This is a genomic window from Stenotrophomonas sp. YJH_SMC_123 (assembly GCF_059368215.1).
The window spans coordinates 56484-110199 of sequence record NZ_JCAFRM010000001.1; the positions used below are offsets into that span (position 1 = coordinate 56484).

57 protein-coding genes and 1 pseudogene (2 of these 58 only partly in view) are annotated in these 53716 nt (G+C 67.3%); 22 read left to right on the forward strand and 36 right to left on the reverse strand.

The window, feature by feature from the left end; all coding sequences use genetic code 11:
• Both AC5P5W_RS00265 and AC5P5W_RS00270 read right to left on the reverse strand, forming a co-directional pair.
• Positions 1-307, reverse strand: the 5' end (the start) of a protein-coding gene (locus tag AC5P5W_RS00265; protein ID WP_014646196.1) for an XVIPCD domain-containing protein. Its footprint begins 791 nt before the window's first position; the window shows 307 of its 1098 coding nt (coding positions 1-307); the start codon lies at positions 305-307; its stop codon lies off the left edge, out of view.
• A gap of 32 nt (positions 308-339) precedes the next feature.
• Complete coding sequence (locus tag AC5P5W_RS00270) at positions 340-918, reverse strand: hypothetical protein (protein WP_032958533.1); 579 nt, start codon at positions 916-918, stop codon at positions 340-342.
• Between the two features lie 241 nt (positions 919-1159).
• Between AC5P5W_RS00270 and AC5P5W_RS00275 the strand changes: the two genes are divergently transcribed.
• From AC5P5W_RS00275 to AC5P5W_RS00290, 4 genes are all read left to right on the forward strand, one after another.
• Positions 1160-1555, forward strand: coding sequence for a DUF2946 family protein (locus AC5P5W_RS00275; RefSeq protein ID WP_014646198.1), 396 nt, complete (start codon positions 1160-1162; stop codon positions 1553-1555).
• A 129-nt stretch (positions 1556-1684) separates the two neighbouring features.
• Positions 1685-3823 (forward strand): TonB-dependent siderophore receptor, encoded by a 2139-nt coding sequence (locus AC5P5W_RS00280; protein WP_197574234.1) that lies wholly within the window; start codon positions 1685-1687, stop codon positions 3821-3823.
• Between the two features lie 11 nt (positions 3824-3834).
• Positions 3835-5340: a PepSY domain-containing protein gene (locus tag AC5P5W_RS00285; RefSeq protein WP_495220746.1), complete on the forward strand. Its 1506-nt coding sequence runs from the start codon at positions 3835-3837 to the stop codon at positions 5338-5340.
• Between the two features lie 172 nt (positions 5341-5512).
• Complete coding sequence (locus AC5P5W_RS00290; RefSeq protein WP_495220747.1) at positions 5513-6793, forward strand: RICIN domain-containing protein; 1281 nt, start codon at positions 5513-5515, stop codon at positions 6791-6793.
• Between the two features lie 71 nt (positions 6794-6864).
• Here the strand turns inward: AC5P5W_RS00290 and AC5P5W_RS00295 are convergent, their stop codons facing one another.
• A complete protein-coding gene (locus tag AC5P5W_RS00295) occupies positions 6865-7998 on the reverse strand; it encodes an MFS transporter (RefSeq protein ID WP_197574237.1) in 1134 nt (377 codons plus the stop codon).
• Positions 7999-8009: 11 nt separating this feature from the next.
• Complete coding sequence (locus AC5P5W_RS00300; RefSeq protein ID WP_019659483.1) at positions 8010-8786, reverse strand: DeoR/GlpR family DNA-binding transcription regulator; 777 nt, start codon at positions 8784-8786, stop codon at positions 8010-8012.
• Positions 8787-8948: 162 nt separating this feature from the next.
• Between AC5P5W_RS00300 and smqnr the strand changes: the two genes are divergently transcribed.
• Positions 8949-9596, forward strand: a complete 648-nt coding sequence (gene smqnr, locus AC5P5W_RS00305; protein ID WP_197574238.1) for a SmQnr family pentapeptide repeat protein — start codon at positions 8949-8951, stop codon at positions 9594-9596.
• Positions 9597-9599: 3 nt separating this feature from the next.
• Here smqnr and AC5P5W_RS00310 read toward each other — a convergent pair whose 3' ends face one another.
• A complete protein-coding gene (locus tag AC5P5W_RS00310; RefSeq protein WP_197574239.1) occupies positions 9600-10274 on the reverse strand; it encodes a methyltransferase domain-containing protein in 675 nt (224 codons plus the stop codon).
• Between the two features lie 98 nt (positions 10275-10372).
• Positions 10373-11752, reverse strand: a complete 1380-nt coding sequence (locus AC5P5W_RS00315; RefSeq protein WP_069117551.1) for an aminotransferase-like domain-containing protein — start codon at positions 11750-11752, stop codon at positions 10373-10375.
• Between the two features lie 133 nt (positions 11753-11885).
• Here AC5P5W_RS00315 and AC5P5W_RS00320 point away from each other — a divergent pair, with 133 nt between their 5' ends.
• Positions 11886-12749: a DMT family transporter gene (locus AC5P5W_RS00320; protein ID WP_032958514.1), complete on the forward strand. Its 864-nt coding sequence runs from the start codon at positions 11886-11888 to the stop codon at positions 12747-12749.
• A gap of 49 nt (positions 12750-12798) precedes the next feature.
• Here the strand turns inward: AC5P5W_RS00320 and AC5P5W_RS00325 are convergent, their stop codons facing one another.
• The gene (locus AC5P5W_RS00325; RefSeq protein WP_197574240.1) at positions 12799-13722 is read right to left on the reverse strand and encodes a LysR substrate-binding domain-containing protein; all 924 of its coding nucleotides are present in this window, start codon (positions 13720-13722) and stop codon (positions 12799-12801) included.
• 106 nt (positions 13723-13828) lie between these two features.
• Between AC5P5W_RS00325 and AC5P5W_RS00330 the strand changes: the two genes are divergently transcribed.
• Positions 13829-15346: an MFS transporter gene (locus AC5P5W_RS00330; RefSeq protein WP_014646208.1), complete on the forward strand. Its 1518-nt coding sequence runs from the start codon at positions 13829-13831 to the stop codon at positions 15344-15346.
• A gap of 278 nt (positions 15347-15624) precedes the next feature.
• Here AC5P5W_RS00330 and AC5P5W_RS00335 read toward each other — a convergent pair whose 3' ends face one another.
• On the reverse strand, positions 15625-16029 hold the full coding sequence (locus AC5P5W_RS00335; protein ID WP_014646209.1) for a GFA family protein: 405 nt from the start codon (positions 16027-16029) through the stop codon (positions 15625-15627).
• 171 nt (positions 16030-16200) lie between these two features.
• On the opposite strand from AC5P5W_RS00335, the gene AC5P5W_RS00340 reads away from it, so the two are divergent.
• Positions 16201-17175: an Lnb N-terminal periplasmic domain-containing protein gene (locus tag AC5P5W_RS00340; RefSeq protein WP_014646210.1), complete on the forward strand. Its 975-nt coding sequence runs from the start codon at positions 16201-16203 to the stop codon at positions 17173-17175.
• The gene (locus AC5P5W_RS00345) at positions 17175-19196 is read left to right on the forward strand and encodes an alpha/beta hydrolase (protein WP_197574241.1); all 2022 of its coding nucleotides are present in this window, start codon (positions 17175-17177) and stop codon (positions 19194-19196) included. Before AC5P5W_RS00340 ends, AC5P5W_RS00345 begins: the two co-directional genes overlap by 1 nt.
• An 87-nt stretch (positions 19197-19283) precedes the next feature.
• Here the strand turns inward: AC5P5W_RS00345 and AC5P5W_RS00350 are convergent, their stop codons facing one another.
• Positions 19284-20705: an MFS transporter gene (locus AC5P5W_RS00350; RefSeq protein WP_197574242.1), complete on the reverse strand. Its 1422-nt coding sequence runs from the start codon at positions 20703-20705 to the stop codon at positions 19284-19286.
• Between the two features lie 29 nt (positions 20706-20734).
• Between AC5P5W_RS00350 and soxR the strand changes: the two genes are divergently transcribed.
• Entirely contained in the window at positions 20735-21169 is a 435-nt protein-coding gene (soxR, locus tag AC5P5W_RS00355; RefSeq protein WP_021202603.1) for a redox-sensitive transcriptional activator SoxR, read from the forward strand.
• 72 nt (positions 21170-21241) lie between these two features.
• On the opposite strand, the pseudogene AC5P5W_RS00360 reads toward soxR, so the two are convergent.
• A pseudogene (locus tag AC5P5W_RS00360) lies at positions 21242-21871 on the reverse strand (short chain dehydrogenase); the annotation flags it as partial.
• 71 nt (positions 21872-21942) lie between these two features.
• Between AC5P5W_RS00360 and AC5P5W_RS00365 the strand changes: the two are divergent.
• On the forward strand, positions 21943-22818 hold the full coding sequence (locus AC5P5W_RS00365) for a LysR substrate-binding domain-containing protein (protein ID WP_197574243.1): 876 nt from the start codon (positions 21943-21945) through the stop codon (positions 22816-22818).
• A gap of 59 nt (positions 22819-22877) precedes the next feature.
• Here the strand turns inward: AC5P5W_RS00365 and proC are convergent, their stop codons facing one another.
• Both proC and AC5P5W_RS00375 read right to left on the reverse strand, forming a co-directional pair.
• Positions 22878-23699 (reverse strand): pyrroline-5-carboxylate reductase, encoded by an 822-nt coding sequence (gene proC, locus AC5P5W_RS00370; protein ID WP_197574244.1) that lies wholly within the window; start codon positions 23697-23699, stop codon positions 22878-22880.
• An 18-nt stretch (positions 23700-23717) separates the two neighbouring features.
• On the reverse strand, positions 23718-24395 hold the full coding sequence (locus AC5P5W_RS00375; RefSeq protein ID WP_032958502.1) for a YggS family pyridoxal phosphate-dependent enzyme: 678 nt from the start codon (positions 24393-24395) through the stop codon (positions 23718-23720).
• 87 nt (positions 24396-24482) lie between these two features.
• On the opposite strand from AC5P5W_RS00375, the gene AC5P5W_RS00380 reads away from it, so the two are divergent.
• The 3 genes from AC5P5W_RS00380 to AC5P5W_RS00390 all read left to right on the forward strand — a co-directional run bounded on the left by AC5P5W_RS00380 (position 24483) and on the right by AC5P5W_RS00390 (position 27867).
• Complete coding sequence (locus AC5P5W_RS00380) at positions 24483-25520, forward strand: type IV pilus twitching motility protein PilT (protein ID WP_004147099.1); 1038 nt, start codon at positions 24483-24485, stop codon at positions 25518-25520.
• A 78-nt stretch (positions 25521-25598) separates the two neighbouring features.
• Positions 25599-26762: a PilT/PilU family type 4a pilus ATPase gene (locus tag AC5P5W_RS00385; protein ID WP_042358565.1), complete on the forward strand. Its 1164-nt coding sequence runs from the start codon at positions 25599-25601 to the stop codon at positions 26760-26762.
• Positions 26763-26883: 121 nt separating this feature from the next.
• Complete coding sequence (locus AC5P5W_RS00390) at positions 26884-27867, forward strand: aldo/keto reductase (protein ID WP_197574245.1); 984 nt, start codon at positions 26884-26886, stop codon at positions 27865-27867.
• A 62-nt stretch (positions 27868-27929) separates the two neighbouring features.
• On the opposite strand, the gene AC5P5W_RS00395 is transcribed toward AC5P5W_RS00390, so the two are convergent.
• Positions 27930-28826 (reverse strand): LysR family transcriptional regulator, encoded by an 897-nt coding sequence (locus AC5P5W_RS00395; RefSeq protein ID WP_197574246.1) that lies wholly within the window; start codon positions 28824-28826, stop codon positions 27930-27932.
• 298 nt (positions 28827-29124) lie between these two features.
• Between AC5P5W_RS00395 and AC5P5W_RS00400 the strand changes: the two genes are divergently transcribed.
• Positions 29125-29337 (forward strand): DUF4287 domain-containing protein, encoded by a 213-nt coding sequence (locus AC5P5W_RS00400; RefSeq protein WP_014646220.1) that lies wholly within the window; start codon positions 29125-29127, stop codon positions 29335-29337.
• 110 nt (positions 29338-29447) lie between these two features.
• Entirely contained in the window at positions 29448-30155 is a 708-nt protein-coding gene (locus AC5P5W_RS00405) for a YitT family protein (RefSeq protein WP_197574803.1), read from the forward strand.
• A gap of 60 nt (positions 30156-30215) precedes the next feature.
• On the opposite strand, the gene AC5P5W_RS00410 is transcribed toward AC5P5W_RS00405, so the two are convergent.
• The gene (locus AC5P5W_RS00410; protein WP_197574801.1) at positions 30216-30761 is read right to left on the reverse strand and encodes a DNA-3-methyladenine glycosylase I; all 546 of its coding nucleotides are present in this window, start codon (positions 30759-30761) and stop codon (positions 30216-30218) included.
• Entirely contained in the window at positions 30758-32545 is a 1788-nt protein-coding gene (locus tag AC5P5W_RS00415; RefSeq protein WP_197574799.1) for a DUF4153 domain-containing protein, read from the reverse strand. Before AC5P5W_RS00415 ends, AC5P5W_RS00410 begins: the two co-directional genes overlap by 4 nt.
• Before the next feature lie 91 nt (positions 32546-32636).
• On the opposite strand from AC5P5W_RS00415, the gene AC5P5W_RS00420 reads away from it, so the two are divergent.
• The 3 genes from AC5P5W_RS00420 to AC5P5W_RS00430 are packed head-to-tail and all read left to right on the forward strand — an operon-like array spanning position 32637 to position 34656.
• On the forward strand, positions 32637-33203 hold the full coding sequence (locus tag AC5P5W_RS00420) for a YqgE/AlgH family protein (protein WP_014646224.1): 567 nt from the start codon (positions 32637-32639) through the stop codon (positions 33201-33203).
• Complete coding sequence (gene ruvX, locus AC5P5W_RS00425) at positions 33196-33690, forward strand: Holliday junction resolvase RuvX (protein WP_046429259.1); 495 nt, start codon at positions 33196-33198, stop codon at positions 33688-33690. The genes AC5P5W_RS00420 and ruvX overlap by 8 nt, the downstream gene beginning before the upstream one ends.
• A gap of 15 nt (positions 33691-33705) precedes the next feature.
• Entirely contained in the window at positions 33706-34656 is a 951-nt protein-coding gene (locus tag AC5P5W_RS00430; protein ID WP_197574797.1) for an aspartate carbamoyltransferase catalytic subunit, read from the forward strand.
• Between the two features lie 92 nt (positions 34657-34748).
• Here the strand turns inward: AC5P5W_RS00430 and AC5P5W_RS00435 are convergent, their stop codons facing one another.
• The 17 genes from AC5P5W_RS00435 to AC5P5W_RS00515 form a co-directional block, all read right to left on the reverse strand.
• Entirely contained in the window at positions 34749-35240 is a 492-nt protein-coding gene (locus AC5P5W_RS00435; protein WP_014646227.1) for an REP-associated tyrosine transposase, read from the reverse strand.
• Positions 35241-35446: 206 nt separating this feature from the next.
• Positions 35447-36247, reverse strand: a complete 801-nt coding sequence (locus AC5P5W_RS00440) for a carboxylesterase family protein (RefSeq protein WP_080052966.1) — start codon at positions 36245-36247, stop codon at positions 35447-35449.
• A gap of 71 nt (positions 36248-36318) precedes the next feature.
• A complete protein-coding gene (locus AC5P5W_RS00445; protein WP_032958486.1) occupies positions 36319-36585 on the reverse strand; it encodes a hypothetical protein in 267 nt (88 codons plus the stop codon).
• A gap of 33 nt (positions 36586-36618) precedes the next feature.
• A complete protein-coding gene (gene mgtE, locus AC5P5W_RS00450) occupies positions 36619-37980 on the reverse strand; it encodes a magnesium transporter (RefSeq protein WP_008266103.1) in 1362 nt (453 codons plus the stop codon).
• 228 nt (positions 37981-38208) lie between these two features.
• Positions 38209-39978, reverse strand: coding sequence for a phosphoenolpyruvate--protein phosphotransferase (gene ptsP, locus AC5P5W_RS00455; protein WP_197574795.1), 1770 nt, complete (start codon positions 39976-39978; stop codon positions 38209-38211).
• A gap of 2 nt (positions 39979-39980) precedes the next feature.
• A complete protein-coding gene (locus tag AC5P5W_RS00460; RefSeq protein WP_005408385.1) occupies positions 39981-40250 on the reverse strand; it encodes an HPr family phosphocarrier protein in 270 nt (89 codons plus the stop codon).
• Entirely contained in the window at positions 40243-40635 is a 393-nt protein-coding gene (locus tag AC5P5W_RS00465; protein WP_032958481.1) for a PTS sugar transporter subunit IIA, read from the reverse strand. Before AC5P5W_RS00465 ends, AC5P5W_RS00460 begins: the two co-directional genes overlap by 8 nt.
• Positions 40636-41133: 498 nt before the next feature.
• Complete coding sequence (rapZ, locus tag AC5P5W_RS00470) at positions 41134-42018, reverse strand: RNase adapter RapZ (protein ID WP_014646231.1); 885 nt, start codon at positions 42016-42018, stop codon at positions 41134-41136.
• A gap of 27 nt (positions 42019-42045) precedes the next feature.
• Positions 42046-42996, reverse strand: coding sequence for an HPr(Ser) kinase/phosphatase (hprK, locus tag AC5P5W_RS00475; protein WP_005408388.1), 951 nt, complete (start codon positions 42994-42996; stop codon positions 42046-42048).
• Entirely contained in the window at positions 42993-43445 is a 453-nt protein-coding gene (locus tag AC5P5W_RS00480) for a PTS sugar transporter subunit IIA (protein ID WP_032130191.1), read from the reverse strand. The genes hprK and AC5P5W_RS00480 overlap by 4 nt, the downstream gene beginning before the upstream one ends.
• Positions 43446-43466: 21 nt before the next feature.
• Entirely contained in the window at positions 43467-43784 is a 318-nt protein-coding gene (gene hpf / locus AC5P5W_RS00485) for a ribosome hibernation-promoting factor, HPF/YfiA family (RefSeq protein WP_005415556.1), read from the reverse strand.
• Between the two features lie 58 nt (positions 43785-43842).
• Positions 43843-45264 (reverse strand): RNA polymerase factor sigma-54, encoded by a 1422-nt coding sequence (locus AC5P5W_RS00490; RefSeq protein ID WP_014646233.1) that lies wholly within the window; start codon positions 45262-45264, stop codon positions 43843-43845.
• 40 nt (positions 45265-45304) lie between these two features.
• On the reverse strand, positions 45305-46024 hold the full coding sequence (gene lptB / locus AC5P5W_RS00495; RefSeq protein ID WP_005415558.1) for an LPS export ABC transporter ATP-binding protein: 720 nt from the start codon (positions 46022-46024) through the stop codon (positions 45305-45307).
• Positions 46024-46590, reverse strand: coding sequence for a lipopolysaccharide transport periplasmic protein LptA (gene lptA / locus AC5P5W_RS00500; protein ID WP_032959333.1), 567 nt, complete (start codon positions 46588-46590; stop codon positions 46024-46026). The genes lptB and lptA overlap by 1 nt, the downstream gene beginning before the upstream one ends.
• A gap of 101 nt (positions 46591-46691) precedes the next feature.
• On the reverse strand, positions 46692-47267 hold the full coding sequence (gene lptC, locus AC5P5W_RS00505; RefSeq protein ID WP_014646235.1) for an LPS export ABC transporter periplasmic protein LptC: 576 nt from the start codon (positions 47265-47267) through the stop codon (positions 46692-46694).
• Entirely contained in the window at positions 47264-47812 is a 549-nt protein-coding gene (locus AC5P5W_RS00510; RefSeq protein WP_014036245.1) for a KdsC family phosphatase, read from the reverse strand. The genes lptC and AC5P5W_RS00510 overlap by 4 nt, the downstream gene beginning before the upstream one ends.
• A gap of 67 nt (positions 47813-47879) precedes the next feature.
• A complete protein-coding gene (locus AC5P5W_RS00515) occupies positions 47880-48881 on the reverse strand; it encodes a KpsF/GutQ family sugar-phosphate isomerase (RefSeq protein ID WP_014646236.1) in 1002 nt (333 codons plus the stop codon).
• 54 nt (positions 48882-48935) lie between these two features.
• Between AC5P5W_RS00515 and AC5P5W_RS00520 the strand changes: the two genes are divergently transcribed.
• From AC5P5W_RS00520 to AC5P5W_RS00530, 3 genes are read left to right on the forward strand one after another with little or no spacing between them, the layout of a single operon-like run.
• The gene (locus AC5P5W_RS00520) at positions 48936-49166 is read left to right on the forward strand and encodes a BolA family protein (protein ID WP_005408396.1); all 231 of its coding nucleotides are present in this window, start codon (positions 48936-48938) and stop codon (positions 49164-49166) included.
• 21 nt (positions 49167-49187) lie between these two features.
• Positions 49188-50459 carry a UDP-N-acetylglucosamine 1-carboxyvinyltransferase gene (gene murA / locus AC5P5W_RS00525; RefSeq protein ID WP_014646237.1) on the forward strand — a complete coding sequence of 424 codons (1272 nt, stop codon included), beginning with the start codon at positions 49188-49190 and terminating at the stop codon, positions 50457-50459.
• The gene (locus AC5P5W_RS00530; RefSeq protein ID WP_032957609.1) at positions 50456-50773 is read left to right on the forward strand and encodes a hypothetical protein; all 318 of its coding nucleotides are present in this window, start codon (positions 50456-50458) and stop codon (positions 50771-50773) included. Before murA ends, AC5P5W_RS00530 begins: the two co-directional genes overlap by 4 nt.
• An 88-nt stretch (positions 50774-50861) precedes the next feature.
• Here AC5P5W_RS00530 and AC5P5W_RS00535 read toward each other — a convergent pair whose 3' ends face one another.
• The 4 genes from AC5P5W_RS00535 to AC5P5W_RS00550 form a co-directional block, all read right to left on the reverse strand.
• The gene (locus AC5P5W_RS00535; RefSeq protein ID WP_014036249.1) at positions 50862-51545 is read right to left on the reverse strand and encodes a DUF3108 domain-containing protein; all 684 of its coding nucleotides are present in this window, start codon (positions 51543-51545) and stop codon (positions 50862-50864) included.
• Positions 51546-51547: 2 nt separating this feature from the next.
• The gene (locus AC5P5W_RS00540) at positions 51548-52381 is read right to left on the reverse strand and encodes a DUF3108 domain-containing protein (protein ID WP_197574794.1); all 834 of its coding nucleotides are present in this window, start codon (positions 52379-52381) and stop codon (positions 51548-51550) included.
• 68 nt (positions 52382-52449) lie between these two features.
• Positions 52450-53109 carry a phosphoribosylglycinamide formyltransferase gene (purN, locus tag AC5P5W_RS00545; protein ID WP_049441056.1) on the reverse strand — a complete coding sequence of 220 codons (660 nt, stop codon included), beginning with the start codon at positions 53107-53109 and terminating at the stop codon, positions 52450-52452.
• A protein-coding gene (locus AC5P5W_RS00550; protein ID WP_069117523.1) for a DUF2238 domain-containing protein crosses the window boundary here: on the reverse strand, positions 53106-53716 show its 3' portion. It continues 52 nt past the right edge of the window; only the last 611 of its 663 coding nucleotides appear in the window; its start codon lies off the right edge, out of view — the gene reads right to left on this strand; it ends in the stop codon at positions 53106-53108. Before AC5P5W_RS00550 ends, purN begins: the two co-directional genes overlap by 4 nt.

A 53716-nucleotide genomic window follows, 5' to 3' on the forward strand; every position in this document is an offset into this window, starting at 1 on the left:
ACGCCTTGAGCTTGTTGTACTGGGCTTCGGTGATTTCGATGGTACGGACATGGGCGGGGTCCTTATAGACTTTCACGTCGTCTCTGACGATGCGCCCGGGACCATTCATGCTGCCATGCTCGACGGGTGCGAAGCCGAAACTCTGCGCCGCTTTACCTGGAGCGTGCAGAACGTAGAACATGTGGCCAGGCCCGGAAGTATCAGGAGTGCCATCGGGCGTCAGCTGCTGCTTTCCCGAATCGGGATCGAGCAGTGGGGTGCCGGGTGCGGCAATGACAATGTCCAGGCTGTAGCGGGGCTTGTTCATGGAAACTCCTTCGTTCCTTCGAATGAATGGTGTCACTTCCCTGCAGGACGCGAGGCGTGCACGACTAGCCTTGCCGAATAGTCTTGCAGTCCTGATATGGCATGGACCGTTTGAATCTGCAGCCGGTATCTGCTGTCGAGCTCCAGCGGCAGCGCTGTCACGTTCAGGAGGTAGCTGCCGTCGCTGCCTGATGCGAGCGAGGCATAGCGCCAGCTCTCAGAGTGGTGCCACGAGGGGAGCGGCTCAACACCGTTGCGCGCGCGTGCCTGATAGCTGTCCTGTGTTGCAATCTCCTGCCAGGTAGTACCTTCCCGACGCTGCAGGGATACTTCGAATGGGATGTTGATACTTGCTATATCGGGCGTGCCCGTTGTAGCTGGACTTCGCCGCTGCAGTTCCAGTTCCACCGCATAAGTGCGGTAGCTGGCAAAATTGCGCGCCGTGGTTTCGAACTCGAACTGCACCTGTTGGCCCGGCGTGTCCACGGCGATGGGCTGTGAGAGTTCCAGCGGCTCTGGCGGTGGGGGCGGGCCCTTGTCGGCACAGGCGGCAAGCAACGCGGTCAGGCCGAGCAGGCTGATGCGCAGCCGGTGTGTGATGCGGGTGGTCATGCGGATCCCTCTGGCTCCTTGCCGTGGCCATCTGAACCCTAACGTTGGCGAGGCGGGGCCTGCAAGCGTAGGGACCACGGTGCGGTGCATTCACATGTCGCCGCTGGAGGCGAACCCCTGCGTCACCGTGTCGCAGGGGCCAAACCCTGAACGAGGTCCAAGGTTGGCTATGGCCCCGTAGAATGGCGGCGTGCGCCATTCTGTTCTCCACCGCCGGTTCCAGGCCCTGGCATGGCTTGCCATGCTGCTGGTGCTGCTCGCCCCGCTGGTGAGCCGCTGGCTGGCGCATGGTCACGTGGCTGCCGCTGCGCCGGTGGCGGCCATGGACCACGCGATGCACGCAGAGCACGCGCTGCACGCGATGGAAGGGCACCACGACCATCACGCAATGGCCATGCCGCACGGCGGGGCCACGAAGAAGCCGCCCGCCGATCCACATGCCGATCATGAGATGGGTGTGGACTGCGATTACTGCCTGATCGCTGCACGGCTGATCACCCTGCTGGTGGCGGCCGTGCTGCTGTTGGCGCCGATGGCACCGGTGTGCCGCGCACTGCGCGGCGCGGTGCGGGCGTTGCCGCAACGGATCAGCGGCACATTGGGCGCGCGTGGGCCGCCAGCACTGATGGCCGCCTGAGCCGCACGCGCGCTGTATTGAACGTTCTTCCATGAGGTTGCCGGCCACGGCCGGTGCCCGCACGCGCGTGTCTGTCCCTTTCTGATTGCTGCCCTGCCATTGCGGGGTGGCCTTGCATGCCGTGAAAAAATGAAAACGAACCCCAACTCCGCGCGCCTGCGCCGGGCGACGCTGCCTGTCCTGTGCGCGTTGCTCCTGCACACCGCCCCCGTACTTGCCGCTGACGCGGCCCCACCGACCACGCTGGATACCGTGCGGGTGGTCGATACCCGCAGCGGTGAACTGTCGTCCACCGCCAGCGCGGGCTCTGCGTTGGGCCTGAGCGTGCTGCAGACACCGGCCAGCCTGACGGTGATTTCGCGCGAGCAGCTGCAGCAGCGCGGCGACAGCAACCTCAACGATGCGATCAGCCGGGCGGGTGCGATCAGTGCCATGCCGCATCCGGGCAATGGCCTGAGTGCGCTGTCCAGCCGCGGCTTCACCGACGGTGCCTCGGTGATGCGGCTGTACGATGGGCTGCGCCAGTACGGCGGCGTGGGCATCACGTTCCCGTTCGATACCTGGTCGATCGAGCGCATCGAAGTGCTGCGCGGCCCGGCCTCGGTGATCCATGGCGACGGGGCGATCGGCGGCGTGATCAACATCGTGCCGAAGAAGCCCACGCGCGGCGCCATCGAGAACCAGATCAGCATGACCGTGGGCAGCGAGGACACCGCGCGGCTGGGCTTCGGCAGTGGTGGCGCGCTGACGCCTGAGCTGGCCTATCGGGTTGATGTGAGCGGCAACTACAGCGGTGGCTGGGTTGATCGTGGACGCAACAGCGACGCGACATTCTCCGGTGCGTTGCTGTGGCAGCCACGTGCGGACCTGCAGCTGATGCTCACCCATGCGCAGGGCTACCAGAAGCCCATGCGCTACTTCGGCACGCCGCTGGTCGAGGGCCGCCAGCTGGAGGCGCTGCGCCACCGCAACTACAACGTGGACGACAGCGAGATCCGCTTCCGCGACCGCTGGACCCAGCTCGACGCGCTGTGGACACCGAACGCGAACGTGGAATGGCGAACCCGCGTCTACCAGATCGACAGCCAGCGTGATTGGCGCAATGCCGAGGCCTATGTCTACAACCGCGCTACCGGCTTGATCGATCGCTCGGGCAATACCGAGATCACCCACAACCAGGACCAGGCCGGACTGACCTCGACGTTGCGTGTGCAGGGAACGGCGGGTGGCCTGCAGAACAACTTCGTGGTGGGCCTGGACGCCAACCGCGCGCACTTCAAGCACACCAACAACACCTATGCCGGCAGCTCGGGCCCGGTCGATCCGTTCGATCCTGTCCCGGGCCAGTTCGCCAGCGACGCGCCGAACCTGCCGCGCTACCGCAACCTTGCCGAGCAGTACGCGCTGTTCGTGGAAGACCGGCTGGCGCTGAGCGAGCGCTGGTCGGTGCTGGGTGGCCTGCGCCACGACCGCGCGCGCATTGATCGCACCGATCTGATCAGCGGCCAGAACGCGTTCTCGAAGACCTACAGCAGCACAGGCTGGCGTGCGGGTACGGTACTCGCGCTGCAGCCGACGCTGAGCCTGTATGCGCAGTATTCGCAGGCGGCGGACCCGGTCAGTGGCCTGCTGATGATCAGCCCGGCCAACGGCGCCTTTGACCTGGCCAAGGGCCGGCAGATCGAGGTTGGCCTGAAGCAGGCCTTCGACGGTGGCGAGTGGACGCTGGCGGCGTATCGCATCCGCAAGACCGGGCTGCTCAGCCGCGATCCGCTGGTGCCGGATCGCCGGGTGCAGGTGGGCGCGCAGACCTCGCGCGGTATTGAAGCGTCGTTGAACTGGAACTTCGCGCCGCGCTGGTCGCTCGATGCCAACGCGACGGTGCTGAAGGCCGAATTCGAGGACTTCCTGGAAACCACGGGTTCGCCGGCGGTGTTGGTGTCGCGCGACGGCAACGTGCCGCCGAACGTGGCCGAGCGCTTGGCCAGTATGTGGTTGAGCTGGCAGTTCGCACCGGATTGGAGTGCGGCGGGGGGCGTGCGTTATGTCGGCAAGCGCTACGCCGACAACGCCAATACGCTGGAACTGCCCGGCTACAGCACCACCGACCTTGCACTGACCTGGCAGGCGGCACCGCGCACTCAGCTGTCCGCGCGGTTGTTCAACGTGTTCGACAAGGCGTACTACGCCACCGCGTACTACACCAGCACGCAGTGGCTGCTGGGTGCGGACCGGCGCGTCGAATTCACCGTCGATCATCGCTTCTGAGGGCGCGGGCAATGACGTTGCGTTCCACCGCCAAGCGCTGGACCTACCTGGTGCATCGCTGGCTGGGCATCGGCGGATGCCTGCTGATGCTGCTGTGGTTCGTCAGCGGCATGGTGATGCTGTTCATTGGTTACCCGAAGCTGACGCCCGGCGAGCGGCTGGCGGCGTTGCCGGTGCTGGGTGAGGCCCGCGACCTGCAGGGGCTGTCGGTACTGCCTGCCGCCGTGCAGGCCGAGCCGGAGGCTGTGGCGTTGACCACGCTGCGTGGAGCGCCTGCCTATGTGGTGCGAAGTGGCAGCAACGTGGGCGCCTGGTCTGCCGTGACCGGCCAGGCCCTGCTGCCGGTGTCGGCACAGCGCGCCGAAGCATCCGCTGCGCAGTTCGCGGGCGGCCAGGCCTTCGTGGGTGCGATGCGCGTGAATGAGGATCGTTGGACGCATTCGCGTGCACTGGACGCGGATCGGCCGCTGTATCGGGTGGAGGTGGGCGGCGCGCAGCCGGGCGACCTGTATGTGTCCTCGCGTACCGGTGAAGTGGTGCTGGACGCTCCGCATGTGCAGCAGCGCTGGAACTATGTGGGCGCCTGGCTGCACTGGCTGTACTTCCTGCGCATGCAGTCGGTCGACCCGGTGTGGACGTGGGTGGTGATCGTGCTGTCCGCACTGTGTACGGTGGCGGCGATCAGCGGCATCGTGGTGGGCGTATGGCGCTGGCGTTTCCGTGGGCACTATCGTTCCGGTGCGAAGACGCCGTACGTGGAGTCGTGGATGCGCTGGCACCATCTGCTTGGCCTGATGGCGTCCGCCTTCGTGTTCACCTGGATCTTCAGCGGGCTGATGTCGATGAACCCATTGGGTGTCTTCAGCAGTACGGGTGAAGCGATCGATGTTGAGCACTACCGTGGCGGCGCGGTGGCGGTGGATGGTGCGCTGGGTGATCCTGCGAAGCTTCTGGCGATGGCCGAAGCTGCGCGCTTCCAGCCGGTGGAGATCCAGTGGCGACGGATCGGTGGTGAGCTGTTCGCGGTGTTGCTGGACGGGCAGGGTGATACGCGCATCGTGTCCGGCGGCAATGGGCACCTGCATGTCGCACGGTGGCTGCCGACCGCGTGGTTGCAGCAGAGGGCACGTGCGCTGTCCGCTACACCCATGCAGGGTTTCGTGGTGCAGCATGCAGCGGATGCGTACTTCTACCCGCGTGCGCCCGAGGCCATGAATGGTGCAGCGGTACGTCGCTTCCCGGTGGCAGTGGTGGATTTCGGTGATGCCGAGGCGACACGCGTCTATCTCGATCTGGCGACCGGCGATCTGTTGCTGACGATGGGCCATCGCGAACGCGTCGGCCGCTGGCTGTTCTACTTCCTGCACAGCTGGGACCTGCCGGCGATGCTGCGCCAGGAAGGTGCCCGGCTGGCGGTGTTGCTGCTGCTGAGCGCTGCCGGCACCGCGCTGTGTGCCACGGCGACGGTGATCGGCTATCGGCGCTTGCGGATGAAGCTGCGGCGCAGGCGGCGCTAGCATCCTGCCGTGAGCGCGCCGTCTGTGAGACTATCCGGAGTTCCTGGCCATGAAGGCCGAGGCCCGCAGTCGATGTCGGTGTCGATGGCCAGGGAGTGCAGGGACACCGTACTTGCAGCGTTTCAATGGTCGTCCCTGGATAGGATTTCCACACAGCGTAAATGGAGCAAGGATGAATTACGTTTCGATGGGTGTTCTCGCAATTGGAATTGCAGCGGCGTCTGCAGGTGCAAAGGCCGACTCTCTGCCGCGCCTGTACAACTTTCCGACCACCACCACAGCTGCCGTCTCCAATGCGCTTCCGGCGCCGGGGCAGGTCATCCAGCTTTCCGCACAGGTCGAGTCCCAGGCGTTGGGGCTTTACCACATTCCAGGAAACGACCAGATCGGTGGTTTTGTTGAATTCAAGGTCAACGGTCAGCCGGTCGGCAAGGTCCAGGTCAGTACCTCCAATACCCCCTTTCTGGGTACGGTTTCCGACCTGAACAAGGGTTGTTGGGCTGCTATCCGTGATGTCTGGCGCTGCACGCACCAGTACGCCTATGGTGGCCAAGCCAAGGTTGCGGTGAACTACACCGTGCCCGCCGGCTTCACCACCGCGTCGATCACCGCCACCTTCAGCGGCGATGGCCAGTTCTCGCAGGGGTCGGTATCGGCGCCGGTCAACCTTCGCAACATTCCCACGTTTGGTGAGATCCGCGGAGCAGGCAACAAGTGCCTCGACGCCGAAGGCGCCAACACCGGTCCGGGTACCGCCATCCAGGTGTGGGACTGCACGCCGGGCACGCCGCAGCAGTTGTGGACGGTGAAGCCCAACACGTCGACCATCACCGGTGTGCCCAGCAACCGCGTACTCGATATCGTCGGTTACGGCACCAGCAATGGAAGCCGGATCCAGCTGTATGACGCGCACGGTGGTTGGAACCAGTCGTGGAAGTTCACCAATACCTCCATCGTCGGCGTGGGCAACAAGGTGCTCGACGCCATCGGTGCGTCCAGTGCCAACGGCACCAAGATCCAGCTGTATAGCAACGCACAGACCAGCAACCAGAAGTGGGAGTTCAACCCGGCCAACGGTTCGATCGTGGGCGTTGGCGGCAAGTGCCTGGATGTGGAAGGTGCCAACAGCGCAGATGGCACGCGCGTACAGCTGTGGGATTGCACGGGCGTGCCACAGCAGCGCTTCGAGCTGGGTGCGGATGGTTCGATCCGTGGGCTGGGCGGCAAGTGCCTGGAGGCCGCCGATGGCGCAAGCCATGACGGCAATCCGATCCGCATGTGGTCGTGCAATGGTGGCGCCCACCAGTCCTGGCGCCTGGTCGGCGAAATCCGTAATCCGCAGACCAACATGTGCCTGGATGACCCGGGCCTGGGCAACATCAACGGCTCCAAGGTGCATATGTGGATGTGCCAAGGTAGCGACAATCAGCGTTGGGAGTTCTCCTCGTACTGAGGCCTGCTGCCGCTGATGCAGCGTTGTTCAACCGCGCGCCTTCGGGCGCGCGGTTTTTCCGGCGCTAGGCGTTATACCCGCAGCCAGCGCGTGGACACCGCCACCAGCAACAAGGCTGTGGCCACGCCGATGAATGCAGCGATCAGGCCGAAGTGATTGGCAGCGAAACCGATCAGCGCCGGCCCAGCAAGGATGCCGGCAAAGCCCAGCGTCGAAACGGCAGTGATGGCCAGCGCGCCGGGCATGCGGGTCTGGTGGCCAGCCAGCGAGAACAGCGCCGGTGCGATGTTGGCGCAGCCGAGGCCGACCAGCACATAGCCGATCAGCGACGCCTGCCACGGCGTGACCAGGGTCAGCACCAGCACGCCCGCGGCGGCAAGCAACGCGCCGAACACGATCGCGCGCTGGCGGCCCACGCGTGCCACCAGTGCATCACCGAACAGGCGTGCGACGGTCATGGTCAGGGTGAAGGTCACATAGCCGATGCCGGCGAGGCCGGCATCGACGCGGCGCACGTCGCTGAGAAACACCGCGCTCCAGTCGAGCATCGCATCTTCGCCGAGGAACGCGACGAACGCCAGCACGCCGATGAACAGCACGATGCCGTGTGGCAGGGCCAGCATCGGTGTGTCGTGCGGCATGCGTTCGCTGTGCCAGTACGACGCCGACAGCAGCATCACCAGCAGCATGGCGCCAACGCCGATCAGCACGGACGCCGAGGGAGGCAGGTGAGCAGACAGCAGCACGGTCATGGTGGCCGCGCCGAGGAAGCCGCCGATGCTGAAGAACGCATGGAAGCCGGACATCATCACGCGCCGTGCTTCGCGCTCGACGATGACGGCCTGTACGTTCATCGTGCAGTCCATCGCGCCCACGGCGGCGCCGAACACGAACAGGACCAGCCCGAGTGTCCAGGCCGAACCGGCCAGCGCCAGGCCGGGCACGGTCAGGCAGATCAGCAGGCTGCTGGCCACCATCACCCGCCGGCAACCGAGGCGCGCGGCCAGCACGCCGGACAACGGCATCGCCAGCAGCGAACCGGCACCGAGGCAGAGCAGCACCAGCCCCAGCGTGGCGTCGTTGATCCCGGTGCGTGCCTTTGCGAACGGCACCAGGGTGGCCCACAGCGCGGTGGCGAAGCCGGGAATGAAGAACGCAGCGCGGGTCGCGTGCTGTTCGGCACGCGCGCGGTTGGCAACGGACATGAGCGGTACGGTCAGGGGGGAGTGGGGTGTACCGCGATGCCTGCGGCGCGGAAGCGTGCCGCCAATGCGGGCGGTGCGGTGGTGGTCAGCACCAGGTCGTCGATCTCGTCGAGGCTGGCAATCTGCCAGTTGCCGCGTGCACCCAGCTTTTCAGTCGTGGCGGCGACGATGACACGGCTGCTGCAGGCCACCATCGCGCGCTTCAGCGTGGCTTCTTCCGCATCCATTGCCCACACGCCGGTGTCGCCGTCCACCGCGCAGGGGCCGGGCAGGTACACATCGGCGCGCAGGCGCTGCACCTGGGCCAGTGCTTCGGCGCCGACCGCGCCGCCACCGCTGGCCAGGCGCCCGCCGATCAGCTGCACCGAGGTGCCTTCAAGCAGGCTGGCGGCCGTGGCGATCTGTGGCGCGTTGGTGATCACCGTCAAGCCGAGGGCGGCCGGCAACTGCTGGGCGATCACCAGGTTGGTTGAACCGGCGTCAAGCAGTACGACCTGGCCGGGTTGCAGCAACGCGCAGACGCGGGCGGCCAGCTCGGCCTTGTCGCCGCGGTCGCGGGTCAGCCGCTCGCGCAGCGGGCGTTCCTTGGGCGGTGGCAGCACGGCGCCACCGTAGACGCGCTGGCACAGGCCCTGCGCGGCCAGCTCGCGCAGGTCGCGGCGGATCGAATCTTCGGACACGGCATAGCGGCGCGCCAGCTCGGCGGCAACCACGCGGCCCTGCTGGCGCAGTTCCTCCAGAATCTGCCGGGTGCGCTGGGCGGGGAGGGGGCTGGGATCGGAGCTCATGCTGCAAGTCTGCACGTTCGTGCATTAACGTGCAACAACGTGCATGCTGCGTTTGGGCGGGGCACAGGGCGGCTGGACTGCCGGTGAATCCGCCCGCGCCCACGTCTATGGATCGCCCTCGCGGCCCGGCATGATGGCGGGGCACCTGGCATGGAATCCCTGATGTCCCCCGCCGTTCACCGCAAGCTGCGCATCGGCGCGGACCAGTACACCGGCCAGAAAGTGGTCGACCAGCAGTTCCATGAGTGCGATTTTTCCGGTGCCGACCTGACCGCCACCGAGTTCATCAACTGCAGCTTCTACGATGCCGACAGCCGCAGCGGCTGCCGCTTCAATGGCGCCACATTGAAGGAGGCCAGCTTCCGCAGCTGCGACATCAGCATGTGCCACTTCAACTTCATCAAGGCGCTGGGCCTGGAGATCAGCGAGTGCCGCGCGCAGGGTGCGGATTTCAGCAACGCCAGCTTCATGAACCAGATCACCACGCGCAGCTGGTTCTGCAGCGCCTTCATCAAGAAGTCGAACCTGCGCTATGCCAATTTCTCGCGGGTCACGCTGGAGAAATGCGAACTGTGGGAGAACCGCTGGGACGGTGCAAACGTCAGCGGCGCCAGCTTTGCCGGCTCGGACCTGTCCGGTGGCCAGTTCGAGGGAATCGACTGGAACAGCGCCAACTTCACCGACTGCGACCTGACCAATTCCGATCTGGGCGAGCTGGACCTGCGCAGCACCAACCTGCGTGGCGCCACGCTGGATGTCCAGCAGGTGGCGCTGTTGATGCAGCGGATCGGCATCACCGTGGTGCCGTAGGCATCAGCCGGCGTACGCCACCCAGCCCTTGAAGCTGAAGCCCGCATAGAACAGCTCCACATCGTCGAAGCCGGCCTCCTGCAGCAGCGTCACTTCCTGTTCGGGGGCCAGCAGCGGCAGCCGCTCGGCAATGGCGTCGATCGCGCGCTGTGCATCGGCGTGGGCAACGCCGGAGGCTTCGGCGAACGCGGCGTAGCGCTGCAACCAGCGCAGCTTGCCGGCCGGATCCTGCGGCACGCTGTGGTGGGCCACCACCAGCGGCGCGCCGGGCTGCAGGCGCCTGTGCAGCTCCCGCAGCGTGCGCAGGCGCTGCACGGCGTCGAGGAAGTGCAGGGTCAGCAGGCAGCTGGCACCATCGAAGCGCACGTCGGGGGCATCGTCGATGTAGCCTTCCAGCAACTGCACGCGCGACATCAGCGGGCCCAGTGTCTGTTCGGCCAGGGCCAGCATCGGTGCAGCCGGGTCCACGCCCAGCAGCTGCCAGCCCGGCTGCGCCTCGGCAAATGCCTTCAGCTCCAGCCCGCCACCGGCGCCCAGCACCAGCACGCGGCCCTGCGCAGGAACGTGTTCGGCCAGCAGCAGGCGACTCATCTGCTGCAACGCGAGGAAGCCCGGCACCTGGCGCAGCGGGCCCTCGGCATAGCGGGCAACGGCCTGCGGATCGGAGAACGAAGACATGCGTGCATTCCTGCAACAGGGACATACCACTGTACCGTGGCATGCAAGTGCCTTTGCCGCGGGTCGCTCCTGCCTGCGCTGACCGGCTTGCATCCAGCTCAGCGCAACGCCCGCGCCAGCACCTGCCAGATCCTCGGGTCCTGGCACTGCGAGACGTTGAAGCGCAGATAGTCGGCCGCGCGCTGCGACTGGCTGAACGCGTTGCCCGGCGCCAGCACGATGCCCTCGCGCAGGCATTGCCGCGCCAGTGCGGCGGCGTCGCGGCCGTCGGGCAGCTGGCACCACAGGAACAGTCCGGCTTCCGGCTGCAGCCATGGCGTGATGCCCAGCGCCTGCAGTTTCCGCAATGTGTGCCGGCGTGCATCGGCCAGGCGCGAACGTATCGACTGCATGTGGCGGCGGTAACCGCTATCGGTCAGCGCGATGTGCATCAACTGCGCGGCCAGATGGCCGCCGCCAAAGCTGGTCGCCAGCTTCAGGTCGGTCAGTGCTTCTATCCAGTCGTGGCGCGCAGCGATGTAGCCGCAGCGCGACGCTGCCGACAGCGTCTTGGAGAAACTGCCGACGTGGATCACCCGTGACAGTCCATCGAGCGCGGCCAGCCGCGGTGCCGGCTGCAGTTCGAAGTCGGCGAAGATGTCGTCCTCGACGATGATCAACTCGCTGCGTTCGGCCAGGCCCAGCAGGCGGTGCGCGGTGTTGGCCGAAAGCACCGCGCCGGTCGGGTTGTGCAGGCCGGAATTGGTGATGTACAGCCGCGGCGAATGCGCCTGCAGGGCTTGCGCGAACGCCTCCAGGTCCGGGCCGCTGTGCGTGTACGGCACGCCGATGGCCTGCACCTGGTGCGCCTTGAGCAGCGCGTGGTAATTGAAGTAGCTCGGGTCATCGACCAGCACGCAGTCGCCGGGCTTGAGCAGGAAACGGCAGAGCAGATCGACCGCGTGCGTACCGGATTCGGTCAGCAGGATCTGCTCCATCGGTGCATCGATGCCAAGCGTGGCGCTGCGCCTTTGCAGCAGCTGGCGCAACGCGGGCAGCCCTAGCGGACCGGCGTAGTCCACCAGTTGCATGGCATCGGCACGCGCCAGCCGGCGCAGGCCGCGGCGCACGCCATCGTGATACAGCCAGTCACTGGGCATCCAGCCGCACCCTGGCTTGAGATCGCCCGCGGGCGTTTCCAGCGATTGCCGTGACACCCACAGCGGATCCACCGCGCGATCCAGCCGCGGCTCCATTTCAGCCAGCGCCAGCGGTGCGGCCGGGCCACTGACGTAGAAGCCCGAGCCTGCGCGCGCACTGATCAGGCCTTCGGCCGCCAGGCGCTCGTAGGCCTCGACCACGGTGGAGACTGAAACCCCCATGGTCGCCGCCTGCGCACGTACCGAAGGCAGGCGGGAGCCGGGGCCGTCCACCCGTGCACTGATGCGGGTGCGGACGGTCTGGATGACCGATTCGATGCGGGTGAGCGGGCGCGGCATGGTGGAACCGTAGTGGAAGTGTGGGCAGTACAGTTACTTGCGGCTGTACTGGATTGTAGCTGGGGTCGTTCCGCGCCGGATGCTTCCATACAGGTGCAGCCGGGCATCGTCCGGCACCTTCAGGAGTACAGGCGTGGAACGGTCGGCGAGTGGTTGGATCAATGGCTTCATCGGTGTGGTGATCTTCGCCGGCTCATTGCCGGCCACCCGCCTGGCGGTGCTGCAGCTGGATGCCGGGTTCGTCACCGCCGCACGCGCCACCATCGCCGCGGTGCTCGGTCTGGGGCTGCTGCTTCTGCTGCGCCAGCCATGGCCGCGGCGCGGCGACCTGCCGGGGCTGGTGGTGGTCAGCCTCGGCGTTGTGGTCGGCTTCCCGCTGCTGACCGCGCTCGCGCTGCGTCACGCGTCGTCGGCGCACACCATCGTGTTCCTTGGCCTGCTGCCGTTGAGTACAGCGGTGTTCGGCGTGCTGCGCGGTGGCGATCGGCCGCGCCCGGCGTTCTGGCTGTTCTCGTTGCTGGGCAGTGCCTGCGTGGTCGGCTATGCCGCGCGCAACGGAATCGAAGCCTCGTTGCAGGCCGACCTGCTGATGCTGGCGGCGATCGTGGTGTGCGGGCTGGGCTACGCGGAAGGTGGTCGGCTCGCCCGTCATCTGGGCGGCTGGCAGGTGATCAGCTGGGCACTGCTGCTGGCGTTGCCGGTGATGCTGCCGCTGACGGTGCTGATGCGCCCGGCCTCGTTCACCGCGGTCGGTGCCTCGGCGTGGTGGGCACTGGGCTACGTGGCAGTGTTCAGCATGCTGATCGGCTTCCTGTTCTGGTACCGCGGGCTGGCCCAGGGCGGCATCGCTGCCGTCGGCCAGCTGCAGCTGCTGCAGCCGTTCTTCGGCCTGGCCCTGGCCGCGCTGCTGCTGCACGAGTCGGTCAGCCTCAGCATGGTGCTGGTGACTCTGGTCGCGGTGATCTGCGTCGCCGGCGCGCGCCGCTTCAGCCGCTAGGAAAAAGGGGACGGAGGGGATTAAGTCGTTTCAGGCACAGCAGGACCAATTACGACTTAATCCCCTCCGTCCCCTTTTCCGGGGGGCTGCGGAAAAGGTGCGCAACGGCATAGTCGATGAACACCCGCAGGCGTGCACTGGGATGGCGCCCGCCGGGCCACAGCAGCGAGAACTGCCCCTGGTGCGTGGGCAGTGTGGGCAGCACCTGTTGCAGGCGGCCATCGGCCAGCGCGTCAGCTGCGAGGAAGTCAGGCATCCAGGCCAGGCCCATGCATCCGATCGCAGCGGCCAGCACGGCTTCCATGTTGTTGCAGGTCATCGCCGTGGAAAGGCGCGCCCCGGCGTCGCCTTCGATGCCGGGCAGCTGCCACGCATGCAGCTTTCCGGTGGTGGGGTAACGGAAGCGCAGCGCGGTATGTATGCGCAGGTCGCCCACATCGCCGGGCGTTCCATGCATCTGCAGATAGCCCGGCGCCGCACAGAGGATGAAACGAAAACCCCCCAGCCGCCGTGCGGTCAGGCTGGAATCAGCCAGTTCGCCACTGCGTATCACCGCATCCAGGCCTTCGCTGACCACATCGACGATGCGGTCGTTGAAGTCCAGTTCCAGCTGCACCTGCGGATAGCGTTGCTGGAAGCCGGGCAGCACCGGCAGCAGGAAGCGGTAGCCGATGGTGGGCAGGCCGATGCGCAGCAGCCCGCTGGGGGCGTGCTGTCGCTGCGCCAGGTCCGCCTGTGCTTCGGAAAGCTCATCCAGCGCACGCCGGCAGCGTTGCAGCAGCAGTTCGCCTTCGTCGGTGAGATGCACGCGGCGGGTGGTGCGCTGGAACAGGCGCGTGCCGAGTTCCTGTTCAAGCCGGGCGATGCGCTTGCCGACGGCCGAGGCTGACAGGCCGAGTACGCGGGCGGCACCGACAATGCTGCCTGACTCCGCGGTGCGGACGAAGGCGAGCAGGGCGGAGATGGAGTCCATGCTTGGATGATTGCGGAACATCTGGCCGCAATCAACATCCACCGAGCCTGTTTTTCTGGAATAGCGGCCTGTCCATCATCAATGCCCCTGATGGATGGAGGCCCGCATGGCCCCGGATTCGATGCTCCCTGTACCTGTCCGCGCGCAGCAGCGCTGGGCGCTGCTTGCGGTCTGCCTGGCCGCGCTGGCGTTGCCGTTGTCCTTCTCTGCCGGTGCAGTCGCGGTGCCGGCGCTGGCCCGTTCCGCGGCGGCATCGCCCACCGCGCTGGCCTGGGTGACCAACGCCTTCATGCTCACCTTCGGCAGTCTGTTGCTCGCTGCGGGCGGCTTGGCCGATCGATATGGCCGTCGGCGGCTGTTCCTGCTGGGCACGGCGGGCTTCACCACCGCCACCGCCGCCGTCTGCCTTGCTCGCACGCTGCTATGGCTGGATCTGGCGCGCGGGTTGCAGGGCGTTGCCGCGGCGGCGGCGCTGGCATCCGGCACGGCGCTGCTGGCACAGGCCTGGCAGGGGCCGGCGCGTGCCCGTGTCTTCGCCCTGCTGGGCACCACGTTCGGCATGGGGCTGGCGTTGGGGCCCTTGCTCGCGGGCCTGCTGCTGCAGACATTGGGATGGCGCAGCGTGTTCGCCGCGGGCGGTGTGCTCACGTTGGTGGCCTTCGGCCTGGGGGCACGCGCGTTGCCTGAAAGTCATGGCGAGCGCCGACCACTGGATATCGGCGGCATGCTGAGTTTCAGCCTGACGCTGGCGACGTTGACCCTGGCGCTACTGTGGCTGGGCGAGTTCGGCCTGCATGCCGCGCGCGTGCGGCTGGCGCTGCTGGTGACGCTGCTGTTGGGCGGGGTGTTCGTCTTCATCGAACGGCGGCACCCCTCACCGTTGCTGGACCTCTCACTGTTCTCACAACCGGCGTTCCTCGGTGTCCAGCTGCTGCCGGTGGCGACCTGCTTCGGCTACGTGGTGCTGCTGGTCGCGTTACCTCTGCAACTGCTGGGCGTGCATGGCCAGAGCGCGACGCTGGTGGGACTGCAGATGCTGGCGCTGTCCGCGCCGATGCTGGTCCTGCCGATGCTGGCCGCGCGTTGGGCGGAGCGCGTGGGAAGTGCGCGGTTGTGCACGCTGGGTCTGCTGGTGTGTGCCGCCGGCCTGTACCTGTTGTCGCGGCAGGCGTCGCACCCGTCGCCCTTGCAGTGGGTGCCGCTGCTGATGCTGGTCGGCGCAGGCACGGCTTTGCCGTGGGGGCTGATGGATGGACTGTCGGTGAGCGTGGTACCGGTGCAACGTGCCGGCATGGCCGCAGGCATATTCGGAACCGTGCGGGTGGCCGGCGAAGGCATCGCGTTGGCCGCAGTCACTGCCTTGCTTGCGCTGCTGATCGGCCATCAGCTGCAGGGCGCGTCGCCGGCACCGCTGGTGCGTGCCGGTGCCTATCTGGCCACGGGGGCGCGGGAACAGGCGCAGGCACTGCTACCGACGATGAGCCGCATGCAGCTGCAGCACGCCAGTAGTGAGGCGCTGGCGACACTGCTGCGTGTACTGGCGCTGCTGACCGCCGCCTGTGCCGCCGTGTTGCGCCTGTTGCTGCGGAAACGCACAGGTGCCTTGGTCGGGGACATGGTGTAGCAGGCTCATCGCCGCCTCCGCCGTCATCCCGCTGTCGTGTCCCGCTCACGCCGCCTATGCCCACCCGGGCCTAGTGTTGATCGTCCCCGTCCCCCACGGAGACCCGCCATGTGGCTGCTCGACCATCTCTGGCCCAGCCGTCGACCCCTTCCTCCCCCGGTCGAGGACGCGCCACAGTCACCGTCACGCCGGCCCTGGCTGAAACGCCCGGCGCGGGCCGGGCGCAGCGGCATGGCGCCCTGGCAGAAGGTGGCCACGCCACCGCGGCGCACGCGCCACTAGCCGGTGCGGTCTGATGGGTGGTTGACCCCGTCGCTGACCGGGATCACCCCAAGCGCGAACGGGTCGATGCCCTCCAGGCAGGCCACGTTGTAGCCGTACTGGTCGGGGTTGGAGCGGCGCCGGTGATGGGTGTAGATGCCGCACACCCCGCAGAAGTAGTGCTCGGCCACATGGGTGTTGAACTGGTACTTCTGCAGGTGATGCTGCCCGCGCACCACCTGCAGGCCCTGGCGGGGGACGCTGGCGGCGATGGCACCCCGGCGCCGGCACATCGAGCAGTCGCAGCGGCGCGGGTCGACGATGCCGTCCGGGAGGTCCAGCAACAGCTCGACCGTGCCGCAGTGGCAGGTGGCGCGGTGCTGGGGTTGGACCGGAACGCCGGCCACGGAAGTGATGCCCATCGTTGCTCCTGTGAGGTGAACCTGGCCGCATGGACCGCCGCAGACGGTGCGCCGCGGTCCCTGAACGGGCCGTAGATGCCACGGTGAACCCGCTTGTGGCTAACTATGCGGCTTCGGGACCGCGACAGGATGCCAGTGAGAGCCGCAGGACGTTGGATGACAGGAAGTGCCATGGCGCTGGCAGCGTTGTGGGTGACCGGGCTGCTGGCCTATCAGATGCCGGGGCCGGGCTGGCTGGCCAATGGCATTGCGGTGCTGTGGCTGCTGGTTGCGCTGTGGGCGTCGTGGCAGGTCGCGCGTGGCCGTGGCCATCGTCGCCTGGGCATGGCGTTCGGCGCGTCGCTGGCGCTAGCCGGCCTGTGGTGGCTGCTGCTCACCCCGCGCCAGGACCGCGTCTGGGCCGATGACGTGGCCCAGCGCCTGCACGTGGTGTCCTTCGACGGGCGCCACGTGGTGCTCGACAACGTGCGTGATTTCACTTGGCGCAGCGAGACCGACTACGACGCGCACTGGGTGCGCCGCGCGTACGACCTGGACCAACTCCGCTCGGCCGATCTGGTGCTGTCGTACTGGATGGGCCCGGCGATCGCCCACACCCTGATCTCGTTCGGTTTCGAGGATGGGCGCCACGTGGTGTTCTCGCTGGAGATCCGCAAGGAACGCGGCGAATCGTTCTCGGCGCTGGGCGGCTTCTTCCGCAAATTCGAGATGACCCTGGTGGCCGCGGAGGAGACCGACATCATCCGCACCCGCACCAACGCGCGTGGCGAGGATGTCTACCTGTACCGCCTGCACGGCATGGACCAGGCGCAACTGAAGCAACTGTTCGCCGCGTACATCGCGCAGGCGCGCGAACTGGATGCGAAGCCGGGCTTCTACAACACGCTCACCAGCAACTGCACCACCATCGTCTTCGATCTGGCCCGCCACATCGCGCCGCGCCTGCCGCTGGACTACCGCCTGCTGCTGTCCGGCTACCTGGCCGAATACGCACAGGAGGTCGGCGCGCTCACGCCGGGCGTGCCTTATGCCGAACTGCATGACAAGGGCCGCATCACCCAGCGTGCGCTGGACCTGGGCAGCGGCGACCACTTCTCCACCGTGATCCGCCAGGGCGTGCCCGGCACCGAGCAGGACCCGCAGTAATGACCCGACTCTTCCTGATCCGCTGGCGGCGCGCGCTGCCGGTGTTGTTCGCCGCCTTCCTGCTGCTGGGCAGCAGCGGCTGCGCGATGGTGACTGTCAAGCAGGTGAAGTCCAGCGATTCGCTGGTGAACAAGCGCGCCGATGTGCTCAACACCGGCAAGCTCAGCCCGGCCGCGCGCGAGACGCTCAGCGCGGCGGGCCTGGATGAGTCGCAGTGCGAGAAGGACTTCCTGGTCTGCCGCAGCACGTTGTTGATGACCGATGACCTCAACGTCGAGCAGCGGCTGTCGGCGTTGTCCGAACTGTGGGTGAAGGCCGCGCTGGCGCTGACGCCGAAGAAGACCGCCGCCGGCGATCCGCCGATGAGCGATGCGGCGCTGGATGCCTGGCTGGAAGCCGCGCGCTATGCCTATGCCTACCTGTTCTACAGCGGCCGCTCGCCGTCCGACCGCGCCTTCGAGGACCGGCAGACGCAGGTGCGCGACTACTACAACTACGCCGCCGAGAAGGCGGCGGTGGTGCTGTTCGTGCGCGCGCGTGCAGCGGCACTGGCCGGCGAGGACTATACGAAGCCGATCTCGGTCGGCAGCTGGTCGCTGGCCTCCAACTACCAGCAGTTGAACCTGAAGAGCATTCCGGCGCAGCTGGTGCCGGCCGGCACGGTCAGCTTCGTCGGCCTGCGCAGCACCTATCGCCGCGATGGCTTCGGTGCCGAGCTGGTGATGGTGATGGACCCGCCCAAGCTGGTCGCGCCGGTGATCGCGGGCGATGGGCCGAAGGCGGAAACAGCGGCGGATGATGCCGACGACGAGCGCCGTGGCCGCCGCCATCGGCATGACGATTCGGTGCCGGAATTCAGCGAGATGTCCTCGATCAACGTCACCGCGCTGCTGCGTTTCGAAGGCAGCAGCCTGGAAGACGTGATGCGTACGCGCCGGGTTGAACTGGACGCCTATTCGCCGGAGGCCACCGAACGCATCACCCTGCACGGCGAACAGGTGCCGCTGGCCGGCAATTTCACCGCTGCCTACGGCCTGTGGCTGGCGCAGAGTGGCTTCGCCCGGCAGTCACTGCGCACCCTGTTCGGCATGAGTGAGGGCATCGGCGAACCGCACATCTACCTGATGCAGCCGTGGGACCCGAACCGCCGCATCATCTTCATGCTGCACGGCCTGGCCAGCAGCCCGGAAGCCTGGGTGAACCTGGCCAACGAGATCATGGGCGACCCCGAGCTGCGCCAGCAGTTCCAGGTGTGGCAGGTCTACTACCCGACCAATGCACCGATCGCGCTGAACCGCTACGAGATCGCCAACGCGTTCAATGACACGCTCAAGCACTTCGACCCCAACGGCAGCACACGCGCATCGAAGGACATGGTCTATATCGGCCACAGCATGGGCGGCGTGCTCGCGCGGCTGTTGGTGAGCGACTCGGGTGATGTGCTGTGGGATGACCTGCTGGCCAACTATGACCTGAAGGGCGAGCGGCTGAAGCGCGTGCAGGCCAAGCTGGGGCCACTGCTGCATTTCAAGGCGCAGCCGAACGTGGAACGCGCGATCTTCATCGCCGCGCCGCACCAGGGCACGGATATCGCAGGCAACAAGGTCGGGCGGCTGATCGGGCGCCTGGTACGCCTGCCGCTGACCATTCTCGGCAAGTTCGAGGACGTGTTCATGGCGCTGGCACAGGCCGAGCAGCAGGTCGACGGCACCGCCAAGCCGAAGATTCCCAACAGCATCGACAACCTCAAGGCCAGCGATCCGTTCGTGAAGGCCGCCGCACAGCTGCCGATCGAAGCGGGCCTGAAGTACCACTCGATCATCGCCCAGCGCAAGCCGGAGCTGCCGGTGGAGAAGTCCGATGACGGGCTGGTGCCGTACTGGAGCGCGCATCTGCCGGGCGCGCTGTCGGAGAAGGTGATCATTTCCGGCCACAGCGTGCAGGAGACCCCGCAGGCCGTGCTGGAAGTGCGCCGCATCCTGCATCGGGATATCGATGACGTCGGGACCGGTACACGGTAATGCCGGCCTCTGGCCGTCGCCATCATCGGATTCCCGCGTGCGCGGAGGTTGCCGGCCAGCGGCCGGCACTACCGGAATCCGGCGGCGCTACACCCGCCGCGCGATCACTGCGGCCAGCACCGCCAGACCGAAGGTGATGGCCAGGCAAAGCAGGTAGCCGGTGTGCGGCGCGCTTTCCACGAACATGGCGAACAACGCGCCGGACACGGCCAGCGCGGTGGTCACCGACAACGCCTCGCTCAGCTGCAGCGCCGAGGTATTGGCACCCTGCTCATGCGGTGCTGACAGCGACAGGGTCAACACCGACAGGCTGGCGTAGATCATGCCCATGCCGAAGCCGGTCACGGCCCAGCCGACCAGCGCGACCGGCAGCGGCATCGGGTTGAACAGCACCGACAGCGTTGCGGCGATGCCGAACGTCATCATCACCGTGCCAACGCGCAGCAGCTGCTGGCGTGACCAGCCGCGCTGCTGGTGGCCCTGCAGCCATGAACCGGCGAACCAGCCCAGCGCACCGAGGCTGAGCACGGCGCCTGCCCAGCTGGGCGAGAGCCCGCGTTCGCGCTGCAGCAGCAGGGGCAGATAGGCCTCGCAGGCGAAGAACGCCGCTGCAGCAATGCCGCGCAACGCGATTACGCTGGGCAGGCCGCGGCGCAGGATCAGGGTTCCGGCCGGCAGCAGCCGATGCACGCAGAACAGCAGCGCCAGCATCGCCACGCCGATGCAGAGCAGGGCGGCCATGCCCTGTTGCTGGCCGCCGACGTAGAGCAGTAGTGCGGCCAGTGAGGCGCCAGAGGCCCAGCGCACCACGTTGCTGCGTTCGCCATCGTTGCAGACCGCAACCGGAGGTTGCATGCGCGCCAGTGCCGGGCGCAGCAGCAGTGCGGCCGGTATCGCCAGCAGTGGCACTGCCAGGAATACCCAGCGCCAGCCCAGGTGCTGCACCATCAGGCCACTCAACGCCGGGCCGACCATCGAGGGCACCACCCAGCCTGCGGAGAACGCCGCGAACACCTTCGGTCGCAGGTGCTCGGGGTAGCTGCGGCCGACCATCACGTAGAGCGAGACCGAAATCGCGCCCGCGCCCAGGCCCTGCATCAGGCGTCCGGCCACCAGCATGCCCATGCGCGTCGCAAAGCCGGCCAGCAGCAGGCCCAGCACGAAGCAGCCCAGGCCGTACCAGAGTGGCCGCGCGGGGCCGTGGTGATCGGCCCAGCGCCCGGCCAGGGTCATCCCGATCACACTGGTGGCCAGGGTGCCGCCAAAGGCCAGCGCGTACAGGCGCAGGCCATCGAGTGCTTCGGCCACGGTGGGCATCGCGGCCGCGACGGCCAGTGCTTCGAAGGCGTGCAGCGCGACCAGCGCAACCATGCCGATGGTCGTGGCGCGGTAGCGCGCGGACAGGATCGAGCTGTCAGCCGGCAGGTGGGTGTCGGCGGGAGAGAGGGGCGGGGTCATACGGGTCAGGTGCAGGCCGCGCTTGTCAACGGGCGGCGAAGGTAGCAGCATGCCACCTCAACTGTAGTTGAGGTCAAGCAATGGCATCCCAGGAACTCAGCGTTGGCGAGGTCTCCCAGCGCAGTGGCGTGGCCGTTTCCGCACTGCATTTCTACGAGCGCAAGGGGCTGATCAGCAGCCTGCGCACCTCGGGCAACCAACGTCGTTACAGCCGGGACGTGCTGCGCCGGTTGGCGGTGATCCGCGTGGCGCAGCGGGTGGGCATGCCGCTGGAAGCAGTCGGCCGTGCCTTCGAAAGCCTGCCTGACGGACGCGCACCGACCAAAGCGGATTGGGCCAGGCTGTCCGCGCGCTGGCGCACCGAGCTGGAAGAGCGCATCCACATGCTGCAGCTGCTGCGCGACGAACTGACCGGCTGCATCGGTTGTGGCTGCCTGTCGCTGCAGCATTGCCGCCTGGCCAATCCCGGCGACGTCCTCGGCGAACGCGGCGACGGCCCGATGCGCTGGGAGTGAGCGACAAAAAGGGGACGGAGGGGATTATGTCGTTTGTGCACTTGCGACTTAATCCCCTCCGTCCCCTTTTTCTTACCAGACCGTGATCGTCTCGCCGCTCTGGATGCCTTCCACCGCGCGCTGGAAGGCCAGTGCCGCGCGCTGTGCGCTTACCGCCTCGAAGCCCGGGAAGTAGGGGCCGTAGGCGGCCATCGATTCGATCAGTACGTTCGGGCTGACCACGTTGATGCGCAGGCCGCGCGGCAGCAGCTCCAGTGCGGCTGCGCGCACGAAGCCTTCCAGTGCGGCATTCACCGAGGTGGCGTTGACGCCGTCGCGGATCGGTTGTGCGCTGACGATGCCGCTGGTCAGGGTGATCGAGCCGCCGCTGTTGAGATGATGCTGCGCGGCCAGTGCCAGCCTCACCTGGCCCAGCAGTTTGTCCTGCAGGCCGAGGTTGAACTGCGCCGGCGTCATCTGCTGCAGCGGGCCGAAGTGCAGCTTGCCGGCGGTGGAAATCACCGCATCGACCGGGCCGGTACGTGCGAACAGTTCGGCGACGCTGGCGTCATCGGTCAGGTCCACGCGCAGTTCGCCGCTGCTGCGGCCGGCGGCGAGAATCTGATGCTGTTGGCCGAGCTGGCGGGCGACTGCCTGGCCGAGGGTGCCGCTGGCACCAACGAGGAGGATCTTCATGGCCGTTCCTTGCGTAAGGGAGTGAGCGCAGTCTGCGCCCTCACAATGGGGTTAGGTAAGCGGCGTATGATTCGCAGATTCCTAACTAAGGATTAGTAATGGATACCCTTCGATGCATGCAGGCCTTCGTTGCCGTGGCCGAGCGTGGCAGCTTCGCCGGCGCCGCCGAACAGCTGCAGGTCTCGGCGGTGATGGTGGGCAAGTACATCCAGCAGCTGGAGGCGCATCTGGGTACCGCGCTGCTGCAACGGAACACCCGCCGCCAGCGCCTGACCGAAGCCGGCAGCGCCTATCTGGCCGGATGCCGGCAAGTGCTGGAGCAGGTGCAGCAGGCCGAGGCCGATGTGGCCGGTCTGCAGGTACAGCCGCGTGGCCTGCTGCGGGTCAGTGCGCCGACCACCTGGGGCAGCTGCGTGCTGGCGCCGCAGCTGGCCGGCCTGCTGCGCGCGCAGCCGCAGTTGAACATCGAACTGGATCTGAGCAACCGCCGTGTGGACCTGATCGAGGACGGCTTCGACGTGGCGATCCGGGTCGGGCCGTTGCCATCGCAGGAGGTGGTGGCGCGGCCGCTGCCGCCGTATGCGATGAGCCTGTGCGCGGCGCCGTCTTACCTGCGCAGGCGCGGCATGCCACGCACGCCGGCGGACCTGCAGGGGCATGATTGCCTGAGCCATCTTGCCTGGCGTGGTGGCCATGGCTGGCAGTTGGCCAACGGTGAACAGGTGGATTGGGAGGCGCGGCTGACCTGCAACGACGGGTTCGCGCTGCGCGAAGCCGCCGTGGCCGGGGCCGGGTTGGTGTTGCAGCCCACCGCGCTGTTGGCGGGGGAGATCGCAGCAGGGCGCCTGAAGCCGCTGCTGCGCGACTACCTGCCCGAACCGCGACCGATGCACCTGATCTACCTGCCCGATCGACGCCCGCGCCCGCGCTTGCAGTGCTTCGTGGATTTCGTCATGACCACGTTGGGGCAATGAGCATCCACGCCATGCGTGGATGATGGTAGGTGCCGACCGTTGGTCGGCACACATCGGGATCAATCATTCGCCGCAGACAATTCCTGCCCGCGCACCTGCGCAGCACGCAGCGCGTTGTCCACCAGCACTTCGAAACCTCCGGCCTGGAAGCTCTCGATCGCGGCCTGGGTGGTGCCGTTCGGCGAGGTCACACGGCGGCGAAGCTCGGCCGGGCTTTCGCCGGCTTCATCGAGCATGCGCGAGGCGCCCAGCAGGGTCTGCACCACCAGCGTGCGCGCGGCGTCGGCCGGCAGGCCCTGGGCAATGCCCGCCGCTTCCATCGCTTCGGCCAGCAGGAACACGTAGGCCGGCCCGCTGCCGGACACGGCAGTGACCGAATCCATCAGCGCCTCGCGCTCGATCCACACGGTACGGCCGGCACTGGCCAATACCTGTTCGGCCTGCGAGCGCTGCTGTGCATCCACCGACGGCGTGGCATACAGGCCGGTCACGCCGGCGCCGAGCAGGGCCGGCGTGTTGGGCATTGCACGCACCACCGGCAGGTTGCCACCCAGCCAGCGTTCCAGCTGCGCGCTGGTGATGCCGGCGGCGATCGACACCACCAGTGGCCGGCTTGCCTGGGCCAGTGCCTGCAGCGACTGGCAGACCTCGCGCAGCACCTGTGGCTTCACCGCCAGCAGCCAGGTGCGGCCCTGTGCGGCGGCATCGGCGGCATTGTCGTGCACCTGCACGCCGAAATCCGTGGCCAGCGACTCGCGCAGTGCTGCAACCGGTTCGGCCACGTGGATGTGTGCCACGGGCACGCCCTGGCGGATCAGGCCGGCGATCAGGCTGCGCGCCATGTTGCCGCCGCCGATGAAGGTGATGGAATCAGCTGTCATGAAACTCTCCTTGCAAGATCAGGCCGGGCGAGGACGCGCGCCGAACAGGGCGGTGCCGATGCGCACCAAAGTGGCGCCCTCGGCGATGGCGTCGGCGTAGTCGCTGCTCATGCCCATCGACAGCGTGTCGACCTGCGCGTGCTGGGCGGCCAGCGACTGGAAAAGTGTGCGCATGCGCACGAACGCATCCCGACGGCGTTCCGCCTCGGGCCATGGCGCGGGAATCGCCATCAGGCCACGCAGGCGCAGGGTGGGCTCGGCGGCAATCGCAGCGGCCAGCACCTCGACATCCTCCGGCGCACAGCCGTGCTTGCTGGATTCATCGTCGATGTTGACCTGGATCAGCACATTCAGCGGACCACGCGCTGCCGGGCGATGGCGCGCCAGCGCCGTTACCAGCTTGGGCCGGTCCACGCTCTGCACCCAATCGAAGTGGGTGGCCACGGCCTCGGCCTTGTTCGACTGCAGGTGGCCGATCAGGTGCCACTCCAGCGCCAGGTGCTGCAGCGCCTGCATCTTGGCCAGCGCTTCTTGCACATAGTTCTCGCCGAAGGCCTGCTGGCCCTGCGCGGCCAGCGCGGCCACGGCCTCGGCCGGTTGGGTCTTGGAAACGGCCAGCAGGCGCGGATCGGGCCGGCCGGCCGCCTCGGCGGCGGCATGCAGGTTGCTCAGGATCTGGGGCAGGGGAGTGGCCACGTAACGCGTTCCGTTGAATCAGGAGGCTATACTGCCGCCCGGGGAAAGATCCTTCCAGTCGAAGCCGTTATTGGGGAGTAGCCGCTCATGGATATCGCCGAACTGCTGGCGTTTTCCGTAAAGAACAAAGCGTCCGACCTGCACCTGTCCGCAGGCCTGCCGCCGATGATCCGCGTGGACGGCGACGTTCGCCGGATCAACATCCCGGCCCTGGACCACAAGCAGGTCCATGCGCTGGTGTACGACATCATGTCCGACAAGCAGCGCCGCGATTACGAGGAATTCCTCGAAGTGGACTTCTCCTTCGAGATCCCGTCGCTGGCGCGCTTCCGTGTGAACGCGTTCAACCAGAACCGTGGCGCCGGTGCGGTGTTCCGTACCATTCCGTCCGAGGTGCTCACCCTCGAGGACCTGGCCTGCCCGCCGCTGTTCCGCGAGGTGATCCAGCAGCCGCAGGGCCTGATCCTGGTGACCGGCCCCACCGGTTCGGGCAAGTCGACCACGCTGGCGGCGATGATCGACTACATCAACAAGAACGAATACGGCCACATCCTCACCGTCGAGGATCCGATCGAATTCGTGCACACCTCGCAGAAGTGCCTGATCAACCAGCGCGAAGTGCACCGCGATACGCATGGCTTCAACGAAGCGCTGCGCTCGGCACTGCGTGAGGACCCGGACATCATCCTGGTGGGCGAACTTCGCGACCTGGAAACCATCCGCCTGGCACTGACCGCCGCGGAAACCGGCCACCTGGTGTTCGGAACCCTGCACACCAGCTCGGCGGCCAAGACCATCGACCGCATCATCGACGTGTTCCCGGCCGGCGAAAAGCCGATGGTGCGTTCGATGCTGTCCGAGTCGCTGCGTGCGGTGATCTCGCAGGCGCTGCTGAAGAAGGTTGGCGGCGGTCGTACCGCAGCGTGGGAAATCATGGTCGGCACCCCGGCCATCCGCAACCTGATCCGCGAAGACAAGGTGGCGCAGATGTACTCGGCCATCCAGACCGGCCAGCAGTACGGCATGATGACCCTGGACCAGCACCTGCAGGACCTGGTCAAGCGCAGCCTGATCACCCGCAACCAGGCCCGCGAGTACGCCAAGGACAAGCGCCTGTTCGAGTAAGGCGGGACAACCACGGGCGGCGTGCACCAGTGCGGCGCCGTCTCCGTGCCGTTTCCTCCACCGACCGTTTCCTGGTACATGCCCTCTTGGGAGCCCGCCGTGAACAGCACCGCGACCACCATCGATTTCACTTCGTTCCTCAAGCTGATGGCGCACCAGCGCGCCTCGGACCTGTTCATCACGGCCGGCATGCCGCCGGCGATGAAGGTCAACGGCAAGATCTCGCCGATCACCCAGACCCCGCTCACGCCGCAGCAGAGCCGCGACCTGGTCCTCAACGTGATGACCCCGGCGCAGCGCGAGGAATTCGAGAAGACGCACGAATGCAACTTCGCCATCGGCCTGTCCGGCGTCGGCCGCTTCCGCGTCAGCTGCTTCTACCAGCGCAACCAGGTCGGCATGGTGCTGCGTCGCATCGAGACGCGCATTCCGACCGTGGAAGAACTGAGCCTGCCGCCTATCATCAAGACGCTGGCGATGACCAAGCGCGGCATCATCCTGTTCGTCGGCGCCACCGGTACCGGTAAATCGACCTCGCTGGCAGCGATGATCGGTTACCGCAACCAGAACTCGACCGGCCACATCATCACCATCGAAGACCCGATCGAGTTCGTGCACAAGCACGAGGGCTGCATCATCACCCAGCGCGAAGTCGGCATCGATACCGACAGCTGGGAAGCCGCGCTGAAGAACACCCTGCGCCAGGCGCCGGACGTGATCATGATCGGCGAGGTGCGTACCCGCGAAGGCATGGATCACGCCATCGCGTTCGCCGAAACCGGCCACCTGGTGCTGTGCACCCTGCATGCGAACAACGCCAACCAGGCGATGGACCGCATCGTCAACTTCTTCCCGGAAGACCGCCGCAACCAGCTGCTGATGGACCTGTCGCTGAATCTCAAGGGCGTGGTCGCGCAACAGCTGGTGCCATCGCCCGATGGCCGCTCGCGCAAGGTGGCGATGGAGATCCTGCTGGGCACGCCGCTGGTGCAGGACTACATCCGCGACGGCGAGATCCACAAGCTGAAGGAAGTGATGAAGGACTCGGTCCAGCTGGGCATGAAGACCTTCGACCAGAGCCTGTTCGAGCTGTACCAGGCCGGCGAGATCAGCTACGAGGACGCGCTGCGCTACGCCGATTCGCAGAACGAGGTGCGCCTGCGCATCAAGCTCAGCCAGGGCGGCGACGCACGTACCCTGTCGCAGGGGCTGGACGGCGTGGAGATCTCCGAGATCCGTTGACCTGGCCGGCATCGGTCGTGGCTGGATTGATGAATTCCGGTCATGACCGACTGCGGCCGGGCTGGCTCAATCCAGCGCCACCACAGGCGTATCGTCATCACTCCCCCTCTGGAGCACGACGATGCAGACACGCGAACTGGGCCGCAGTGGCCTGAAGGTTTCCGCCCTCGGCCTGGGCTGCATGGGCCTGACCCATGCCTACGGGCAGCCGGTGGAGCAGGGCCAGGGCATCGCCCTGCTGCAGGCCGCCGTCGAGCGCGGCGTGACCTTCTTCGACACCGCCGAGGTGTATGGTCCGTACACCAACGAAGACCTGCTCGGCCGGGCGCTGGCGCCCTACCGCGACAGGCTGGTGATTGCCACCAAGTTCGGATTCAAGGGCGCGCGCACCGATGACGGCCTGGACAGCCGCCCCGAGAATATCCGTGCCGTTGCCGAAGCCAGCCTCAAGCGCCTGCGCACCGACCATATCGACCTGTTCTACCAGCACCGCGTCGACCCGAACGTGCCGATCGAGGATGTGGCTGGCACCGTGCGCGACTTGATCGCCGAAGGCAAGGTCGGCAACTTCGGGCTGTCAGAGGCGAGCGCTGCCACCGTGCGCCGCGCGCATGCGGTGCAGCCGGTTGCCGCCGTGCAGAGTGAGTACTCGCTGTGGTGGCGCGAACCGGAGCGCGAGTTGTTGCCGACGCTGCAGGAGCTGGGCATCGGCTTCGTGCCATTCAGCCCGCTTGGCCGCGGCTTCCTCACCGGCACGATCAACGCCGACACCACCTTCGATGCCAACGATTTCCGCAACAGCGTTCCGCGTTTCGAAGTGGAGGCGCGCCGCGCCAACCAGGCGCTGGTGGATCGCATCAGTACGATTGCCGCAACACGGGGCGCGACGCCGGCGCAGGTGGCGCTGGCCTGGCTGCTGGCACAGGCGCCGTGGATCGTGCCGATCCCAGGCACCACCAAGATCCATCGCCTGGAAGAAAACCTGGGCGCGGCCGACCTGCAGCTGGCACCGGAGGAGCTGCAACGCATCGCACAGGCGCTGAACGAAGTGTCGATCGTCGGCGAGCGCTACAACGCGCAGCGCGCCGCCCAGGCCAAGGGCTGATCACCAGCTGGGTGCGGACCGTTGGTGGTGGGTGCGGACCGTTGGTCCGCACGCCTTGCCCCTCACCCCAGCGGCCCGCGCAGCGCATCAAGCACCGTGCGCATCGCCACGGTGACGTGGCGGCGCGACGGGTAGTACGCGTAGTAGCCATCGAAGTGCGGGCACCAGTCGTCCAGCACCGACTGCAGGCGGCCATCGTCCAGCATCGGCTGCACCTGGTCTTCCGGCAGCCAGGCCAGTCCGCTGCCGGCCAGCGCAGCGGCGCGGGTCATGCCCATGGTGTTGAACGTCCATTGCCCGCCAACGCGCACACTCAGTTCGTTGCCATCCTGGCCGAAATCCCACGGCATCAGTCCCCCATGCGTAGGCAGGCGCAGGGTCACGCAGTTGTGCTTGGCCAGGTCGTCCGGATGCTGCGGCACCACGTGCTGGCGGAAGTAGCTGGGTGCACCGACCACGCGCATGCGCAGCGGCGGGCTGATCGGCACCGCGACCATGTCGCGCGCCAGGCGCTCGCCGAGGCGGATGCCGATGTCGTAGCGCTCGGCGACGATGTCGGCCAGGCCGTAGTCGGTGGTCAGTTCCACCTTCAGGTCCGGATAACGCTGCAACAACGGCGCCAGCCGCGGCCAGGCGATGTACTCGGCGGCGTGGCCGGTGGCGTTGATGCGGATGGTGCCGGCCGGGCGTTCGCGGTACTCGGCCAGTGCGGCCAGCCCGTCCTCGATCTCGGCCAGGCGTGGGCCCAGGGTGTCGAGCAGGCGGGCACCGGCTTCGGTGGTCGATACGCTGCGGGTGGTACGGGTCAGCAGGCGCACGCCCAGGCGCTGTTCCAGGCTGCGCATGGCATGGCTGAGCGCGGACTGGGACACGCCCAGCTGGGCGGCGGCCCGGGTGAAGCTGCCCTCGCGGGCAACGTGGACGAAGGCCTGCAGGTCGTTGAGGTTTTCGCGGGGCATGCTGGAATGATACGGCCGGGCTGCGCCCGGCACCTGCCGAAGCAACGTCAACGGCCACGTCAACTTCAAAAACTGGCTATCCGTGAGATGGCGGGGTGGGCCCGGTTGAGGGGGACGCCGTAAACCCATCCATGGGGGCTTGGTCGCGGCATCCATGCCGCTCACACCCCCTCAACCGGACCCACCCCGCCTTCGACAGTTGGCTGCGGCCTGTCGGGCGAGGCGGGGTCGGACGTTTGGGTGTGTCGATTTCTGCGTCTGTGGTTCGTCGAATGAATGACTTCAACGGGAGCTGCACATGAGCACTGACACCAAGCCGAAAGGCCCGGCCTCGTATTTCCCCTCCATCGAGAAGACCTACGGGCAGCCGGTGGCGCACTGGTTCGGGTTGCTGGCCGGGAAGAAGGGCCTGAAACACATGGAACTGGTCAGCTTCCTGAAGAGTGAACATGGCTTGGGCCATGGCCATGCCAACGCACTGGTGGCTCACCATCTGGCCGGCAAGGGCTGAGCAGCGCCGAGCCCGGGGCAGTGCGAGGCGCATTCAGCTGAACGATTTCATCTGCAACTGTCATGCAGATCGTGTCTAATACCGCTCCCCACCCGCTGTTCCCCACCCGCATGTCCCTTCCTTCCCATGGCCCCGCGCCGTGCGACGACGCTGACGGCCACCTGGTCACCGCCGGTCCGCTGACCCCGCCGCCCGACAGTGCTGGCACCACCGCCCACGAAAAAGCGCTGCGTCACTCGATCGCCGAGGACGTGCAGGGCATGGTGCTGGCCACGATGGTGGCCTCGCTGGGCTTGGCCATCTTCGCCAAGGGCGGGCTGATGATCGGCGGCATGGCGGGCATGGCCTTCCTGCTGCACTACGCGATGGGCTGGAACTTCGGCCTGGTGTTCGTGCTGGTCAACCTGCCGTTCTACTGGGTGGCGCTGCGGCGCATGGGCTGGGAATTCACCCTGAAGACCTTCGCCGCAGTCACCGCCTGTGGCGTGCTGACCGACCTGCTGCCGCGCTGGATCGACTTCTCGCACATCAACCCGCTGTATTCGGCGATCGTCGGTGGTGCCTTGTCCGGCCTCGGCATCCTGTTCTTCATCCGACACCGCGCCAGCCTTGGCGGCATCGGCATCCTGGCGGTGTACCTGCAGCGCACCCGAGGCTGGAGCGCCGGCAAGGTGCAGATGTCCTACGACGCCTGCCTGATGGTAGCCGCGTTCTTCGTGCTGTCGCCATCGAAGGTGCTGTACTCGGCCATCGGCGCGGTGGTGCTCAGCCTGGTGCTGATGTTCAACCACCGCCCCGGCCGTTACATGGGCGTGTGACCGTTCAACGGGGTTGCCGGCCAGCGGCCGGCACTACCGGCATCCACGCGCGGAGATCCCTCAGCGGACGGCGGCCTGCAACCACGGCGGCGACAGCTTCAGCAGCCGCGCATGCACCGGGCAATCCTCGGCGTGCGCGCCGGGCAGGTAGCCCAGGCTCATCAGGAACTCGCCGGTGATCTCGCCACCGGTGAAGCGGAAGGTCTTCTTGAACAGCTTCACCCAGTCGGCCTTGCTGCGCGGATGATGCGCATCCAGCCACGCCGCGAAGCTGCCATGACTGGCCCGCAGCCGCTGGATCACCTGCGCGTTGTGGATGGCGGCCAGTACCTTCAGCCGGTTGCGGATGATGCCCGCGTCCGATAGCAGGCGCTCGATGTCCTGCTCGGCATAGGCCGCCACGCGGTCGACATCGAAGCCGTCATAGGCCGCGCGGAAGCCCTCGCGCTTTTTCAGGATCGTTTCCCAGCTCAGCCCGGCCTGGTTGATTTCCAGCACCAGCCGCTCGAACAGCTCGCGCTCGTCACGCTGCGGGAAGCCGTACTCGTTGGCGTGGTAGTAGTCGTGCACCGGATGGCCCGGGGCGATGAGGCAGTAGCCGCTCATGGGGAAGACTCGCTGGATTCGGGTTCGGGATCGATGGCCACTGCGGGGCGCCCACCGATGGACAGCATCGGCCAGCGTGGTGGTTCGAGAGTGAGTTTGCCATCACGCAGCGCCTGGTTGATCGCCTCGGCCTGGCCGCTGGCGGTGCCGAACAGCGAACCGGCCCGGCGCCAGTGGTTGTCCCTGCCACGTGCGTACAGCACGCAGTCCGGCCCACGGATGGTGTACAGCTCGCACAGCAGCACGTCGGTGTTCCCGTCGCCATCCAGATCGCGATGCACGATCAGGCAGTCGCGCTCGCTCTGGGCGCAGGATTCGCCATCGATCGCGCGCGTGGCCAGTGCCTGCCACCAGTCGTCCGGTGGCGAGCTGGATCCCTTGGCCAGCTTCAACGCGCGCTGCAGGGCGACGACGTCCTGCGGCCCCTTGTCGAGGCGCTGGCCGTCATCCCAGCGCGAGGTACGTGCCAGCGCGGCAGCGATCACCTGTGGCGCGTTGGCATCGGCGGTGATGGCTGGATCACGCTGCAGCTCGCGCAGCGCCCGCACGCCGCGGTGGCCAAGATCGAAGCGCAGCACGTTGACGTCACTGCTGGTGATCGCGGGCGGGTCGGCACGCAGGCGCGCCAGCTGGCTGGACAGGGTCAGCCGCACCGGGTCCAGCAGCGGCGAGTTGCCCAGCAATGCCAGTGCCAGCACCGCCCAGCACATCCAGCGGTTGACCGGCTCCAGCATCTGCAACCAGCGGCGCTGCCGGCGCAGCACCGCCAGCGCGTAGCCCACGGCATAGCCGGCCACGGCCACTGCGACGAGTACCGCCCAGAACCGGTCCACGGTCCAGCCGTACTGCACCACGCGCAGCCCCAGTGCGTACAGCGCCAGTGCGGCGTAGACCGGCAGCGCCAGCAGGCTGGCTTCAACCAGACGGCGCAGCACGACGGGGTAGGGCGCGGTGTCGTCCCCCTGCTGGTAGACCGCATTGGTGAACGTCACCAGCAACAGCGACAGCACCAGCAGCAGGCTGGCGGCCGAGCGGGTCTTCCACAGCGGTTCCAGCCCGGTAAGCGGCAGGCTCAGCACGAACAATACGGCGATGAACGAGAGCAGCGGCAGCAGTCCGCGGCAGATCGCGAACAGCACCTGGCGGGTGATCTGGATCGCGCGGTGCTGGGTGCGCCCGATCAGCACGCCGAACCCGGCCAGGCTGCCGGTAGCCAGCGCAATGAAGGCATCCTGGCGGAACAGGTCGCGGAAGACGGTGACCTCCAGCAGCTGGAACAGCGCGGCCCACAGCCACAGCAGCAGCCAGGTCAGCCCGGTGAACAGTGCCGCCAGGGCGAGGGTCAAACCGTTCTGCCAGGCGCGCTCGAACAGCTCGGGGTAGCTGGCGCGCCAGTGCCCGTGCTGCAGCTGGAACTGCCACCAGGGCAGCACCACGAACACCGCCACGGCCATGCCCAGGGTCAGTGGAAACTGCAGCGCGCTCGACTCCAGCGCGGTCTCGCCAGTGAGGTTCCAGCCGATCCAGGCGGCCAGCGCCAGCACCACCGCCGAGCCGAGCACGGCCTGCAGCCACAGGCGGCGCTGGCCCAGGTCGACCAGGCTCAGCGCCACCGCGCTGGGAATGGCCAGCACCCAGGCGTACCAGCAGTAGCGCCAGCCGATATCGCGGAACGGCCACGCATCGGACAGTTCCTGCGCGGCATACAGCATCAGACCCTGCAGCAGGGCAATCAGGACGATGGCGCTGCGTGCCGGCAGGGTCAGGGGCGATGAAGACTGCATCGATGACCTTCCATGGCAAAGCACCATCCTAGCCCATCGCGGTTCGCCGCCTTTGCGCGACCATCCCGCCCCCAGCAGGTAGAATGGGACCATGCCTGTAACGCCGACCTCCCTCGCCGATCACCTCCTCGTCGCGCTGCCGTCGCTGCTCGACGCGACCTTTGCCCGCAGCGTCGCGCTGATCTGCCAGCACGACGAGAACGGGGCGATGGGCGTGCTGGTCAACCAGCCTTCCGAGTACACGCTGGGTGAAGTGCTTGCACAGATGGACATCACCACCGGTGACGGCGACCTGCAGGCGCGCATGGTGCTCAACGGCGGCCCGGTGCATCCCGAGCGCGGCTTCGTCATCCATGACGACGCGCGCGCGTGGGATTCCAGCCTGATCGTGGGTGACGGCCTGTACCTGACCACTTCGCGCGACATCCTTGAAGCGATGGCGCGTGGCGAAGGCCCGGCCAATGCCGTGGTCACCCTCGGCTGTGCCGGTTGGGGCGCAGGGCAGCTGGAAAGCGAGCTGTCCGAGAACAGCTGGCTGACCGTGCCGGCCGATGCCGAGCTGGTGTTCCAGCTGCCGCTGGAGCAGCGCTGGCAGGGTGCGGCCTCGCGCATCGGCGTGGACCTGTTCCGGCTGACCGACTACAGCGGCCATGTCTGAGCCGGCCACGCCCGTACCGGCTCCTGCTGTCCCGGCGATCCGCCGTGACGGCACCGTTCTGGGTTTCGACGTCGGCTCGCGGCGGATCGGCGTGGCCATCGGCAGTGCCTTCGCTGCGCATGCGCGCGCGGTGGCGGTGGTCGATGTGCACGGCAATGGCCCGGACTGGACCGCGATCGAACGCCTGCTCAAGGAATGGAAGCCCGACGGCCTGGTGGTCGGCGACCCGCTGACCCTGGACGGCCAGGACCAACCCAACCGCAAGCGCGCGCAGGGCTTCGCCCGCCAGCTGCGGGAACGTTTCAAGCTGCCGGTGGTGATGATCGACGAGCGTTCCAGCTCGGTCGAGGCTGCCCGCCGCTTCGCCGTCGAGCGCGCCGAAGGGCGCAAGCGCCGCCGTGATGCGGCCGCGCTCGATGCCGTGGCCGCGGCGGTGATCATCGACCGCTGGCTGTCGTCCCCCGACGACGCCACCCCCATTCCCTGACTGCCCGACACCGCCATGACCGCCCAGCAAATCGATGCCTCCGGACGCCTGCGCCACCTGCTGACCCTGGAGGGCCTGCCGCGCGGGACCCTGCTGCAGCTGCTTGACCGGGCAGGTCAGATCCGCGATGCCGCAGTCGGCCGCGTCGGCAACAAGCGCCACGTGCTGGCCGGTTCGGCGGTGTGCACGCTGTTCTTCGAGCCGTCCACGCGCACCCGCAGCTCATTCCAGCTGGCCGCGCAGCGCCTGGGCGCCGATGTGCTCAACTTCGATGCCTCGACCTCGTCCACCCGCAAGGGCGAAACCGCCTGCGATACGCTGCGCAACCTGGAAGCGATGGGCGTGCGCGGCTTCGTGGTGCGCCACCCGGAGGATGGCGCGGTAGCCGCACTGGCAGAAGCGGCGGGCGAGGGCACCGCACTGATCAACGCCGGTGACGGCCGCAGCGCGCACCCGACCCAGGGCCTGCTGGACATGCTGACCCTGCGCCAGGCCAAGGGCCCGGATTTCTCGAAGATGAAAGTGGTGATCGTCGGCGACGTGAAGCACTCGCGCGTGGCCCGCACCGACCTGCATGCGCTGCGCACGCTGGGCGTGGGTGAGATCCGCGTGTGCGGCCCGCAGTCGCTGCTGCCGGACGATGAGACCCTGAAGGGCTGCGTGGTCGGCGATGATTTCGACGCGATGCTGGAAGGCGTCGACGCGCTGATGATGCTGCGCCTGCAGCGCGAGCGCATGGAAGAAGGCCTGGTGCCGTCGCTGGAGCAGTACCACGCCCAGTACGGCCTGACCCGCGAGCGCCTGGCGCGCGCCGGCAAGGATGCCGCGGTGCTGCACCCGGGCCCGATCAACCGCGGCGTGGAAGTGACCGACTACGTGGCCGACGGCCCGCAGTCGTGGGTGCTGCGCCAGGTCGCCAACGGCGTCGCCGTGCGCATGGCCGTGCTGGAAACCCTGCTGGGCTGACCACCCGCTCTGGTAGGTGTCAACCTTGGTTGACACACTTGCCGCGCGGCTTGTCCGCGCACCGCTCTGGTAGATGCCAACCTTGGTTGGCACTATCCATCCGCGCCCAAGTTGTCGAGCGGATCACACGAAGCCCCAAGCTCCCATTCGCACCATGCATGGGGATATTGCCCAAGCCGCGTCGCCAGTCCAGCCCTGATCGGATTTCCCATCAGGTACATCGCACGCCGGTGCAACGATTCGTCAGAGCGGATCGCATGATCGTGATAGCAGGCCTGCCAGAAGCGCCCGACTCGCCCCAGCAACCGGTTTGCCTGCTGGGCTGTGCGCGACTTGAAACGCTTCATGACGGTTTCCAGCGTTCCCGCACGTAGTTCGACCAGCCAGTGGATGTGGTCGGGCATGACCACGTACGCAATCGAGCGGGTGAAGCCTTCCTGATCCAGTCGCTGGAATTCGCGGACTGCCAAGGCGGCCGCTGCGGCGTTGGTGAAGAGCGGCGCGCGGTCATGGACGACGGCGGTGAGGATATAGCTGAGGCCGATGCTGGAGCGACGACCGAGCAGGAGACGTGTGTTCTGCATGGAGCAAGCATGGACGGGCCTGCTTCCAGTGAACATCGGGGAATGGGTTGGTTTCAGGTAGGCCAGTGCCAACCAAGGTTGGCAACTACCAGAGCAGTCAGTGCCAACCAAGGTTGGCAACTACCAGGACAGTCAGTGCCAACCAAGGTTGGCAACTACCAGGGCAGTCAATGCCAACCAAGGTTGGCAACTACTGAAGCTGCGGCTCAGCGCTTCTGCGCGAACAGCCATGCCCACATCGCCGGGTCGGCGTAGGTGGCGTCCCAGGCATTGTGGTTGCCGTCCGGGTACTCGGTGTAGCGCACGTCGCGTGCAGCGGCGCTCCGGAATGCGGCGTGCAGTCTGCGATCGTCGTCCGGTGGCACTACATCATCCAGCGCACCGTGGAAGATCCAGATCGGCGTGCCTCTCAGGCGCTGGGCGATGGCCGCATACGGATCGGTTTCCTGGGCGACCTGCTCGACGAACAGGGTCGGGCGCACCGCGCGTGGCGCCAGCACCGCGCCGCACACGGGCACGATCGCGGCGAAGCGCCCGGGGTCATCCAGCGCGATGTTCCAGCTCCCATAGCCGCCCATCGACATCCCGGTCAGGTACTGCCGTGAGCGATCGGCACCGAACTCGGCGATGGTGGCGTCCAGGGCGGCCAGCGCAACGCGGTTGTTGCGCCCGCTCCATTCCTGGTGGCCCGGCACCTGGGGGAATACGGCCAATGCGGGGAAGTCGGCCGCGTGCCTGCGCAGGTGCGGCCCCAGCCCCGCATGGGTCTGCTTGACACCGTCGCCGCCACGCTCGCCGGAGCCGTGCAGGAACAGGATGACCGGGAGTCTGGTGGGAGCGGTGGCCTGAACGCCGGCCGGAATGAACACCTGGTAGTAGGCGGTCTCGCCGTCCACCTTCACTGCGCGGCCCTCGAAGCGGCCGCGCGCGCTGTCCGGCAGCGAAGTGCAACCGCTCATCATCAGAAAGGCCAGCAGCGGCAGCCAGCGCGACATCGATCGGACCATGGGATTTCCCGGGGCGGCAGGGTCAGCTGCATCCTAGCCCGCCGCAGGTCAACGCGGCATCGTGCGGCGCGTCACTCCGGTCGCGGGAAACTGGCAATGATGTCCAGCTGCTCCTGCGCTTCGGCATTGCCCTCGGCGGCGGCCGCCTGCACCTGCGCGATGTCCGGATGCAGCACCACCAGCAGCGGGTTCTCGCAGACCGGGCAGGCGTACTCGGTGGCGTCCTCGTCCAGCTCCATCTCCATGGCACGCGAGCTGCCCTTCCATTCGCAGGCCGGGCAGGTGTGCTGCTGGTCGCGCCAGCCGGGCTGGAAATAGTTTTCGATCGTTGTTGCCATGGGTGTTCCAGTTGGGATCGGACCCTGCAGGGTTCAGTGCAGCAGCACCAGCGTGGCCAGGCCGAGGAAGGTGAAGAAGCCCATCGAGTCGGTCACGGCGGTCAGGAAGATGCCGCTGGCCAGCGCCGGGTCGAAGCCGAAGCGTTTCAGGGTCAGTGGCACCAGCACGCCGGCCAGTGCGGCGAACAGCAGGTTGCAGGTCAGCGCGATGGCGATCACTGCCGACAGCCCGGGCGAGTGGAACCAGGCCAGCACGATCAGCCCCAGCACGGAACCCAGCATCACGCCGTTCAACAAGGCGACCCGCACCTCCTTCCACAGCAGCGTGCGCGCGTTGGACGCGCCTACCTGGCCCAGTGCCAGGCCGCGCACCATCAGCGCCAGCACCTGGGTACCGGCATTGCCGCCCAGGCCCGCCACGATCGGCATCAGCACGGCCAGCGCCACCAGCTTGTCGATGGTGCCTTCGAAGTGGCCGACCACGCTGGAGGCCAGGAAGGCGGTGCACAGGTTCACCGACAGCCACATCAAGCGCCGGCGCATGGCGCGCCAGACCGGGCTGAACAGGTCTTCGTCCTCGTCCAGGCCGGCGGCGCCCAGTGCCTGGTGCTCGGCCTGGCCACGGATGATGTCGACCACGTCATCGATGGTGATGCGGCCGATCAGGATGTTGTTGTCGTCCACCACCGGCGCGGAGATCCAGTCATGGTCGGAGAACTGGCGGGCGACCTCCTGGTCGCTCTCGCCGACGTCAATGGCCGGCTGCTCGTCGTCGATCAGGCGGTTGATCGGGGTGGTGTCCTCGTGGGTCACCAGTGCCGCCAGCGACACCCGGCCGAGGTACTGATGGCGCCGGCTGACCACGAACAGGTGATCGGTATGGTCCGGCAGTTCGCCGCGCAGGCGCAGGTAGCGCAGCACCACGTCGACATTGACGTCGGCGCGCACGGTCACCACGTCCGGGTTCATCAGGCGGCCGGCGCTGTCCTCGGGATAGGACAGCACCTGCTCCAGGCGCTCGCGGTTCTCGCGGTCCATCGACTTGAGGACCTCGTCGATGACCGTATCGGGCAGGTCTTCGACCAGGTCGGCCAGGTCGTCGATGTCCAGGTCTTCGACCGCGGCGATGATCTCGTCCGGGTCCATGTCCGCGAGCAGGCTCTCGCGCACGTCTTCGCCGACGTGGACCAGCACCTCGCCGTCATCTTCCGGATCAACCAGGCCCCACACCACCTCGCGCTTGCCCGGCGGCAGCGATTCAAGCAGGTTGCCGATCTCGGCCGGGGCCAGGGTGTTGACCAGCCGACGTACCGGGCCCAGCCGGCCGCTGTCCAGTGCATCGGACAACATCCGCAGTTGGCGCGCAGTCTTGTCGTGGCGTACAGCTTCAGCCATCGCAGCTCCCGCGGGATAAGAAAAGCCGCGATCCCGGCAAGGATGCGGCAACAGGGGTGTTCAGCGCGTCATTATCGCAAGGGGATGTTTCAGCGCATAGCCGCCGGGTGGCGGTAGTGCCGGCCGCTGGCCGGCAACCTCTTGGCCTTCAACGAGACGGGGCCAGATCCCTTTTCCCGCGGAAAAGGGATCTGACCCCAGGCGTGCATGCCCGGCGAGCGGGTGGTGTCAGGGCGTATCGGCCACCAGCGCCAGCCAGCGTTCGATGGCGCGGCGGTCGCGCGCGGCCAGCAGCTTCGGGGCACGGGCGCGCAGCGCACCCAGATCGGCTTCGCGGATGGCACGGCGCACCTCCAGCAACGTACCGGGATGCAGGCTGAACTCGCTCAGGCCCAGCGCCAGCAGCAACGGGGTCATCCGCGCATCACCGGCCATCTCGCCGCAGACCGCCACCGGAATGCGGTGGCGTGCGCCGGTCTCGATCACCATCTGCAACAGCCGCAGCACCGCCGGGTGCAACGGTGAATACAACTCACCCAGCGCCTCGTTGTTGCGGTCGGCGGCCAGCAGGTACTGCACCAGGTCGTTGGTGCCGATCGACAGGAAATCGACCAGATCGATGAAACTCTCCAGCGCCAATGCCGCCGCCGGGACTTCGATCATCGCGCCCAGCGGCACGTGCTCGGACACCATATGGCCTTCGCTGCGCAGCTGTTCGCTCAGCTTGAGCATGCGCCGGCGCACCGCCAGCAGTTCCTCGCGGGTGCTGACCATCGGCACCAGCACGCGCAGCTTGCCGTAGGCCGAGGCGCGCAGGATCGCGCGCAGCTGGGTGTCGGCCACCTTGGGCCGTGCCAGCGACAGGCGCACGCCGCGCAGGCCCAGTGCCGGGTTCTCTTCGTTGCTCAGGGTCAGACCGGTACGATCGGCCTTGTCCGCACCCAGGTCGAGCGTGCGGATGGTCACCGGCCGGCCGCTCATGCCCAGTGCGGCATCACGGTAGGTCTGGAACTGTTCTTCTTCGTCCGGCAGCTCGTTGCGCTGCAGGAACAGGAATTCGGTGCGGTACAGGCCCAGCCCCTGCGCGCCCAGCGCATGCGCCTGGGTGACGTCCTCCAGCGATTCGGCATTGGCCAGGAGGGCAATGTCGACCTGATCGCGGGTACGGCTGGGCTTGCTGCGCAGGCGGCCAAGCTCGCGCTGCTCGCGCGCGTGTTCCTTCAGGCGTGCGCGGTAGTCACGCAGGTTGTCGGCCAGCGGGTTGACGGTGATGCTGCCGTCGGCACCGTCGATGATCAGCACGTCGCCGTCGGCGACGCGGCTGAGCAGTTGCGGCACATTGACGATCAGGGGCAGGTGCAGGCTGCGCGCCAGGATCGCGCTGTGCGACAGCGCGCTGCCGGCGGCGGTGACGATGCCGACCACCCCCTGCGCCTGCAGCTGCGCCAGTTCGGATGGGGCGATGTTGTCGCAGACCAGGATCTCGCCGGCCAGGCCCTTCATCACCGGCGTGCGTTCGGGTTGCAGGAAGGCGTGGATGCGGCCGATCACATGGTCGAGATCGTCCATGCGGCTCTTCAGGTAGGCATCGTCCATGCCATCGAATACCTTGGCCAGGCGGTCACGCTGCAGGCGCAGCGCGTAGCCGGCACTGTACGGGCCGCTGCGGATCAGTTCGTCCAGGCCATACAGCAGCTCGGGGTCGTCCAGCAGCAACGCGTGCAGGTCGAGGAACTCGCCCACTTCCTGGTTCAGTGCGCCATGCAGGCGCTGACGCAGTTCGTGCATTTCCGTACGCGCGGCATCCAGCGCACGGTGCAGGCGGGCCAGTTCGGCCTCGACCTGGTGGGCGGCCACGCGTTGCTCGGCCACTTCCAGTGCATGCGGCAGCCGCACGCGCGCCCGGCCCATCGCCGTTCCGCGCGCCGCGCCATGGCCGGCCAACAGCTGTACCGGCCGTTGGCCGGAAGGGAGCTGGCCGGCGCGTGCGCGTGGCACGCTCAGCTGTCCTCGTCGAAGCGGCGTTCGAACAGGCCGACCACCGCCTCCATCGCGGCGGCTTCATCTTCGCCGTTGATGCGCACGGTGACCGGAGTGCCCTGGCCGGCGGCCAGCAGCATCACGCCCATGATGCTCTTGGCGTTGATCTCACGGCCCTTGGCGGCCATGGTCACGTTGCAGCGGAACGGCGCCAGGGTCTGCACCAGCTTGGCGGTGGCCCGGGCATGCAGGCCCAGGCGGTTGCTGACGGTGAGTTCTCGTTCAAGCATCGTCGACTATCGCTCCATTACGGGTACCCGCCGCGGCTGTGGCGGGCAGTTGATCCAGTCCCTGTTCCGGATAATTCATCACCCGCAGCAACATCGGCAGGCTCAGCGCCGACACCCGGCGAACCGGGGTCCCCAGCCGGGCCAGCTGCCCTGCAAGGTTGGCGGGGCTGGCGCCGTACAGGTCGGTCAGGATCAGCACGCCCTCACCACTGTCGACCCGCCGCAGGGCGGCCGAGGCGAGCGGGAGCAGGGCGTCCATGTCTGCGTCGAACGGTACTTCGAAAGCTTCGGTTTTCAGCGGCAATTGCCGCAGGAGCCGGGTCGCCACGTCAAGCAGGGCGGTTCCGACCCCGGGATGTGTTACGAGGAGAATGCCACAGGTCATTACTGCACGTTAACAGGTCAAGGTGAATCGGCGATAGCAGCAGATGAGGGGCACTGTGTCCCGTATTCAGCGTTATCGGGGTCAGAGCCCTTTTCCCCTGGAAAAGGGATCCGACCCCATGCGTTTTTCGATGCCTGGCAGCGATTCATCCACGCATGGTGTGGATCCATCGTGTCGACCAAGGTCGACACCTACCAACAGCGCACGGAATCTGTCAGAGGCGGGGCGGTGTGGGTAGGCAGGACCGTTGGCGCCATCGAGCCCCCATGGGTGAGGGCGCTTTGCTTGCGAAGCACTGCTTCGCAAGCGCCCGAACGCCCAGCCGCCAGCGGCTGGGCCGGACCCCGGAGGGGGGGGCACGGCGTGTCCTGCCTACCCACACCGCCCCGCCATCCCACGGAATGCCGCTTTTGCTGTTGCTGTTGCTGTTGCTGTTGCTGTTGCTGGCCAGCGGCCGGCACTACCGACGGGTGCCGGGCGCAGCCCGGCCGGCCACCCTCAATCCTGTTCGCGGTGGTACGTCGCCACGTCCTGCCAGCCCATCTCGCGGGCATGCCGGGCCATGCGCTCGGCCAGGAACACCGAGCGGTGCTTGCCGCCGGTGCAGCCGAACGCCACGGTCACGTAGCTGCGGGTGCCATCACCCAGTTTCGGCAGCCAGGTATCGAGGAAATCCATCAGCTGGGCCAGGTAGCGCTGCACGTCCGGTTGCGCTTCCAGATAGTCGCGTACACCCGGTTCGCGGCCGCTGAGCGCACGCAGGTCCGGATCCCAGTGTGGATTGGGCAGCACCCGCGCATCGAACACGAAGTCCGCCTCGGCGGGTACACCGCGCTTGTAGGCGAATGATTCGAACAGCAGCGACAGGCCGGTGGCATGGTCCATCGCGAACTCGGTGATGATCCGCCGCCGCAGTTGGTGCACGTTGAGGTTGCTGGTATCGATCACCGCATCGGCCTCGCGGCGCAATGGCGCGGTCAGCTCGCGCTCGCGGGCGATCGCCTCGGGCAATGACAGGCCCAGCTGGCTCAGCGGATGGCGGCGGCGGGTGTCGGCATAGCGCTTGAGCACCGTTTCGTCGCTGGCCTCGAAGAACAGCACCTTCACTTCCACGCCGGCGTCGGTGGCCAGCTGCCGCCAGTCGCCCAGCTGGCTCAGGTCGGCCTGGCCGCGCACGTCGATGCCCACCGCCAGCCGGCGCGGCGCGCTGCCGTCGTGGTTGGCCAGCAGGCTGCGCACGAAGTCCGGCAGCAGGTGGATCGGCAGGTTGTCCGAGCAGTAGTAGTCCTGATCCTCGAAGGTCTTCAGGGCGACGGATTTACCCGAGCCGGACAGGCCGCTGACGATGATCAGGGTCGGGGCGGAGGGGGTGGCGGTGCTCATGGACAGGCTCTTCGAGGGGCAGGGGAATCAGGGTGTTCGCCGTTCCAGCAGATTGCTGTGGCGGGCGATGAACATCGCTGCCGGATCAATGCCCTTGGTGCGCAGGATGTGCAGGCGGGTGGCGGCTTCGGTCAGCACGGCCAGGTTGCGGCCGGGCATCACCGGCAGGGTGATCAGCGGAACGTCGAGGTCCAGCACATGGCGGGTGCCCGAGTCGCCGGTCAGGCGCTCGTAGCCATGCGGGGTGGGTTCGGTCATCGGCTTGGTCAGGTGGACGATCAGCCGAAGGTACTTGTTCTTCTTTACAGCCGTGTCGCCGAACATCTCGCGCACATTCAGCACGCCCAGGCCGCGCACTTCCAGCAGGTCCTGCAGCAGTTCGGGGCAGGTGCCGTCGAGCACGTCCGGGGCGATCTGGGTGAATTCGGGCGCATCGTCGGCTACCAGCCGATGGCCGCGGCTTAGCAGCTCCAGCGCCAGCTCGCTCTTGCCCGACCCGGCCTCACCGGTGATCAGCACGCCGATGGAATAGATCTCCATGAACACGCCATGCAGGATCACCCGCGGCGCCAGCGTGCGCGCCAGGTGGTAGGACAGGTGGTTGAGCAGTTCGTGGCCGCGCTTGGGCGACAGCCACAGCGGTGTACCGGATTCATCGGCGGCCGCGCGCAGGTCTTCCGGGCACGCCTGGTTGCGGGTCAGCACCAGCGCCAGCGGATGCGACTGCATGATCTTCTCGATGGTCTCCCAACGCTGGCGGGGTTCCAGCGCGTCCAGCCAGGACAGTTCCTCGGTGCCCAGGATCTGCACCTTGTTGGGATAGATCGCATTGAGGTAGCCGGCCAGCGACGGACGCCGCGAGACCGTGTTGCCGGCCTCCAGCTCGCGTTTCTCACCGGATTTGCCAGCGGCCCAGCGCAGCCCCAGCCGCTCGCGCTGCTGTTCGAACAGTTCACGGGCGGTGATGCTGGTATTCATGCGGCACTCGCAGGTGGGGTCATGTCCAGCGCCTCGCGCAGCGCCCGGGCATCGCCGGCTTCGCGCAGGGCCTGGCGGATGTCCGGTGCGGAAAACAGCTCGGCCAGCTCGGACAGCAGCATCAGGTGCTGGTGGGTGTAGTGGGCGGGGACGGCCATCGCGAACACCAGGTCCACCGGTTCGTCGCCGCCGAAATCGACCGGGGTCGCCAGTCGCAGCAGGGCGCCACGGGGGCGGTCCAGGGTCGGCGCGCGGCCGTGGGGGATGGCGATGCCGTGGCCGATCGCGGTGCTGCCCAGGGCTTCGCGCTGGCACAGGTTCAGATAGATCTGTTCGGCGTTGGCCTGGCGGCAGGCCAGCAACCCGGCGGCGGCCTGCAGGACGCTGTCACGGTCGGTGGCCGTGCAGAGCTGGGTCTGCACGGCCGCCAGGAGGTCAGTCAGGGGCATGTCTGCGGGGAACGGTGGCGATCAGCCACCATTGTCGCCCACCGGCAGCGGTGCGTGCTGCTGTTTTTTCTCCTTGTGCTTGATGACCAGGCGGTCAAGCTTGTCCGCAAGCAGGTCGATCGCGGCATACATGGTCTGGCCGCCGGCCTCGGCGTGCAGGGTCTGCCCCGGAATGTTGAGGCTCGCGTCGACGTGGTGTTCGGTCTTCTGCAGCTTGAGGGTCACCCGCGCTTCGCAGTGCTGGTCGAAGTGTTTTCCGATCCGGGCCAGCTTCTCCTCTACATAGGACTGCAGGGCCGGGGTGACTTCGACGTCTTTGCCAAACGTTTCGATGCGCATCGGGTTTCTCCTGTGTTCGGATGTGCCAATGAACCTCTCCGCCGGGCGCGGCGGCGCGTCAAGCGATTCTGACCCTTTCGTGCGAGGCGGAAATGTTCATGGCTTCACGATACTTCGCCACGGTGCGTCGCGCTACTGGAATTCCCGACGATTTGAGCAGGTCAGCCAGCTTGGCGTCAGAAAGCGGCTTGCGCGGGTTCTCGTCGTCGATCAGGCGGCGGATCATTGCCTGGATGGCCGTGCTGGACGCCTCGCCACCGCCTTCGGTATCGATGCCCGAGGCGAAGAAGGCGCGCAGCGGCAGGGTGCCGCGCGGCGTGCGCACGTGCTTGCGGGCGATCGCGCGCGACACCGTGGATTCGTGCAGGCCCAGCTCGGCGGCGATCTCGCGCAGGGTCAGCGGGCGCAGCGCCTGCTCGCCGAATTCGAGGAAGCCGGCCTGTTGCAGGATCAGGCTGCGCACCACCCGCAGCAGGGTTTCACCGCGCTGCTGCAGGCCCTTCAGCAGCCAGCGCGCCTCCTGCAGCTGGCCGCGCAGGTAGCCGGCGTCGGCCTCGCCACAGCGGCGGATCAGCTGTTCGTAGCCACGGTGGATCACCACCTTCGGCCCGGCATGGGCCGCCAGCGCTGCGCGCCAGATGCCGTTCTGCCGCCACACCACCACGTCGGGCACCACATAGGTGTCCTGCGACAGCGGGGCGATCTGCGTGCCCGGACGCGGGTCCAGCGAGCGCAGCAGCGCGACCGCCGTCTCGACCTCGTCCAGCGGCTGTTTCAGTTCATGCGCCAGCCCGGAGACGCCACTGCGCGGCAGCCGTTCCAGCGGGCCTGCGGCAATCTGTCGCGCCAGCGCCAGCCCCGGCGTGTCGGCAGGCAACACGTCCAGCTGCAGCTGCAGGCACTCGCCGAGCGTGCGCGCGGCAACGCCGACCGGGTCGAAACGCTGGATGCGATGCAGCACCGCGAGGATTTCATCCTCACCGGCATGGACCGCCGGCAGCAGGGTTTCGGCGATGGTGGCCAGCGGTTCGCGCAGGTAACCATCGTCGTCCAGCGCATCGATCAGTGCAGCGCCGATGCTGCGGTCATGCGTGGAAAGATGCGACAGGTGCAGCTGCCACAGCAGGTGGTCGGCCAGCGTTTCGGTTTCCGCCACGCGCTCGGCGGCACTGCCGGTGTCATCGTCATCGTCGAAGCTGCCACCACTGCCGGCGGCACTCCAGTCGAGTTCGGCCGGCGCCCAGTCGTCGCCGTTGTCGGTGCGTTCGGCGGGCGCGTCGGCATCGGTGCTGTCGCTGGCCTCATTGGCGGCACTGCTGTCGTTGCTGTCGGCCCAGTCCAGCAGCGGATTGCTCTCCACGGCCTGGGCGATTTCAAGCTCCAGCTCGGTCGTGGACATCTGCAGCAGCTTGATCGCCTGCTGCAGCTGGGGCGTGAGCACCAGCTGTTGTCCCAACGATGTCTGCAGCCGAGTCTTCATGCCTGTGCCGAACGGAAGGAAAGGGACCCGGCGCCTGCGGTCACAGCTTGAAGGAATCCCCAAGGTAGACGCGACGTACGTCGGCGTTGTCCAGGATCGCCTCCGGCGAGCCCTGGGCCAGCACGGTGCCCTCGGCGAGGATATACGCGCGGTCGCAGATTCCCAAGGTCTCGCGCACGTTGTGGTCGGTGATCAGCACGCCGATGCCACGCTGCTTGAGATGGGTGACGATGCGCTGGATTTCACCCACCGAGATCGGGTCGACACCGGCAAACGGTTCGTCGAGCAGGATCAGGCGCGGCTGCGCGGCCAGTGCGCGGGCGATCTCGCAGCGACGACGTTCGCCACCGGACAGGCTGGCGCCGAGCTGGTCGGCCACATGGCCCAGCTGCAATTCGTCGAGCAGGCTGTTCAATTCGCGTTCGCGGCCGGCCGAATCCAGGTCTTCGCGAAGCTCCAGTACCAGGCGGAGGTTGTCGGCCACCGTCAGCTTGCGGAAAACCGACGGCTCCTGCGGCAGGTAGCCCACGCCCTGCTTGGCACGGGTGTACATCGGATCGCTGGTGATGTCCTTGCCGTCGAGCACGATGCTGCCGGCATCGGCGGCGACCAGGCCGACGATCATGTAGAAGCAGGTGGTCTTGCCGGCACCGTTGGGGCCGAGCAGGCCCACCACTTCACCGGCGTCGAGGGTCAGCCCGAAGTCCTTCACGACTTCGCGCTGCTTGTAGCGCTTGCGCAGGCCCTTGGCGACGAGCATTACTTCTTGCTCCCGGCCGGCTTGGCCGACGTGCTGGCCGGCGCCGCCGCCTTGGGCGTGGCCGCCGGCTGTGCCGCCGCGTTCTTGTTCTTCGGCGGAATGACGGTGCGCACGCGGCTGCCATCGCCACCGGAATTCATTTCGCCGCTACGGGTGTTGTAGACCATGCGCTGGCCGGCATTGGTGCCGCGCGCGCTGGTGACCTTGTAGTTGCCGGTCAGGGTGATGATCTCGGTCTTGATGTCGTAGTCGATGCGATCAGCCACCGCGTCCATCCAGGTGCCATCGTCGAGCTGCTGCTTCATCGTGGCCTGCTTGCCGGTGAACACCGCACGCACGGCCTCGCCGTCCTTCAGGTAGATCTCGGCTTCGGACGAGCGGATGTCCAGCGAGCCCTGGGTGACGGTCACGCCCTGCGAGAGCACGGTCTTGCCATCGCCGGTGAGCACGCCCGACTGCGCGCCGGAGTCGATGTTCATGTTCTCGTTGCGGTCGGTGGACTTGGCAAAGGCAGCGCTGGGAACAAGGAGACCGAGCGCGAGTACGGCTGCAAAGGGAATCTTCATCGGGGTCCGTTCTACCGGTGGGGCCGCCCGGGAAACGGGGGGCGGATGGGTGGGCTGCCTGCCTTGCGCCTGTCCGGGGACGTCGCAGGAGGGCGGCGGAATCAGCGTCGGGGCGTGTAACGGCCCTTGGACTGGCTGAGGAAATGATACGTGTTGTTCTTCGAATCCACCTCGAAGCCAACGCCGGACTGTTCCATGCCGGGGCGGGTCATGGTGACCAGCGCATCGGTGCGGGCACGGTTCTCCTTCGGGAACACGTCCAGGTGGTCGGTGCGGAAGGTGGTCGGCACCACGCCCGGATCGGCCGGGCTGTCGCCGGCGACATTGCCGCGCAGCTTCATCTGGTCGCCCTTGGCGCTGAGCCAGCCCGTCTCGGCACGCAGGGTCCAGTGCTTGCCATCCTTGTCCGGCATCTCGAACAGCGGCGTGGCGATGTTGATGGTCTGGTCGCCACGCTGGCGCTCCAGCAACGGTGCGCGCAGGGTGGTCGATTCCTTGCCGTGCTCATCCAGGGCGACGACCTGGAAGTCGTGCAGGACGTAGTCCACGCCGACATCCTGACCGGCAGTGGCCGGACCCTTGTCGCGGTTGCGCAGGGCCGCCCAGCTGCTGAGCAGGGCCGCCAGCAGCAGGCCGATGCCGAGCAGGGTGCGCCAGTTCAGGCTCGGCAGGTTCATGCGCCGAACCTCGCCAGGACCGCGTCCACATGACCCTGCGCGGCCAGCAGGATGTCACACAGCTCACGGGCTGCACCACGTCCGCCGTCGGCGCGGGTCTGCCAATGCACGCGCTCGGCGATCCACGGGTGGGCGTTGGCCGGCGCCACCGCCAGGCCGACCGCGCCCAGCGGTGCCAGGTCCGGCAGGTCGTCGCCCATGAAGGCCACCTGCTCCAGACCGATGCCGTGCTGCGCACACAGCGCCTGCACGCTGGCCAGCTTGTCGCCCACGGCGATCTGGGTATCGATGCCGAGGTCGGCGCCGCGCCTGAGCGCGGACTGGCTGTTGCGCGCGGTGATCAGCACGGGGTGGATGCCGTGCTGCTGCAGCAGTTTCAGGCCCAGGCCATCCTGCACGAAGTACGCCTTGCTCTCGTTGCCGTCCTTGTCGTAGTACAGCCGACCGTCGGTGAGGGTGCCGTCCACGTCGAAGCAGGCCAGGCGGACGCGGGCCGCGGCGGCATGCAGGTGGGCGGGGAAGGCGGGCAGGGGGGACCAGGGCATCAGGGTGGCAGGCTCGGTGGATTCGGGTTGGGACGGTACAGACTGAATGGGGTCTACGGACTGTCGGTTAAACCACCCGGGCCCGCAACAGGTCATGAATGTTCAGGGCACCGACCGCCCGGCCCTGGTCGTCAACCACGATCAGGCCCGTGATCTTGTGGGTCTCCATCAGCCGGGCAGCCTCCACCGCCAGCTGGTCGGCGCCGATGGTACGTGGGTTGCGGGTCATCACATCGGCGATCTTCGCGGTGCGCACGTCCAGCGCGCTGTCCAGCGCCCGGCGCAGGTCACCGTCGGTGAACAGGCCGATCAGCACACCGTCGGCATCGACCACGGCGGTCATGCCCAGCCGCTTGCGGCTCATTTCGACCAGCGCCTCGCTGAGGCTGGCGTCGGCCCCCACGCTGGGCAGGTCCTCCCCGGTGTGCATGACGTCGGTGATATGCAGCAGCAGGCGGCGGCCGAGGCTGCCGGCCGGGTGCGAGCGGGCGAAATCGTCGGCGGTGAAGCCGCGTGCGTCGAGCAGGGCCACGGCCAGCGCATCGCCCATCGCCAGCGAGGCGGTGGTGCTGGAGGTCGGCGCCAGCGCCAGCGGGCAGGCCTCGGCCGGCACGCTGACGTCCAGGTGGATATCGGCGGCGGTGGCCAGGCTGGACTGCGGGCGGCCGGTCATGGAAATCAGCACGTTGCCCTGGCGCTTGAGCACCGGCAGCAGCATCAGCACTTCGTCCGATTCGCCCGAATAGGACAGGGCCAGCACCACGTCGGCCTCGGTGATCATGCCCAGGTCACCATGGCCGGCTTCGCCCGGATGCACGTAGAACGCGGGAGTGCCGGTGGAGGCCAGCGTAGCGGCGATCTTGCGGGCGATGTGCCCGGACTTGCCCATGCCGGTGGCGACCACCCGGCCGCGGCTGGCCAGGATCGCCTGGCAAGCCTGCTGGAAGGCCTCGCCGAGGCGGTCGGCCACGGCATCCAGCGCCTGCCGCTCGATCTCGAAGACGCGGCGGCCGCTGGCGACCAGGCCGGCAGGGTCGACGGAACGGGGGGGCAACAGGGATTCGGCCATGCGGACGCCACGCAGCGGAAGTAGAATGGAGGCACATTTTATTAGGAAAGCCCGTTGGACGCCGACACCATCCGCAACCTGATCGAAACCGGCCTGCCCGGCGCCCGCGCCGACGTGCAGGGCGACGATGGCGTGCATTTCGAAGCGACCGTGGTCTGCGAGGCCTTTGCCGGCAAGATGCCGCTGGCCCGCCACCGGATGGTCTATGCCACCCTGGGCGACCTGATGGGCGGCGCGATCCACGCGCTGGCGCTGAAAACCGTGACCCCGGCCGAAGCCGGCTGAACCGCAGAAGATCCCGAATACATGGCCAAGATCGTTGTGACCGGCGGCGCTGCGCTGCACGGTGAAGTGAGCATCTCCGGCGCCAAGAACGCCGTCCTCCCCATTCTCTGCGCGACCCTGCTGGCCGATGCGCCGGTGGAGATCACCAACGTGCCGCACCTGCACGATGTGGTCACCACGGTGAAGCTGCTGGGTGAACTGGGTGCCAAGGTCACCATCGACCAGGGCACGCTGTCGCGCGGCAGTGCGATCGTGGTCGACCCGCGTCCGGTCAACCAGCATGTTGCCCCGTACGAGCTGGTCAAGACCATGCGCGCCTCGATCCTGGTGCTGGGCCCGCTGCTGGCCCGCTTCGGCGCGGCGGAAGTGTCGCTGCCCGGCGGCTGCGCGATCGGCTCGCGTCCGGTCGACCAGCACATCAAGGGCCTGCAGGCGCTGGGCGCCGAGATCGTGGTCGAGAACGGCTTCATCAAGGCCACGGCCAAGCGCCTGAAGGGCGGCCATTTCACCTTCGACATGGTCAGCGTTACCGGCACCGAGAACGTGCTGATGGGCGCGGTGCTGGCCGAAGGCACCACCATCCTCGACAACTGTGCGATGGAACCGGAAGTGACCGATCTGGCGCATTGCCTGATCGCGCTGGGCGCGAAGATCGAAGGCCTGGGCACTGCCCGCCTGGTCATCGAAGGCGTCGAGCGCCTGTCCGGCGGCCGCCATGAAGTGCTGCCCGACCGCATCGAGACCGGCACCTTCCTGGTGGCTGCGGCGATGACCGGCGGCAAGGTCACGGTCAACCGTGCGCGCCCGAACACCATGGACGCGGTGCTGTCCAAGCTGGTCGAAGCCGGTGCGAAGATCGAGACCACCGACGACACCATCACCCTGGACATGCAGGGCAAGCGGCCGAAGGCGGTCAACCTGACCACCGCGCCGTACCCGGCGTTCCCGACCGACATGCAGGCGCAGTTCATGGCGCTCAACTGCGTGGCCGACGGCGTCGGCGTGATCAACGAAACGATCTTCGAAAACCGTTTCATGCACGTCAACGAGTTGCTGCGCCTGGGCGCGGACATCCAGGTCGAAGGCCACACCGCCATCGTGCGGGGCAGCGAGCACCTGAGTGGCGCACCGGTGATGGCCACCGACCTGCGTGCCTCGGCCTCGCTGATCCTGGCCGGCCTGATGGCCAGCGGCGAGACCACCATCGACCGCATCTACCACCTTGACCGTGGCTACGAGAACATCGAAGAGAAGCTGTCTTCGCTCGGTGCCACCATCCGGCGCGTGCCATGATCCTGCGCGGCAAGTTCAGCCCGCGTCGCAAGGCGCTGCTGGCGCTGGTGCTGATCGTGCTGGCGTGGCTGGGCTACGCCTGGTACGCCAACATCGCCATCACCCAGGGCATCGAGCAGAAGGACATGGACTGGAATGGCGATGGCACGGTCTCGCGCGACGAGATCATCGAGTCGTTCTATGCGGTTGCGGTGAATGACAGCCAGGACGGCAACCGCCATTGCCGCACCTTCGTCTGGCGCAGCACCGGCGAGCAGATCCGCGTGGACTGCCGTACCGAGTTCAAGCCGGCGGCGGCCGAAGAAAAGAAGTAAGAAAAACGCCCGCGAAAGCGGGCGTTTTCTTTTCGCGGGGCCCGGGGTCAGAGCCCATCCCCGAGGGGACGGGATCCGACCCCGGCACTCAGTTCATCGCCTTGATGGTCAGGTCCAGTGCATCGCGGTCGTTCTCCCGCTGCAGCATGCGCGCCGGCACCGGGAACTCCGGCACGATCCAGGCGATCAGCTCCTTGTTGCCGTCGGCACGCGAGACCTTGGTCGCTTCGTAGCTCTTGCCGCCCACGGTGATCGACTCCTTGCCGATCACGCGGTAGGTCATGTTCTTGATGCGGCCTTCGTCGACCATGCGATAGGTCAGCGGCTTGCCGGCGGCGAGGTCACGGGCGATCGCCAGGTTGATCAGCAGCGCGTCCATGTCACCGGATTTCAGTGCGATAGGTCCAGCGCGGTCCGGCTTGATGTCGCCGGTCCAGGTGGCCTGGTTGCTGGTCCAGTTGTAGTTGGCCTGCACGTTGCGCTTCTTCACCAGCAGCGCCGAACGGTCCTGGCTGCTGAGCGGGCGCAGCTGGCCGCGCACTTCTTCGAACACGGTGCTCTGGCTCAGGTCGGCCAGCTGGTTCTTCACCTGCAGCGTGTAGCGCCACTTGTTGGCACCCTCGCTGCTCAGCGTCATGCTGCCATTGGCCTGCATGCCCATGTAGCTGGCCAGGTAATCGGCCTTGAACGGCTGCAGGGCCATGGCCGGCAGGCTGGCCACCGACAGCGCGGCTGCAGCGATCCAGGTGAGGGGGCGGGTCAGGGTGCTCATGCTCAGACTCCTTGGTATTCGATCAGGCGCAGATCGACGCGGTCTTCGCCGTCTTCGCGTTGCAGGATGCGCACCGGGGTGGGGACACCGTTGGCGATCCAGAGGATGGTTTCGTTGTTGCCGCCGTTGGTCCGGTAGACCCGCAGCGCGTTGTAGGACAGGTCGCCGACCTCGACGTTCTCGGTCTGCGGCGCGGCCTGGTAGTCGTGCTGGCGGACCTTGCCCATGTCCACGTAGCGGTAGTGCATGGTGGCACCCGGACGGGCATCCCGCATGATCGCCAGGTTGATCAGCAGGGCGCTCTGGTCGCCCGGCTGCAGCGGAATCGGCTGCGCACGCTTCTTCTCGACGTCGCCGGTCCACTGCGCGGTACCGGCCTGCCAGTTGTACGTGCCGACCGCCTTCTTGCCCAGGAACAGGCCCTTGCGCACCGTGCTCTGGCTCAGCGGTGCATAGGCGCCGGCGCGCTCCTCGAACACCGTGCTCTGCTCGATGTTCAGGCCCAGCACGCTGGCAAAGCCGCGGCGGCCGACCACCTGCATGTCGACCCGCCACTGGTTGCCGCCGGTATGGGTGACCTGCATGCTGGCGTCGCCGGCCTCCTTGCCTTTGTAGAAGGCCTGGTAGGTGGCGCTGAACGGCTGCAGCGGCGGCGGTTCCCACGCCAAGGCCGGCAGGGCCGGGGCCGCCGCTTCGGCCGACGGTTGCACCGCTGGCAGCGGCGCCGGAGCCGGAGCCGGCGAGGCGGCAGGCGCCTGCGCCTGGCCCCAACCCACGCCGGGAAGCACGACAAGCGACAGCAGCAGCGAAGTGGACAGCAGGGTCGTGGTCTTCATGGAAGAGAGGAGCCGCAGGAGGTGGGCAGGATGCCAGCCCCGCAGTCAGCGGGGCGTGTGCGTGGGCGTTACCGGTTCAGGTTCCCGGCGGAATCTAGGGCCAGCGGGCTAAACAGGGGGTGACCGTCCAGTTGCGGCTGGCCCTCCCGTTCAGTCAGGCGGCCGGCGCACAGCAGCTGCAGCGTGGCGATCAGCAGGGGATGCTCCACCGCCAGCACACGCGCGGCCAGGGTGTCGGCGTCATCGCCGGGCAGCACCGGTACCCGCACCTGGGCCAGCACGGCGCCGGCGTCCAGCTCGGGTACGACCAGGTGCACGCTGGCACCGTGCTCGGCATCGCCTGCATCCAGTGCCCGCGCATGCGTGTCCAGCCCCTTGTGCAGCGGCAGCAGTGACGGGTGGATGTTGACCAGGCGGCCATTGAAGCGCTGCACGAAGGCGGCGCCGAGTATGCGCATGTAGCCGGCGCAGACGATCCAGTCCGGTGCGACCGCGGCCAGTGCGTCGCCCAGTGCCTGCTCGTAGGCGGCGCGGTCGTCGAATTCCTTCGGCGCATGCGCCCAGCGCAGGTTGGCGCTGACCCGCTGCAGCGCGGCGGCGGCCGGGCGGTCGGAAAATACGCCGACGACCTCGGCGCGCAGGCGTCCCGCAGCGATGGCATCGAGGATGGCCTGCAGGTTGCTGCCGCGGCCGGAGGCAAGCACGGCAATGCGGGTGGGCGCGGTCATTGCGGGGTACTCCGGCGGATCAGCGGCCAGGTCAGCAGGCTGCCCACGGTGGCCATCAGCATGTCGGCATGGGCGTCCCACATGTCGCCCTGCTGCCCGTTGTAGGCCTCGGCGGCGTCCGGCGACAGGGCGAGCGCGATGGCCCATTCGAACCACTCGTAGACCAGGCTGGCGCACATCACCGTCATCACCACCAGGGCGAAGGCCTGGCCGCGGCGCAGCGCCGGCCAGGCGTGACGTGCCAGCTGCAGCAGTGCCGGCGTGAAACAGACGCCGAACAGGAAGTGGATGAGGCGGTCGAAATGATTGCGCTGCCAGCCGAACGCCGCATTCGGCGACCAGCCGATCAGCGCCTGCGTCCACGCGTCGTAGGGAACGTTCGAGTACAGCCAGCGGGCGGCCACACAGTGCAGCGCGATGAAGCCGCAGATCGCGATGAAGGCACCGTTGCCCAGCCAGCCACCCCGGCGGTCGACCCACAGCAGGGCGCCCAGGCCGATCACGGTCAGCGTGCTGTGCAGCGCCTGCTCGGTGGGCCACAGCGGCTGGATCCAGCTGACCGCGAATACCGCCAGCACGGCAGCGAAGGCCAGCTTCTTGGGGCGCG

Excerpts from the sequence above, each read along its gene's own strand:
- AC5P5W_RS00380 (WP_004147099.1), top strand. The coding sequence starts at position 24,483 with ATGGATATCGCCGAACTGCTGGCGTTTTCCGTAAAGAACAAAGCGTCC.
- AC5P5W_RS00530 (WP_032957609.1), top strand. The coding sequence starts at position 50,456 with ATGATCCTGCGCGGCAAGTTCAGCCCGCGTCGCAAGGCGCTGCTGGCG.
- AC5P5W_RS00330 (WP_014646208.1), top strand. The coding sequence starts at position 13,829 with ATGGCCCCGGATTCGATGCTCCCTGTACCTGTCCGCGCGCAGCAGCGC.
- AC5P5W_RS00315 (WP_069117551.1), bottom strand. The coding sequence starts at position 11,752 with ATGCCGCGCCCGCTCACCCGCATCGAATCGGTCATCCAGACCGTCCGC.
- AC5P5W_RS00385 (WP_042358565.1), top strand. The coding sequence starts at position 25,599 with ATGCCCTCTTGGGAGCCCGCCGTGAACAGCACCGCGACCACCATCGAT.
- murA (WP_014646237.1), top strand. The coding sequence starts at position 49,188 with ATGGCCAAGATCGTTGTGACCGGCGGCGCTGCGCTGCACGGTGAAGTG.
- AC5P5W_RS00415 (WP_197574799.1), bottom strand. The coding sequence starts at position 32,545 with ATGCAGTCTTCATCGCCCCTGACCCTGCCGGCACGCAGCGCCATCGTC.
- AC5P5W_RS00275 (WP_014646198.1), top strand. The coding sequence starts at position 1,160 with ATGCTGCTGGTGCTGCTCGCCCCGCTGGTGAGCCGCTGGCTGGCGCAT.
- AC5P5W_RS00460 (WP_005408385.1), bottom strand. The coding sequence starts at position 40,250 with ATGCTTGAACGAGAACTCACCGTCAGCAACCGCCTGGGCCTGCATGCC.
- proC (WP_197574244.1), bottom strand. The coding sequence starts at position 23,699 with ATGACAGCTGATTCCATCACCTTCATCGGCGGCGGCAACATGGCGCGC.
- AC5P5W_RS00540 (WP_197574794.1), bottom strand. The coding sequence starts at position 52,381 with ATGAAGACCACGACCCTGCTGTCCACTTCGCTGCTGCTGTCGCTTGTC.
- AC5P5W_RS00325 (WP_197574240.1), bottom strand. The coding sequence starts at position 13,722 with ATGGACTCCATCTCCGCCCTGCTCGCCTTCGTCCGCACCGCGGAGTCA.
- AC5P5W_RS00405 (WP_197574803.1), top strand. The coding sequence starts at position 29,448 with ATGTCCCTTCCTTCCCATGGCCCCGCGCCGTGCGACGACGCTGACGGC.
- AC5P5W_RS00365 (WP_197574243.1), top strand. The coding sequence starts at position 21,943 with ATGGATACCCTTCGATGCATGCAGGCCTTCGTTGCCGTGGCCGAGCGT.
- AC5P5W_RS00480 (WP_032130191.1), bottom strand. The coding sequence starts at position 43,445 with ATGCCCCTGACTGACCTCCTGGCGGCCGTGCAGACCCAGCTCTGCACG.
- AC5P5W_RS00430 (WP_197574797.1), top strand. The coding sequence starts at position 33,706 with ATGACCGCCCAGCAAATCGATGCCTCCGGACGCCTGCGCCACCTGCTG.
- AC5P5W_RS00270 (WP_032958533.1), bottom strand. The coding sequence starts at position 918 with ATGACCACCCGCATCACACACCGGCTGCGCATCAGCCTGCTCGGCCTG.
- AC5P5W_RS00335 (WP_014646209.1), bottom strand. The coding sequence starts at position 16,029 with ATGGGCATCACTTCCGTGGCCGGCGTTCCGGTCCAACCCCAGCACCGC.
- lptB (WP_005415558.1), bottom strand. The coding sequence starts at position 46,024 with ATGCTCGTCGCCAAGGGCCTGCGCAAGCGCTACAAGCAGCGCGAAGTC.
- AC5P5W_RS00300 (WP_019659483.1), bottom strand. The coding sequence starts at position 8,786 with ATGAGCTCCGATCCCAGCCCCCTCCCCGCCCAGCGCACCCGGCAGATT.
- smqnr (WP_197574238.1), top strand. The coding sequence starts at position 8,949 with ATGTCCCCCGCCGTTCACCGCAAGCTGCGCATCGGCGCGGACCAGTAC.
- AC5P5W_RS00280 (WP_197574234.1), top strand. The coding sequence starts at position 1,685 with ATGAAAACGAACCCCAACTCCGCGCGCCTGCGCCGGGCGACGCTGCCT.
- AC5P5W_RS00295 (WP_197574237.1), bottom strand. The coding sequence starts at position 7,998 with ATGTCCGTTGCCAACCGCGCGCGTGCCGAACAGCACGCGACCCGCGCT.
- AC5P5W_RS00535 (WP_014036249.1), bottom strand. The coding sequence starts at position 51,545 with ATGAGCACCCTGACCCGCCCCCTCACCTGGATCGCTGCAGCCGCGCTG.
- AC5P5W_RS00400 (WP_014646220.1), top strand. The coding sequence starts at position 29,125 with ATGAGCACTGACACCAAGCCGAAAGGCCCGGCCTCGTATTTCCCCTCC.
- AC5P5W_RS00350 (WP_197574242.1), bottom strand. The coding sequence starts at position 20,705 with ATGCTGCTACCTTCGCCGCCCGTTGACAAGCGCGGCCTGCACCTGACC.
- AC5P5W_RS00420 (WP_014646224.1), top strand. The coding sequence starts at position 32,637 with ATGCCTGTAACGCCGACCTCCCTCGCCGATCACCTCCTCGTCGCGCTG.
- AC5P5W_RS00395 (WP_197574246.1), bottom strand. The coding sequence starts at position 28,826 with ATGCCCCGCGAAAACCTCAACGACCTGCAGGCCTTCGTCCACGTTGCC.
- lptA (WP_032959333.1), bottom strand. The coding sequence starts at position 46,590 with ATGAAGATTCCCTTTGCAGCCGTACTCGCGCTCGGTCTCCTTGTTCCC.
- hpf (WP_005415556.1), bottom strand. The coding sequence starts at position 43,784 with ATGCGCATCGAAACGTTTGGCAAAGACGTCGAAGTCACCCCGGCCCTG.
- AC5P5W_RS00345 (WP_197574241.1), top strand. The coding sequence starts at position 17,175 with ATGACCCGACTCTTCCTGATCCGCTGGCGGCGCGCGCTGCCGGTGTTG.
- AC5P5W_RS00410 (WP_197574801.1), bottom strand. The coding sequence starts at position 30,761 with ATGAGCGGCTACTGCCTCATCGCCCCGGGCCATCCGGTGCACGACTAC.
- AC5P5W_RS00390 (WP_197574245.1), top strand. The coding sequence starts at position 26,884 with ATGCAGACACGCGAACTGGGCCGCAGTGGCCTGAAGGTTTCCGCCCTC.
- AC5P5W_RS00440 (WP_080052966.1), bottom strand. The coding sequence starts at position 36,247 with ATGGTCCGATCGATGTCGCGCTGGCTGCCGCTGCTGGCCTTTCTGATG.
- AC5P5W_RS00435 (WP_014646227.1), bottom strand. The coding sequence starts at position 35,240 with ATGCAGAACACACGTCTCCTGCTCGGTCGTCGCTCCAGCATCGGCCTC.
- AC5P5W_RS00290 (WP_495220747.1), top strand. The coding sequence starts at position 5,513 with ATGAATTACGTTTCGATGGGTGTTCTCGCAATTGGAATTGCAGCGGCG.
- purN (WP_049441056.1), bottom strand. The coding sequence starts at position 53,109 with ATGACCGCGCCCACCCGCATTGCCGTGCTTGCCTCCGGCCGCGGCAGC.
- AC5P5W_RS00510 (WP_014036245.1), bottom strand. The coding sequence starts at position 47,812 with ATGCCCTGGTCCCCCCTGCCCGCCTTCCCCGCCCACCTGCATGCCGCC.
- ruvX (WP_046429259.1), top strand. The coding sequence starts at position 33,196 with ATGTCTGAGCCGGCCACGCCCGTACCGGCTCCTGCTGTCCCGGCGATC.
- lptC (WP_014646235.1), bottom strand. The coding sequence starts at position 47,267 with ATGAACCTGCCGAGCCTGAACTGGCGCACCCTGCTCGGCATCGGCCTG.
- AC5P5W_RS00285 (WP_495220746.1), top strand. The coding sequence starts at position 3,835 with ATGACGTTGCGTTCCACCGCCAAGCGCTGGACCTACCTGGTGCATCGC.
- AC5P5W_RS00465 (WP_032958481.1), bottom strand. The coding sequence starts at position 40,635 with ATGACCTGTGGCATTCTCCTCGTAACACATCCCGGGGTCGGAACCGCC.
- mgtE (WP_008266103.1), bottom strand. The coding sequence starts at position 37,980 with ATGGCTGAAGCTGTACGCCACGACAAGACTGCGCGCCAACTGCGGATG.
- AC5P5W_RS00490 (WP_014646233.1), bottom strand. The coding sequence starts at position 45,264 with ATGAAGACTCGGCTGCAGACATCGTTGGGACAACAGCTGGTGCTCACG.
- hprK (WP_005408388.1), bottom strand. The coding sequence starts at position 42,996 with ATGAATACCAGCATCACCGCCCGTGAACTGTTCGAACAGCAGCGCGAG.
- AC5P5W_RS00310 (WP_197574239.1), bottom strand. The coding sequence starts at position 10,274 with ATGTCTTCGTTCTCCGATCCGCAGGCCGTTGCCCGCTATGCCGAGGGC.
- AC5P5W_RS00445 (WP_032958486.1), bottom strand. The coding sequence starts at position 36,585 with ATGGCAACAACGATCGAAAACTATTTCCAGCCCGGCTGGCGCGACCAG.
- AC5P5W_RS00515 (WP_014646236.1), bottom strand. The coding sequence starts at position 48,881 with ATGGCCGAATCCCTGTTGCCCCCCCGTTCCGTCGACCCTGCCGGCCTG.
- soxR (WP_021202603.1), top strand. The coding sequence starts at position 20,735 with ATGGCATCCCAGGAACTCAGCGTTGGCGAGGTCTCCCAGCGCAGTGGC.
- rapZ (WP_014646231.1), bottom strand. The coding sequence starts at position 42,018 with ATGAGCACCGCCACCCCCTCCGCCCCGACCCTGATCATCGTCAGCGGC.
- AC5P5W_RS00340 (WP_014646210.1), top strand. The coding sequence starts at position 16,201 with ATGGCGCTGGCAGCGTTGTGGGTGACCGGGCTGCTGGCCTATCAGATG.